The 57671-nt window shown below is 46.2% G+C and carries 54 protein-coding genes, 1 tRNA gene, 1 rRNA gene and 1 riboswitch (1 of these 57 running past the window's edge); of the genes, 17 read left to right on the top strand and 39 right to left on the bottom strand.

Translation table 11 applies throughout. From position 1 onward, the window contains the following. From rpmE to rpoE, 8 genes are all read right to left on the bottom strand, one after another. Positions 1-124, bottom strand: partial view of a 50S ribosomal protein L31 gene (gene rpmE / locus OIU26_RS24900; protein ID WP_013368781.1) — the 5' portion only. Its footprint begins 74 nt before the window's first position; 124 of the gene's 198 nt are visible here — the first part of the coding sequence; it begins with the start codon at positions 122-124; its stop codon lies beyond the left edge, outside the window. A 152-nt stretch (positions 125-276) separates the two neighbouring features. Continuing rightward, a complete protein-coding gene (locus OIU26_RS24895; RefSeq protein WP_025676298.1) occupies positions 277-1548 on the bottom strand; it encodes a radical SAM protein in 1272 nt (423 codons plus the stop codon). Positions 1549-1642: 94 nt separating this feature from the next. Continuing rightward, a complete protein-coding gene (gene rho, locus OIU26_RS24890; protein ID WP_013368779.1) occupies positions 1643-2980 on the bottom strand; it encodes a transcription termination factor Rho in 1338 nt (445 codons plus the stop codon). 263 nt (positions 2981-3243) lie between these two features. Continuing rightward, the gene (locus OIU26_RS24885) at positions 3244-4497 is read right to left on the bottom strand and encodes a UDP-N-acetylglucosamine 1-carboxyvinyltransferase (RefSeq protein ID WP_013368778.1); all 1254 of its coding nucleotides are present in this window, start codon (positions 4495-4497) and stop codon (positions 3244-3246) included. Between the two features lie 227 nt (positions 4498-4724). Then, the gene (fba, locus tag OIU26_RS24880; protein ID WP_013368776.1) at positions 4725-5579 is read right to left on the bottom strand and encodes a class II fructose-1,6-bisphosphate aldolase; all 855 of its coding nucleotides are present in this window, start codon (positions 5577-5579) and stop codon (positions 4725-4727) included. 248 nt (positions 5580-5827) lie between these two features. Then, positions 5828-6196: a response regulator gene (locus tag OIU26_RS24875; protein WP_014599366.1), complete on the bottom strand. Its 369-nt coding sequence runs from the start codon at positions 6194-6196 to the stop codon at positions 5828-5830. 213 nt (positions 6197-6409) lie between these two features. Next, the gene (locus OIU26_RS24870; RefSeq protein ID WP_013368772.1) at positions 6410-8011 is read right to left on the bottom strand and encodes a CTP synthase; all 1602 of its coding nucleotides are present in this window, start codon (positions 8009-8011) and stop codon (positions 6410-6412) included. 401 nt (positions 8012-8412) lie between these two features. Next, complete coding sequence (rpoE, locus tag OIU26_RS24865) at positions 8413-8964, bottom strand: DNA-directed RNA polymerase subunit delta (RefSeq protein WP_013368770.1); 552 nt, start codon at positions 8962-8964, stop codon at positions 8413-8415. 405 nt (positions 8965-9369) lie between these two features. On the opposite strand from rpoE, the gene OIU26_RS24860 reads away from it, so the two are divergent. After that, the gene (locus OIU26_RS24860; RefSeq protein ID WP_013368769.1) at positions 9370-10530 is read left to right on the top strand and encodes a S8 family peptidase; all 1161 of its coding nucleotides are present in this window, start codon (positions 9370-9372) and stop codon (positions 10528-10530) included. Positions 10531-10547: 17 nt separating this feature from the next. Here the strand turns inward: OIU26_RS24860 and OIU26_RS24855 are convergent, their stop codons facing one another. Genes OIU26_RS24855 through OIU26_RS24840 form a run of 4 tightly spaced genes read right to left on the bottom strand, consistent with a single transcriptional unit; the run spans position 10548 to position 15696 of the window. Continuing rightward, positions 10548-11933, bottom strand: coding sequence for an MBL fold metallo-hydrolase (locus OIU26_RS24855; protein ID WP_264218347.1), 1386 nt, complete (start codon positions 11931-11933; stop codon positions 10548-10550). Continuing rightward, on the bottom strand, positions 11930-13600 hold the full coding sequence (locus OIU26_RS24850) for an ABC transporter permease (protein WP_264218346.1): 1671 nt from the start codon (positions 13598-13600) through the stop codon (positions 11930-11932). Before OIU26_RS24850 ends, OIU26_RS24855 begins: the two co-directional genes overlap by 4 nt. A gap of 4 nt (positions 13601-13604) precedes the next feature. Then, complete coding sequence (locus OIU26_RS24845) at positions 13605-14678, bottom strand: ABC transporter substrate-binding protein (RefSeq protein ID WP_264218345.1); 1074 nt, start codon at positions 14676-14678, stop codon at positions 13605-13607. Positions 14679-14697: 19 nt separating this feature from the next. Beyond that, on the bottom strand, positions 14698-15696 hold the full coding sequence (locus OIU26_RS24840; protein WP_264218344.1) for an ABC transporter ATP-binding protein: 999 nt from the start codon (positions 15694-15696) through the stop codon (positions 14698-14700). A gap of 201 nt (positions 15697-15897) precedes the next feature. Between OIU26_RS24840 and OIU26_RS24835 the strand changes: the two genes are divergently transcribed. Beyond that, positions 15898-16776: a LysR family transcriptional regulator gene (locus tag OIU26_RS24835; protein ID WP_264218343.1), complete on the top strand. Its 879-nt coding sequence runs from the start codon at positions 15898-15900 to the stop codon at positions 16774-16776. A 141-nt stretch (positions 16777-16917) separates the two neighbouring features. Next, positions 16918-17778, top strand: coding sequence for a hypothetical protein (locus OIU26_RS24830; RefSeq protein WP_264218342.1), 861 nt, complete (start codon positions 16918-16920; stop codon positions 17776-17778). Positions 17779-17909: 131 nt separating this feature from the next. Here the strand turns inward: OIU26_RS24830 and argS are convergent, their stop codons facing one another. The 3 genes from argS to OIU26_RS24815 form a co-directional block, all read right to left on the bottom strand. Beyond that, entirely contained in the window at positions 17910-19589 is a 1680-nt protein-coding gene (argS, locus tag OIU26_RS24825) for an arginine--tRNA ligase (RefSeq protein WP_013368762.1), read from the bottom strand. Continuing rightward, a complete protein-coding gene (locus OIU26_RS24820; RefSeq protein ID WP_013368761.1) occupies positions 19586-20026 on the bottom strand; it encodes a DUF1934 domain-containing protein in 441 nt (146 codons plus the stop codon). The genes argS and OIU26_RS24820 overlap by 4 nt, the downstream gene beginning before the upstream one ends. A 94-nt stretch (positions 20027-20120) precedes the next feature. Then, on the bottom strand, positions 20121-21011 hold the full coding sequence (locus tag OIU26_RS24815) for a LysR family transcriptional regulator (RefSeq protein WP_264218351.1): 891 nt from the start codon (positions 21009-21011) through the stop codon (positions 20121-20123). A gap of 150 nt (positions 21012-21161) precedes the next feature. Between OIU26_RS24815 and OIU26_RS24810 the strand changes: the two genes are divergently transcribed. Next, entirely contained in the window at positions 21162-22913 is a 1752-nt protein-coding gene (locus tag OIU26_RS24810; protein ID WP_264218341.1) for an ABC transporter ATP-binding protein, read from the top strand. After that, entirely contained in the window at positions 22910-24649 is a 1740-nt protein-coding gene (locus OIU26_RS24805; protein ID WP_264218340.1) for an ABC transporter ATP-binding protein, read from the top strand. Before OIU26_RS24810 ends, OIU26_RS24805 begins: the two co-directional genes overlap by 4 nt. Before the next feature lie 162 nt (positions 24650-24811). Here the strand turns inward: OIU26_RS24805 and OIU26_RS24800 are convergent, their stop codons facing one another. Beyond that, on the bottom strand, positions 24812-26098 hold the full coding sequence (locus tag OIU26_RS24800; RefSeq protein WP_264218339.1) for an MFS transporter: 1287 nt from the start codon (positions 26096-26098) through the stop codon (positions 24812-24814). A 264-nt stretch (positions 26099-26362) separates the two neighbouring features. Further along, positions 26363-27190: a polyamine aminopropyltransferase gene (gene speE / locus OIU26_RS24795; RefSeq protein ID WP_264218350.1), complete on the bottom strand. Its 828-nt coding sequence runs from the start codon at positions 27188-27190 to the stop codon at positions 26363-26365. A 282-nt stretch (positions 27191-27472) separates the two neighbouring features. Between speE and OIU26_RS24790 the strand changes: the two genes are divergently transcribed. Continuing rightward, entirely contained in the window at positions 27473-29530 is a 2058-nt protein-coding gene (locus tag OIU26_RS24790) for a PBP1A family penicillin-binding protein (protein ID WP_264218349.1), read from the top strand. 149 nt (positions 29531-29679) lie between these two features. On the opposite strand, the gene OIU26_RS24785 is transcribed toward OIU26_RS24790, so the two are convergent. Continuing rightward, positions 29680-30144: a hypothetical protein gene (locus OIU26_RS24785; RefSeq protein WP_014599361.1), complete on the bottom strand. Its 465-nt coding sequence runs from the start codon at positions 30142-30144 to the stop codon at positions 29680-29682. 135 nt (positions 30145-30279) lie between these two features. Continuing rightward, on the bottom strand, positions 30280-31329 hold the full coding sequence (locus OIU26_RS24780) for a hypothetical protein (RefSeq protein ID WP_264218338.1): 1050 nt from the start codon (positions 31327-31329) through the stop codon (positions 30280-30282). 124 nt (positions 31330-31453) lie between these two features. On the opposite strand from OIU26_RS24780, the gene OIU26_RS24775 reads away from it, so the two are divergent. Then, positions 31454-31846 carry a VOC family protein gene (locus OIU26_RS24775; RefSeq protein WP_165084139.1) on the top strand — a complete coding sequence of 131 codons (393 nt, stop codon included), beginning with the start codon at positions 31454-31456 and terminating at the stop codon, positions 31844-31846. 86 nt (positions 31847-31932) lie between these two features. After that, the gene (locus OIU26_RS24770) at positions 31933-32745 is read left to right on the top strand and encodes a pentapeptide repeat-containing protein (protein WP_165084141.1); all 813 of its coding nucleotides are present in this window, start codon (positions 31933-31935) and stop codon (positions 32743-32745) included. Between the two features lie 103 nt (positions 32746-32848). Here the strand turns inward: OIU26_RS24770 and OIU26_RS24765 are convergent, their stop codons facing one another. From OIU26_RS24765 to OIU26_RS24755, 3 genes are all read right to left on the bottom strand, one after another. After that, complete coding sequence (locus OIU26_RS24765) at positions 32849-33247, bottom strand: hypothetical protein (protein WP_264218337.1); 399 nt, start codon at positions 33245-33247, stop codon at positions 32849-32851. Between the two features lie 246 nt (positions 33248-33493). Continuing rightward, positions 33494-33847: a YunG family protein gene (locus OIU26_RS24760; protein WP_165084145.1), complete on the bottom strand. Its 354-nt coding sequence runs from the start codon at positions 33845-33847 to the stop codon at positions 33494-33496. A 48-nt stretch (positions 33848-33895) separates the two neighbouring features. Next, positions 33896-34450 carry a histidine phosphatase family protein gene (locus tag OIU26_RS24755; RefSeq protein ID WP_264218336.1) on the bottom strand — a complete coding sequence of 185 codons (555 nt, stop codon included), beginning with the start codon at positions 34448-34450 and terminating at the stop codon, positions 33896-33898. A 141-nt stretch (positions 34451-34591) separates the two neighbouring features. Between OIU26_RS24755 and OIU26_RS24750 the strand changes: the two genes are divergently transcribed. After that, a complete protein-coding gene (locus tag OIU26_RS24750) occupies positions 34592-35341 on the top strand; it encodes an MBL fold metallo-hydrolase (RefSeq protein ID WP_264218335.1) in 750 nt (249 codons plus the stop codon). Positions 35342-35440: 99 nt separating this feature from the next. Here the strand turns inward: OIU26_RS24750 and OIU26_RS24745 are convergent, their stop codons facing one another. Both OIU26_RS24745 and OIU26_RS24740 read right to left on the bottom strand, forming a co-directional pair. Next, a complete protein-coding gene (locus OIU26_RS24745) occupies positions 35441-35947 on the bottom strand; it encodes a PTS sugar transporter subunit IIA (protein ID WP_040102430.1) in 507 nt (168 codons plus the stop codon). Between the two features lie 277 nt (positions 35948-36224). After that, complete coding sequence (locus OIU26_RS24740; protein WP_040102431.1) at positions 36225-36731, bottom strand: YwhD family protein; 507 nt, start codon at positions 36729-36731, stop codon at positions 36225-36227. Between the two features lie 124 nt (positions 36732-36855). Here OIU26_RS24740 and OIU26_RS24735 point away from each other — a divergent pair, with 124 nt between their 5' ends. From OIU26_RS24735 to OIU26_RS24720, 4 genes are all read left to right on the top strand, one after another. Further along, a complete protein-coding gene (locus OIU26_RS24735) occupies positions 36856-38868 on the top strand; it encodes a M1 family metallopeptidase (RefSeq protein WP_058711800.1) in 2013 nt (670 codons plus the stop codon). An 11-nt stretch (positions 38869-38879) separates the two neighbouring features. After that, complete coding sequence (locus OIU26_RS24730) at positions 38880-39707, top strand: hypothetical protein (RefSeq protein WP_264218334.1); 828 nt, start codon at positions 38880-38882, stop codon at positions 39705-39707. A gap of 276 nt (positions 39708-39983) precedes the next feature. Then, positions 39984-40121, top strand: a riboswitch (cyclic di-AMP (ydaO/yuaA leader). Positions 40122-40126: 5 nt separating this feature from the next. Further along, the gene (locus tag OIU26_RS24725) at positions 40127-40627 is read left to right on the top strand and encodes a C40 family peptidase (RefSeq protein ID WP_013368740.1); all 501 of its coding nucleotides are present in this window, start codon (positions 40127-40129) and stop codon (positions 40625-40627) included. A gap of 302 nt (positions 40628-40929) precedes the next feature. After that, a complete protein-coding gene (locus OIU26_RS24720; RefSeq protein WP_264218333.1) occupies positions 40930-41436 on the top strand; it encodes a GNAT family N-acetyltransferase in 507 nt (168 codons plus the stop codon). Positions 41437-41514: 78 nt separating this feature from the next. Here the strand turns inward: OIU26_RS24720 and OIU26_RS24715 are convergent, their stop codons facing one another. Both OIU26_RS24715 and OIU26_RS24710 read right to left on the bottom strand, forming a co-directional pair. Further along, entirely contained in the window at positions 41515-41814 is a 300-nt protein-coding gene (locus OIU26_RS24715) for a 4a-hydroxytetrahydrobiopterin dehydratase (protein WP_007428083.1), read from the bottom strand. A gap of 117 nt (positions 41815-41931) precedes the next feature. Further along, positions 41932-42225: a hypothetical protein gene (locus OIU26_RS24710; RefSeq protein WP_264218332.1), complete on the bottom strand. Its 294-nt coding sequence runs from the start codon at positions 42223-42225 to the stop codon at positions 41932-41934. 187 nt (positions 42226-42412) lie between these two features. Here OIU26_RS24710 and motA point away from each other — a divergent pair, with 187 nt between their 5' ends. Together motA and motB are read left to right on the top strand one after the other, a co-directional pair. After that, on the top strand, positions 42413-43207 hold the full coding sequence (gene motA, locus OIU26_RS24705) for a flagellar motor stator protein MotA (protein WP_013368736.1): 795 nt from the start codon (positions 42413-42415) through the stop codon (positions 43205-43207). Beyond that, entirely contained in the window at positions 43200-44027 is an 828-nt protein-coding gene (gene motB, locus OIU26_RS24700; RefSeq protein WP_013368735.1) for a flagellar motor protein MotB, read from the top strand. The genes motA and motB overlap by 8 nt, the downstream gene beginning before the upstream one ends. 136 nt (positions 44028-44163) lie before the next feature. Here the strand turns inward: motB and rluF are convergent, their stop codons facing one another. Together rluF and OIU26_RS24690 are read right to left on the bottom strand one after the other, a co-directional pair. Further along, positions 44164-44865 carry a 23S rRNA pseudouridine(2604) synthase RluF gene (gene rluF, locus OIU26_RS24695; protein WP_264218331.1) on the bottom strand — a complete coding sequence of 234 codons (702 nt, stop codon included), beginning with the start codon at positions 44863-44865 and terminating at the stop codon, positions 44164-44166. 50 nt (positions 44866-44915) lie between these two features. Continuing rightward, positions 44916-47192 (bottom strand): PAS domain S-box protein, encoded by a 2277-nt coding sequence (locus OIU26_RS24690; RefSeq protein WP_025677178.1) that lies wholly within the window; start codon positions 47190-47192, stop codon positions 44916-44918. Between the two features lie 328 nt (positions 47193-47520). Between OIU26_RS24690 and tadA the strand changes: the two genes are divergently transcribed. Then, positions 47521-48021, top strand: coding sequence for a tRNA adenosine(34) deaminase TadA (tadA, locus tag OIU26_RS24685; protein ID WP_014599352.1), 501 nt, complete (start codon positions 47521-47523; stop codon positions 48019-48021). Between the two features lie 63 nt (positions 48022-48084). After that, a complete protein-coding gene (locus OIU26_RS24680; RefSeq protein ID WP_165084155.1) occupies positions 48085-48642 on the top strand; it encodes a GNAT family N-acetyltransferase in 558 nt (185 codons plus the stop codon). A gap of 124 nt (positions 48643-48766) precedes the next feature. Here OIU26_RS24680 and OIU26_RS24675 read toward each other — a convergent pair whose 3' ends face one another. The 11 genes from OIU26_RS24675 to rrf form a co-directional block, all read right to left on the bottom strand. After that, entirely contained in the window at positions 48767-49843 is a 1077-nt protein-coding gene (locus tag OIU26_RS24675; protein ID WP_014599350.1) for a hypothetical protein, read from the bottom strand. Between the two features lie 196 nt (positions 49844-50039). Continuing rightward, positions 50040-50195, bottom strand: a complete 156-nt coding sequence (locus OIU26_RS24670; protein WP_014599349.1) for a small acid-soluble spore protein P — start codon at positions 50193-50195, stop codon at positions 50040-50042. A gap of 72 nt (positions 50196-50267) precedes the next feature. Next, positions 50268-50438: a hypothetical protein gene (locus OIU26_RS24665; protein ID WP_013368727.1), complete on the bottom strand. Its 171-nt coding sequence runs from the start codon at positions 50436-50438 to the stop codon at positions 50268-50270. 27 nt (positions 50439-50465) lie between these two features. Continuing rightward, complete coding sequence (locus OIU26_RS24660; protein ID WP_013368726.1) at positions 50466-50807, bottom strand: hypothetical protein; 342 nt, start codon at positions 50805-50807, stop codon at positions 50466-50468. 145 nt (positions 50808-50952) lie between these two features. Further along, positions 50953-51041: transfer RNA gene (locus OIU26_RS24655), tRNA-Ser, on the bottom strand. Between the two features lie 93 nt (positions 51042-51134). Next, positions 51135-52415, bottom strand: coding sequence for a serine--tRNA ligase (serS, locus tag OIU26_RS24650; RefSeq protein WP_058712451.1), 1281 nt, complete (start codon positions 52413-52415; stop codon positions 51135-51137). Positions 52416-52451: 36 nt separating this feature from the next. Continuing rightward, positions 52452-53018, bottom strand: coding sequence for a pyridoxal 5'-phosphate synthase glutaminase subunit PdxT (gene pdxT / locus OIU26_RS24645; RefSeq protein WP_013368724.1), 567 nt, complete (start codon positions 53016-53018; stop codon positions 52452-52454). 16 nt (positions 53019-53034) lie between these two features. Then, positions 53035-53916, bottom strand: coding sequence for a pyridoxal 5'-phosphate synthase lyase subunit PdxS (gene pdxS / locus OIU26_RS24640; RefSeq protein WP_013368723.1), 882 nt, complete (start codon positions 53914-53916; stop codon positions 53035-53037). Positions 53917-54047: 131 nt separating this feature from the next. Further along, entirely contained in the window at positions 54048-55436 is a 1389-nt protein-coding gene (locus tag OIU26_RS24635) for a D-alanyl-D-alanine carboxypeptidase family protein (RefSeq protein WP_040102436.1), read from the bottom strand. A 327-nt stretch (positions 55437-55763) separates the two neighbouring features. After that, complete coding sequence (gene guaB, locus OIU26_RS24630) at positions 55764-57221, bottom strand: IMP dehydrogenase (RefSeq protein WP_013368721.1); 1458 nt, start codon at positions 57219-57221, stop codon at positions 55764-55766. Between the two features lie 343 nt (positions 57222-57564). Further along, positions 57565-57671, bottom strand: a 5S ribosomal RNA gene (rrf, locus tag OIU26_RS24625); the annotation flags it as partial.

The following is a 57671-nucleotide window of genomic DNA, read 5'->3' as shown; positions in this document are numbered from 1 at the left end:
ACGGATGGCAAGCGGAGCAAATCTCTACACGCAGAGATTCTTTTACAGAACCAGTTTCAAACGTATTCCCGCAAGCGCAAGTAACATTAGTTACGTTATACTTCGGTTGAATAGCCTGTTGCATTAACTTTCACCTCTTTCCGCCCTGAACGTCCTATCAGCCCAGAGTTGTATGAACACATGTTCAAATTATAGCACTTGAATATAAGTGTTTCAACATCTTTTTAGTACACAAAACAGTGTAAGATCAGTGTGTTTTAAATATCTTCCGACCGTTTAGGTTCTGGCAAATTTGGGACGTGCCAGCCCTTGCGGCGGCACATGAGTGTAAGAACCGATAACCACATCCGGCAGTTCCTCACGATAAATCTCAAGCATTTGCTTCATACCAAGTATCTCCCCTTGAGCCGGTGGAATCAATTCCAGATAGCTTTCAGGATCAATATTCAGATTACGCATTTGAATCAGCTTGAGCTTAGTGCGTTTGGCAAATTCAATCATTGCCTCAATTTCTTCCTCCCGGTCTGTTACACCCGGAAAAATCAAATAGTTGATGGACGTATACACTCCCTGCTCTGACGCATAACGGAGTGACTTTTCCACATTAGCAAGCGTGTATCCGCGCGGCTTGTAATACGCATTGTAATGGTCGTCCAATGCACTAATTGTACTTACTCGCATAAGATCAAGACCCGCATCCACAATTCCCCGGATATGATCATTCAGTCCCGCATTCGTGTTGATATTAATATACCCCATATCTGTAACGGAACGCACTTCTTTGATCGCATCAATAATCAGTTTGGCTTGAGTGGAGGGCTCACCTTCACAACCTTGCCCAAAACTGATGATAGACTCAGGTGTCTTCAAATGTTCCAACATAACTTCTACAATCTCTTCCACGCGGGGACGGAAGTTCATTCTTGTCTGCGGAGATACAAAACCACTGTCATCCGGCTGTTCAGATATACAGCCAAAGCAACCCGCATTACAAGAATAAGATACCGGAACTCCCCCTTCCCAGCGATTCAGGAACGTATTCGAAGAAGTAAGACATTCGTACCCCAGCGCACAGTTAGACAAATGCTGGTACAGCCTATTTTCGGGATACTGTTCTGTCATTCGCTGAACTCCCAATTTAACTTGATTGCGGTCGCAGTTTTCGGGATTCCATTTGGAAGGACTGTCACTCTGCTCTGCCGTTACATAAAATGCTCCATCTTTCCAGACAACGGCCGAATAACCGAACAAGGGGAGTTTATACTCCTTATCCGTCTTCACATATCCCGGCAGACACAGGCGTGTAAAACCTTGCGGTAACAAAGCCCCTACTGCCTGCATATCTCCCGGAAGAGAGACCATTTCCCCTGTTTCAGGGTTCATACCGACCGGGCGGGTGCTGGGCAGGCTTACCAGTGTGGCTCCTTCCGGCAACGGAATAAGCTCATCCTCCATGATTTCAACAATCATGTCTGCACTACGGGCAAGCCCATACAAAGAAGCATGATCATATACATTGCCTTTTTCGTCGGCATACACCAAATACATTATGGAGCTCCTTTCGTTCCATTAAGCGCACCATTAACCAAAAGAATGGCAATGGCTGTCTACTTACAGAACAGATAAAATACATGGATTGGGTTTAATTGGTTGTGGCGGGAACCGACGCTGTGGTAGAACGCGTAGTTCTTCGTTGTTGACCACCAGAGCTACCTTGCGAACCGCTGGAAGAAGGTGCTGTCAAATCAAACGAAGCTAAAAACTCAGCGTTAGTTTTGCTGTTACGCAGCTTTTTGAGGAAGCCTTCCACAAAGTCATGGCTTTCCGTCATATTTTTACGAATAGCCCAGATCGTATCTAATTCTTCCTTTTTCAACAGTACTTCCTCACGACGTGTACCGGAACGCCGAATATCAATCGCAGGAAAGATACGACGTTCTGCCAGTTTGCGGTCCAAATGCAGCTCCATGTTACCTGTGCCTTTGAACTCTTCATAAATGATATCGTCCATACGAGATCCTGTATCAATCAGCGCTGTGGCAAGAATCGTCAAGCTACCGCCTTCCTCCACATTCCGAGCTGCACCAAAAAAGCGTTTTGGACGGTGAAATGCTGCCGGATCAATACCCCCACTCAAAGTACGACCAGAAGGAGGGATAACGAGATTGTACGCACGAGCCAACCGTGTAATACTATCCAACAGGATGACAACATCCTTTTTATGTTCTACGAGACGCAGTGCACGCTCCAACACCAGTTCTGCCACTTTAATGTGATTTTCAGGAAGTTCATCAAATGTAGAGGCCACAACTTCACCTTTGACAGAACGCTGCATGTCCGTCACTTCTTCAGGGCGTTCATCAATCAACAAGACAAATAGCTCAATCTCGGGATTGTTGGTAGAAATGCTATTGGCAATTTCTTTGAGGAGAAGCGTCTTCCCAGCTTTGGGAGGTGCCACAATAAGTCCGCGCTGTCCAAGTCCGACAGGGGCCAGTACATCCATAATTCTCGTAGACAAATGGTTGGGGGAAGTTTCAAGGACTAATTTGGTTTGCGGATACAGTGGAGTCAGTGCAGGAAAATGTAGCCGCTCAGCAGCTTGCTCAGGACTTCTTCCATTGACGGCGTTAACTTGAAGCAATCCAAAATACCGTTCATTTTCTTTTGGCGTTCGGCACTTACCGGAAACAAGATCGCCTGTTCTCAAGTCAAACTTGCGGATTTGTGAAGCAGAGATGTAAATATCTTCGGTACTCGGGAGATAATTGATCGGCCTCAGAAAGCCGTAACCTTCAGGAAGTATTTCCAGAACACCCTGCATAAACATTAATCCACTCTTCTCAGCTTGTGCGCGCAGGATGGCGAAAATCAATTCTTTCTTCTTGAGCGTTCCGTAGTACGGGATCTGGTATTGCTTGGCCAGCTTGTACAGGTCGGTCAGCTTCATTTCTTCCAGATCGGAAATTTGCAGATCCATATAATAACCACCTATTCAATTATTAAGTCCATTCATACATCTAAATGATAGACAATGATATCATAAACACCATCAACATAATTTTAACCAAAACAAATAAAGTTATGCAGCCAACTGCCTGGATTATACCGAATTATTCCGGTTTTTTGATAAAAGATTGTTAGGTATGAACCAAATCTTATATCAAGCAGCGGCTGCATAGGTGTTACCTGTTTTATCGCTTTGGTTACGACGAGTTCATACAAAGGACAGACATGGTTTAATTACTCAGTCTGCCGCCATACATCTGCGCCCAGAAGGCGCAGGTTGGAGACGAGGTGATCATAACCACGGTCAATATACTCGACACCTGCCACCTCAGTTACCCCTTCGCTTACTGTAAGCCCAGCAATGACAAGGGCCGCTCCAGCGCGCAGATCTGCAGCCTTCACTTTAGCCGCATTCAGTTGACCACCCTCAATAATGGCAGACCGACCCTCTACGCGAATTTTAGCCCCCATTCGCACCAGTTCAGGGACGTGCTTAAAACGATTGCTGTACACAAAATCGCTCAACACACTGACACCCTGAGCCTGGGTTAGCAAGCTGGTCATGGGAGATTGTAAATCCGTGGGGAAGCCAGGGTATACCAAGGCTTTAACGTCGACATGCCCATAGGAAGGTGCACCCAGTACGCGAATACTTTCATCATATTCCTCGATGCCGATGCCCATTTCCTGCATTTTGGCAGTGAGAGCCTCCATATGTTTGGGGATTACATTGTCAATCAATACATTTCCACGGGTTGCCGCAGCAGCAATCATATATGTGCCTGCTTGTATACGGTCAGGTATGATGGAATGACGGCAGCCATGCAGCTCCGACACACCTTCAATACGAATCGTCTCCGTTCCAGCGCCTTTAATAATCGCCCCCATGGAGTTTAACAGAGTTGCTACATCTATAATCTCAGGCTCTTTAGCCGCATTTTCGATAGTTGTGGCGCCTTTGGCACGTGCGGCCGCCAGCATAATATTAATGGTTGCCCCTACGCTGCTGACATCCAAATAAATCTTGGTGCCGCGCAGTTCTTTGGCGTGCAAATGAATAGCGCCGTGCTCGTTCGTAACCGTGGCACCCAGCGCCTCAAAACCTTTGATATGCTGATCAATGGGCCGGGGTTCAAAATTACATCCTCCTGGCAAACCGATGATCGCTTCCTTGAATCTGCCCAGCATGGCCCCCATCATATAATAAGAGGCTCGTAATTTCTTAACAGGTCCATTCGGCATAGGAATGGATTTAATGGAGGAAGGGTCTATCTTCATCTGGCTACCTTCCCAGGCAACCTTTGCGCCAAGTTCCTCCAATATCTCGGAATACACCGCCACATCACTGAGCAGCGGCAAATTATCCAAAATGACTTCCGACTCTGCCAGAATGGCTGCGGGAATCAAGGCGATGGCACTGTTTTTGGCACCGCTGATGGAAACTGTACCCTGAAGCGGCCGTCCACCGGTGATCATCAATTTTTCCATAAGCTTGAGGGTCCCCCTACGTGTTTTGCAGTCGGTCAAACAATGAACTGAAACCATAAACTTTCAACTTTTTAAGTGGTTAAAATGGAAAGACACCGGCTAAGCGGTGTGCTTTCCATGCCAAACTATTCAACTGTACAGATTTAAATGTTTTGTGCAGCATAAATACAGCTACAATGAAAAAAATGCATTCAGTCTATGCAGTCGCATGACTAGTTGGAACATTATTAGGCTTTGTTGTTGGAACCGAACTCACGGATTTTACCGATAACGGTTTGTTTGATCGCTTCACGACCTGGTTGGATGAATGTACGTGGATCGTAAGCATCTGGTTTTGCAGCAAGTACTTCACGAACCACTTTCGCAAATGCGATTTGGTTTTCAGTGTTTACGTTGATTTTGGAAGTACCCAGGGAAATGGATTTTTGAATGTCATGTGTAGGGATACCTGTTCCGCCATGAAGAACGAGTGGCAGTTTCACAGCATTGCGAATTTCTTCCATTTCTTTAAAGCCCAGGTTTGGCTCACCTTTGTATGGTCCATGAACAGAACCCAGTGCAGGAGCCAGTGTGTCGATGCCTGTTTCTTTAACGATACGTACACAATCGTCCAGCTTAGCGTACATTACGTCACCTACAACATCATCTTCTTGACCGCCAACCATTCCAACTTCAGCTTCAACGGAAACGCCTTTGGAATGTGCATATTCAACAACTTTCTTCGTTGTTTCGATATTTTTCTCGATTGGGCTGTGGGAATCGTCAATCATAACGGATGTGAAACCAGCGTCGATCGCTTCTTTACATTTGTCAAAGCTAGAACCGTGGTCCAAGTGAATTGCAACTGGAACCGTAATTTTCATGTCATGAATAAGACCTTCTACCATTTTAACAACAGTGTAGAATCCGCCCATGTGACGTGCTGCGCCTTCAGAAACACCCAAGATTACTGGGGATTTTTCTTCTTCAGCAGCGCCCAAGATAGCTTGAGTCCACTCTAGGTTATTAATATTGAATTGACCTACTGCATACTTTCCTTCGAGTGCTTTGTTCAACATGTCTTTCATAGATACCAATGGCATGGTTACAGTCCTCCTAAAGGTGTTTGGGTTTGTCTATATTTTTAGCCGACATCACATACGGGCTTATTATACCACAACCCATGTTAAATACTAAACAAGCTTTTGCATATCAACACATACAAAAATCACGCCCAGGACGCCGTTTTTCCATAGAATTGTATAAGGAGAGGATTTACTTTCAGTATTTCCCATAATCACAAACAAAAAACCCTGTTTTGTTAACAGAGTTCTCAACCAAAATGACTTACCTAGTCACCTCTGAGTTGTTTGTTCACGGCGATCCGCATTTCATCAATATCAAAGGGCTTGGTAAAATGCATAAGTGCACCTAGCTCCGTCGCCTCTTTAATCATGTCCAGTTCTCCATACGCTGTCATCATAATAACCTTGATATCGGGATTCATGCTTTTTAGGTGCTTCAGAATTTCGAGTCCGTCCATACCTGGAATTTTCATATCGAGCAGAACCAGATCAGGTGGTTCCTTCTCAACAATCTCAAGAGCAATTTTCCCGTTCGCTGCCTGAAAGGTCTCATAACCCTCACTTCCGAACACTTCCATCAGTAAAATCCGTATTCCATTCTGGTCATCGACGATTAATACTTTTTTCTTTTCCAATGTTTTAACCTCCTAAGATCTTAAAACGAGGATCATGCAGCTATTGCCATAACAGCGTCCGATGACGTACAATATCCGTCCCATACCTAAAACTATATTCGCTCCTGCAAAAAGAAAATCCTTCTCATATACATAATTGTGGAATATTCTTTCATAATCAGGAAGCATGGGATAAAAAAAGACCTCCCAAAGGAGGTCTTTCAAGCTGAAGCATTAACCTTGAAGCTGCAATGCCGCCTTTACAAATTCACGGAACAAAGGCTGTGGACGATTCGGACGGGAAGTAAATTCTGGATGGAATTGTACCGCCAGGAACCATGGATGCTCAGGAAGCTCCACAATTTCCACCAAACGTCCATCCGGTGAAGTACCAGAAATACGAAGGCCTGCTTTTTCAATAACTTCACGATATTCGTTATTGAATTCGTACCGATGACGATGTCTCTCGTATACCAGCTCGTCGTTGTAGCAAGCCGATGCCAGGGAACCTTCCACCAGTTTACATGGATACAAGCCAAGACGCATGGTACCGCCCAAATCTTCGATGTCTTTTTGGTCAGGAAGCAAGTCAATGACAGGATAATCGGTAGCCGGGTTAATTTCCGAGCTGTTGGCTCCTTCGAGACCGGCCAGGGAACGAGCAACCTCTATAACAGATACCTGCATACCCAGGCAAATACCGAAAAACGGAATTTTTTGCTCCCGTGCATAACGAATGGTGCTGATTTTACCTTCAATTCCGCGATCGCCGAAGCCACCCGGTACGAGAATACCGCCAATGCCGCCCAGCATGTCAGCTACGTTCTCGTCCGTTACTTCTTCAGCGTTCACCCAACGGATTTTCACGTCCGCATTTGCATCAAATCCAGCGTGGGAAAGTGACTCCACAACACTTAAGTACGCATCATGTAACGCAACATATTTACCAACAATAGCAATTTCAACCGTTTTGTCCAACTTGCTGATTCGATCAACTAACCCTTCCCATTCGGTCATATCTGGTGCAGGTGTTGTCAGCTTCAGGTGGTTAACTACGATTTCGTCCAAACCTTCTTCACGCAGGTTCAACGGAACCTCGTAGAGAGTCGAAGCATCGCGGCATTCTACCACTGCATTCGCATCAATATCGCAGAACAATGCAATTTTAGCCTTCATGTCGGAGGACAATTCATGCTCTGTACGGCAAACAATAACATTCGGTTGAATGCCGATACTGCGCAGTTCTTTTACACTGTGCTGAGTTGGTTTTGTTTTAACCTCACCAGCAGCTTTAATATAAGGAATGAGCGTTACGTGAATGTACATCACATTCTCGCGCCCAACTTCACTTTTGAGCTGACGAATGGCTTCCAAAAATGGCAAGCTTTCAATATCGCCTACAGTACCGCCGATTTCCGTAATAATGACATCCGAACCCGCTTCACGGCCTGCACGGTACACGCGCTCCTTGATTTCGTTCGTAATATGAGGGATAACCTGTACTGTACCACCCAAATATTCTCCGCGACGCTCTTTGCTGATCACGCTGGAATATACCTTGCCTGTTGTGACATTGCTGTTCTTGGACAGATTAATATCAATAAAGCGCTCATAGTGTCCCAAGTCAAGATCCGTTTCCGCACCATCATCCGTTACAAACACTTCACCGTGCTGGTAAGGGCTCATAGTACCCGGATCGACATTCAGGTAAGGATCAAATTTTTGAATCGTTACCTTCAGTCCCCTGTTCTTCAAAAGCCTCCCCAGTGAAGCTGCCGTAATCCCTTTGCCCAAGGAAGACACAACCCCGCCTGTCACAAAAATATACTTCGTCACTGTTCAAAACCCTCCTAGATAAGATGCAAAAATTCAGGCGACATTATGATGTTATCGTAACCCGTTTGCACGGATTATCATCCATGAAGAAGGCAGCGGTTATATTTTCCAATCCGCCGCCCTTAGCCCTCTTTCATGAGTGAAAACACCCCTATAAAAAACAAAAAAGCACTCCCGTAGTACGGGGCACTTTTATACAAAAAGCAAACATATAAGTGAATCAATCATAAGCCCAAGCAATAGTTTACCCCGTGTCCAATCCGCTGTCAAGGAAGTTATCTGTGTTAATTTGTCCATTGAACCAGATTGGAATAAATCTATCTGAAAGCTATAAATCAGCAGGGGTTTCAAGAAAACGGTCATGAAAAAGGGGAGAGCGTATCTCCCCTTTCAACCTGTTCCTAACGAAGTGAATCGTCGTCGTCTTCGATCGACTCATCATCATTTTCATCATCTGTATCTTCCTCATCACTGAGGTCTTCATCGTCAATAACTACGTCATCGTCACTATCATCGTCATCTTCTCCGTCGAACAGCTCGTCTTCGCCATCCTCGTCTTCGCTATCTGCATCGAAGTCGTCATCGGAGTTGTATGTTTCTTCTTCCTCATGATAGTCATCTTCATCGTCATCGTCTTCATCGTTAATAATACGAGGACGCTTGGCGCCTGTCAGGGCATCTTCGGATTTATCTACCGGATACCAACGTTTCAAGCCCCACAAATTCGTACCGACACAGGCAAAACGCCCGTCAATGTTGATTTCAGTATATAGCTGAGCAATAACGTCATTAATTTCTTCGTCAGACAAGCCGCGCAATTTGGCGACTTCATTCATCAGGTCACGGTAATAATATGGAGTATTGGCTGCTTTCAATACCATAAATGCCAAATCCACCATTGGAGTCTCGTGGACTTTCTCCGGGTCAATCTTCAAGTTGAGTGGTGTACTCACCTAGGGACACTTCCTCTCACACGTAATTCACAAGAACATGTTTCAGAGCATACACGATACATGCAATACTAACATATCCATTATCAAAACTAAGTAAAACCTATTTGGAAGCAAATTGCAAGTTAAACATGGGTATCGTCATAATTTCCAAGAATATCCCTCTGCACAAGACGGCACACGTAAAAAGACGGGGTTCCCCCCGCCTCCGACTGTACCCGCTCCGGGAGAGGCCTCCCAAAGTTGTTGCACAAGAGCTTATGCCCTCCATGTATCGTATGTGTCCACAGCTACTTTGACACGACAAGCAGGCCTATTTCCATAAAAAAGGGGCAAGTTTCCCATGCCGTAGCTGACGCTTGCTCATACAATACCTCAGCATGGCTCATCGGAGGGGGACCGTCTCAAATGGACTATCCGGATTTTTTGCAGCGTTTGCATGAGGGTATTTCGGAGCCGTCCGGCAGTGGACGGAACAAACAGATTATCACATTCGATAAGCCTCACCAATACCGGGAATGTCTGTCCTATCTCAGGAAGCTGAAACCTGAGCTTGTGGGATTACGGCAAGTACAACCGGCTAGGCTAATCCGTGCTCTCATCGCTCCGCTTTCAGGGGGAGACAGGCTGGGCAAATATCACCACGGTGTTACCGTTGAAGAAGATACCCGCATAAAGGTTCACGCAGAAACGGCTTATATGCCGAAAGCAGAGAAAAACCTTTCCATGCCATGGGGAGTTAAACAGGTACGTGCATACAAGGCTTGGCCTTCCTCGACAGGGAATCGGGTCAGGATCGGTGTGATCGACACAGGAGCGGATTTTCATCATCCTGATCTTCGCCATTCCCTCGCCAGAGGTATCAATTTGTTGAACCGGACCATGCTACCCTATGACGACAATGGCCACGGTACTCATATTGCTGGAACCATCGCGGCATCTAATTATGATGAAGGTATGGTTGGCGTAGCACCACGGGCTTTAATTCATCCCGTAAAAGCATTTGATCATAACGGAGCCGCCTATGTCTCTGACATCATTCTCGGTATCGACTGGTGTGTATTAAATCGTGTCGATATTATTAATATGAGCTTTGGCATGAAGTCGCGCAGCAAGGCACTACTTGATATGGTGAATAAAGCATATCATAACGGCATTGTAATCGTAGCTTCCTCGGGAAATGAGGGCAAGCGTCGAAGTATTGACTATCCAGCCCGCTATTCCCAGACGATTTCAGTCGGAGCTACCGACAAATACAGACGTATCGCTCCTTTCAGCAATCGGGGGCAATTCGTAGACGTGTATGCACCTGGTGAGAAGATCAGATCCTCCTGGATTCATGGAAAGCATCATGAAATGAGCGGCACCTCTATGGCTACTTCCCATGTGACCGGGAGCATCGCACTTCTCCTTTCACTGAAACCGGAGCTGGAGCCTGGAGAAATTAAAGCACTGCTTAAACGCACCGCCACACCGCTACGCCTTCGTAAAAGCGCCGGACGCAGTTCCATCTCCACCAAGCTTGGAGAAGTGGATGCCTTCCGATTGATGCAGGAGGGCACAAAGTGAACCACGATCTGATGATACTAAACCTCTATTGTTGAACCTGGCTCCACAGAATGAACTTCTCTGGCAGGACCTCCATGTGCATTATTTTCTTCTCTTATCAACACATCTCGTACAAGGTCGGTCTGCGGTTTTGGTGCATGAACGAGTACAGCCTGTTTGCTAGGCAGATCCTTCAACATTTGCCTCACATCCGATAATCCCTGATGCACCTTGTAAGTCAAATGCCGAGCTATACAGATGTCATTGGAGTCCGCACGTTCCAACAGATGCTTTCCAAAAGAACCATTGGAAGCATGACCGGTCAATATCACACTGTTCCTAATGTTTTCTCCGCTGTCCATATCATTCAGCATATGGCGGTTATCCGACAGATATTGATAATACCAACGTGCCTGCGGGGAATCCATCATGCCGTCCCTTGTTACAATAATAGTGGCCGTGTTCCGTTCTAGCAGACTTATTCGTTCCGCAGCATCACGAGGCACGAACACCCTGTCACTGTTTAACACATGTTTTATTCGCGTGGAAGCTCCCGGCCGTAGCCACTCTCTCCAGCGATTTAACTGTTTCAATCCGTGCCACAGGTCAGGCTCTACAATTATTGCTTGTTCAGGGAATTGCTCACTGGCCCATACGATCAACTCCTGTCCTCTGCCAAAGGCAGGCACTGGCAACAACACATGACCGCCAGACCATAATATCTGCTCCATCTCGACCCTCAGCCGCTCCAGCTTAACAGGCTGCGGGTCTATATCCATGCCATAGGCATTGTCCATGATAGATATGTCCACTAGATAGGACTGTGGCTTGCATTCAGGAAGGTCATCTATCCCCTCCCCCATACACAAGTCCGGTGCATCGGCAGCAAGCAGCTCAGACTCACGGCTATAGTCTCCAGAAAAGAACAACCGCTTCCCTTCCATTTCTATGATATACCACACTGCACCAGCCAAATGTCCACTGCGTCCCCACATCATTCTCACACCCGGACAAGCTTCACACCACACTCCTGAAGGCGCTTCGTCTTCTAGATAGCGATAGGTAATGGATTGGATATCCTGTACACTGTAAGGCAATTCACCACCTCTCGATTCAACATAAGTCTGCCAGGAGCGAAAATAGGAGCCCAGCTGCTCAGCGGTGGCCTTGGTCGTCCAGACCTCTCCCCGGTATCCATACTTGTACAGTAAGGGGAGCGCCATGGAATGATCCTCATGTGCATGGGACAGCAAAACAGTAGTTAGCTCCTTCACCTTCTGTGGCGGAAAAATCGGATATTGCCCGATTCCTTCCTTTTTTACGCCACAATCCAGCATGATATGATGCTGCTTTCCTTCAAAAACATAACAGGAGCGGCCATGTTCGCCCGCTCCGCCCCAAATCCTAAGCTTGGTCATCATCATTTCCACTTTCTTCGCGAGTTTAAGCTTTCCATTAAGATTAGTAGCAGTGTGGTCAATCCAACCGATATAACAGCCATCGCCATGCCAAGCGACACCTGTCCCTGCTCAAACTGGGCAAATATATAGGTTGCAGACGTTTGGACGGATGGCGGTAAAATCAGCAATGATCCTACCAGCTCCCGTGAAGCAATGGTAAAGATCATCATCCAACCAGCGAGCATCCCCGGTACAATCAGCGGCAATACAATCCGGCGGAATATGTAAGACGGTCGCCCGCCAAATACTTGTCCCGCCTGAAAAAGAGTATGATCCACCTGTGTAAAAGCGCTTTTGACATACTGAACTGTATAAGGGACAAACAAAATTACATATGTCAGAATAACCATGCCGTATGTGTTATACAACGGAATCGGCATCCACGGCGAGTTCCACCACAAAATCAGACCCACCACCATAACAATTCCCGGCACTGTATTCGGAAGCAAGCTGAATGCATCAACTGTCTGTTGGATTTTCGTGCGTGAGCCACCGATAACCAGCGCAAACCAGGTCCCCAGCACCACAGCAATCGTCGATGCACCCAAAGAGAGAAATACACTATTCAGTAGCGCTTCCATGCTTTCTGAGCCCCACGACAGCAGTTCCTTGTAATAATCGAGTGTAAGGTTGTCCCATGCCAATCCGATTCCCCGCAGCTTCATGGAGGAGGCCGCGATAATTGAAAAGTAAGGGATACCAATAGCTGCGATGAGCAGCAATAGGATGAATGTGACACTCAGTGCTGTAGTCCAGCTGGATACACGAAGACGAGAAGGTCGCGAACCTTTACCCCCTACCAGTCTGTACGTGAACTTTCGATTGATCACCGATTGCACATACCACATAAGCAGGCAGGCCGTTAACAACACCGAAGCCATTGATATTGCTTTGCCAAAATCAATGGGCCAGCTGGAAATATATTTGTGAATTTCAGAAGTCATGACCTCATACCCGATACGTCGCCCAAAGGTAGCGGGTGTGCCAAACTCAGCAATCGTTTTAACGAAAATGAGCAGCGCACCCATTCCGTATGCCGATAACAGCAACGGTAAAATGATTCGACGGAACCTGTACAGAAATCCCCCGCCCATGACCGCACCTGCCTCTTCCAGACTCCCGCCAATCCTCACCAGCGCCCCGCGCAGCAGCAGGTACAGGAATGGAAACAGATGCAGGCTCATGATCATCACCATGCCACCAAAGCTGAAGAAGGAAGCCGTTAAGAAATGCAGGTCCGGGAACAACTGTTCCAGATACCCGTTTTTTTGCATAAACAGAATCCATCCCATGGACCCGATATAGGGCGGAGTCATAAACGGAATCAGCAGCACGACATCCAACCAGCGCCAGTGTGCAAGTCGGGTGTTGGACATGATCCAGGCTAGCGGAAGTGCAAGGGCAGTCGTTCCTGCAATTACGCAGATGCCTAGCCAAATTGAGCTGAATAGCACTCCTGCAAATTGAGAAGCAGCTAACGTTCGAAAAGGCGCTGCCCATTGAAATTTTCCTTCAACATACACACTTTGGATGAAGATTTGCAGCAATGGCAGCAAAATTAGGAAAAGAAGCGCGATCAGAGCAAGTATCAGGGACCATCCCCTGATGTGTTTAACAGACAAACCTCCCATCGGCTTATTTGAACATTTGCGTGAACTTTTCCGTCACGTCTGATCCGTGCTCACCCATCCATTCCCAATTGGTTTTCAGCAACGGGATCTCGTCCAGGTTGGCACGCTTGTCAGCTTTGATATCCGTGCGTCCAGGGAGTAGGGAAGCATCTGCTACTAGTTTTTGTGCCTCGTCCGACAACAGATAGTCAATGAACGCTTTGGCATTTTGTTCATGCTGTGTGGACTTGAGGATTGCGGCAGGACGCGGACTAATAACCGTTCCCTCTGTCGGATAAACGATGTCAATCGGCTCACCTTTGGCTTTAGCCTTGTAGGTCATGTAATCGACCGCAGCGACGACTGCACCTTTAGCCCCCGTAATCACTGGATCTAGCGCTTCCTGATTGGCACCGGCCATGGCCACACCGTTTGCCTTGTACTGCTCAAACAACGTCCAGCCTCCATCGCCCTTGGCGCTCAGATAGCCTGTCATAAAATCCAACGCTGAGCCAGACAGCGATGGATCGGGAATGTTAACCTGATCCTTGTACTCAGGCTTCGCCAAATCGGCCCATGAAGTAGGTGGTGTCTTCACTAACTTCGTGTTATATGCAATGCCTAGAGCAGAAGCACTAGTACTGAAATAGTTACCCTCCTTATCGGACCAGTCTGGGTTTAGCTTGTCGGCATTTTTGGCATCTGGATAGGGGAGCGTGAGTCCTTCCTTTTTCAAGCCTTGCACAGACGGAAGCGATGCTAGCACAACCACGTCCGCTACCGGATTCGTTTTCTCCGCTTCCATGCGGGCTAAAATCTTACCTGTCGTTCCTTGGAATAACTCTACCTTAACTCCACTCTGCGCCTCATACCCCGCTACCAGCTTTTTCGCCAGTCCATCCGGGCCTGCGCTGTAAACAACCAGCTTCTGATCGGTGGACGCCGCTGCTCCCGCTGGTTTTGCTGTTCCATCTGCTTGTGCCCCATCCTTCGATGTCGTAGCCGTTCCGCAGCCTGCCACAGCCAGTCCAAAAGTCAATGTTAAAGCAAGCATAGCCCCTTTTTTCCATCCTGTACGAAAAACACGCCTATTCATCATCTTATATAACCCCTTTTCCCTATGTTTCAAGTTGGTGGATGTATTGCGGTGATACCCAAATATGCATTTGTTCGCCTATGGGCAAGCGGGTGGAGTGATACGCAGTCCATTGCTCACCGTTTTCGGCTAGTAGACGGATTTCATAGCGATCGCCAACATAGCTGACATGCAGGATCTCTACTGTAAAAGTGTGCTGATCCGCTTGCTCCTGTTCCCATCGGACATGTTCAGGTCGAAAAAGTATCCGTTCCAACTCGATCCAGTTGGATTTACCGATAAACCTTGCCACCTCTGAATGAGCTGGGCGACTATAGATCACCTCTGGTGTTCCGGTCTGCAAAATATGTCCACTTTTCATAACCACCACTTCATCAGACATGGACATGGCCTCGATCTGATCATGGGTGACGTATAGGGCGGTTAGCCCCAAATCGCGCACAAGCGATATCATCTCAATGCGCATCTCCTCCCGTAGTACGGCATCCAGTGCACTAAGCGGCTCGTCGAACAAAACCAGTCGAGGCCGGATAGCAACTGCTCTTGCAAAAGCAACCCGCTGCTGCTGGCCACCGGATAGTTGATGAGGGTAACGATCCTCCAGCCCTGACAACCTCACCTTATCGAGCGCCTCCAGCACCACTGCCCGCAGTTCCTTGCCTTGAGCGCTAACAGCCCTTTTCCCCCGTTTGATCGCTCGCAAGCCGAAGGCCACATTTTCAAACACCGTCATATGCGGCCACAGCGCGAAATCTTGAAAGACCATACCAAAGTGGCGGAGATGTGTGGGAACATCCTTTTTGCGTTCAGCTGAAAAGAGAATTTCCTCTCCCATCGTGATTGTGCCGATATCCGGTGTCTCCAGACCAGCAATCAAGCGCAAGAGGGTCGTCTTCCCACAGCCGGACGGTCCGAGCAATGTGGTGAATTTACCCTGCCGTACGACTAGATTCGTCTCATGCAACGCGGTGGTTTGGCTGAAGGTTTTACTTACTCCGCGAATATATAGATCCTGATTCATCACATTACCTGCCTGTTCTTATGACTGACCCCAGTGTAAAACTTGAATTCGCAACCTGTGTTATTGGAAAGTTAAAACAAAATTAATTATTTCAATGAATTGTGTTAACACTCATAGATTTAATCTATATAGAGGCGATTGATGCTGCTGCCCAATGAATAAGCACGATTGTTTGACCAATCTGAAAGCGAGGCATTCTAAGTGAACTTAAGTCTTCTAAAGTTACATATTGTAGAGCTGCTGAACAAGCACCATAAAATTACCACCGTAGCCGAGCTTCTCGGCCTAAAGCAACCTACTGTTACTTTTCATATGAAAAATCTGGAGCGTGAATTCGGAGTAAAGCTGTTTGACACACGTATGGGCAAAATCATCCTGACGGATGCCGGAAATGCCCTACTGCACTATGCCACCAAGATCAATGCACTTGCAGCTGAGGCCGAGCGGGTTGTCCGTGAGTTCGATACGCTCCAACGAGGTAGCATACGTATTGGCGCAAGCTATGTACCTGCTACCTATCTGCTTCCTGCCGTGCTGCATCGGTTTGCCCGCGAGCATCCGGGCATTCACATCGCCTTATCCGTGAAAACAGCGCCCGTGATCAAGGACATGCTTGCTCGCCACGAAATTGACCTCGGCATTATCTCGGCAGAGCCGTTTCAATCCGCCACGCTGCTCTCAGAATCCTTGGGGGAAGATGAACTGGTGCTCATCTGCTCACCCACTCATCCGCTCGCTAGCGAAACCGATTTGACATCCGAGCGTATCGCTTCTTCCTCTTTTGTATTGCATGGAAAGGATTCCAGCACACGCCACGCGACTGACAAATGGCTAGAGCGCGGGAGGCGCCGGCTTCCATCCTATCTGGAATTGGATTCACTGGAGGCCATCAAGCAGGCGGTTATGCTGGGAGAACACGTCTCCTTTGTCTCTCGTATTGCTGTTCAATCAGAGGTTGAACGGGGTTTACTGGTTGTAAGGCCTATTCCGGGACAGCCTGTTGAAAGGCACATTTATATGGTTAGCAACAGAGATCGTCATCGCTCTGCGCTGATCCACAAATTCACTGAATATTTATGATGGAACCAAGATTAAATCTTAGCTGTCATATAAAAATTATGGCATTTTTTAACCAGAGTACCCTCTTGCCTTGACATACGACTGACAAAATACCCGTAAAGTGAAGCGTGTAACCTATTCGGACGAACAGGAGAGGATGAAATGAAAACAAGTCTGCGTATCACTAAATTCATGTCAGTAGTAACTCTGAGTGCAGTACTGCTCGCAACAGGATGGAAAGGTGCAGAGCCCGTACAAGCCGCTGCCAATGCCACGCCAAGCTATGAGGTTAAGCTGCTGCTGGATACAGCTCAAGTCCTCAATGCGGATGGCTCTTTAAAAAGCGGCATCGTAAATGAGTTCGGAATTAGCGAAGATGCGCAACGATTAAGCGTCGAGTTTTTTGATACAGACTCCTTGCAATTGAATGACGAGGGCTGGAACGTTAGATTTCGCAAAAAAGAGGATAAAAAAAACTATGAGTTAACCTACAAAAAGCGCTATGCGATCACAAACGGGAATATTGATTCAGCACTCACTCAAGCGAATAAAGAAGGTTTCAGTGCCTCTGATGATAATTATGAGGCTGAGGTGGATTGGGGATACAGCAAGCAGACATTAAGCTTTTCCAATGACAAGAAAACAAACGCCTCCAAAGGATTAGCTCTGCCTTCCCCGAATCAGGCGTTAAAACAATTGCAGGACAATCTTCCGGGCAAGCTGCAAAACTGGAAAAGCAGCAACTGGGGCAAACATACCTTGGCAAACTCCAGAGTACGCGGTCCTGTACAGGTCAGCAAATATGAGGGCAGCTTTCAGGGCTTGGATACTGACGTTGAAGTATGGCCTATTCGTAGCGCAAACGGATCGGGTACCGACAATATCATCGAAATCTCCTTTAAAACTTCGGATTACAATACTGCCGCAAGCAACCGTGCCAAGCTGATTAACCTGCTACAATCCAAAGGATGGCTAATTCCCGCCGATTCTCTGAAAACGAATCTGGTACTGGAACGCTATTAAGCCACTCGAACCTAAAAAGTACTCAAACCTAAAAAAGGAACCGAACGGGCCTCCCTGTAGAGGGCAGCACGAACGGTTCCTTTTTACTATTATACATATGACTACAGGGTCATTATGTTGCAGTTTTTTACTTACATACGTTCCGGTGCAGACACACCCACCAGCTTCAATACATTGGCAATGGTCGTGCGGACCGCGCCAAACAAGGCCAAGCGAGCTTGCGTTTGAGCGGCATCCTCCGTGATGACACGCTCTGCCTTATAGTAGCTGTGGAACATGGATGCCAGCTCGTAGACATAGCGAATCATGCGATGCGGCGCAAAGTTTGCAGCTGCCACCGATACTTCCTCTGGCAACTCGCCAATTTTGCGTAACAGATCGTATTCATGCTCAGCGGTCAGCTTCGACAAGTCAACTTCTGCCAATGGCAGTACAGCAATACCCTGCTCTTCGGCTTGACGATATACGCTGCATGCACGTGCGTGTGCATATTGCACGTAGAATACCGGATTCTCATTGGAAGTGGAAATCGCCAAATCCATATCAAAATCCAGATGTGAGTCCATACTACGCATGGTGAAGAAGTAACGGATCGCGTCTACGCCCACTTCTTCCATCAGATCCTCCATCGTTACGGCCTTGCCAGTACGCTTGGACATTTTTACTTTTTCCCCGTTTTGGAACAAGCTGACCATTTGGGCAATCAGTACTTTAAGCTTATCCGGGTCATTGCCCAGTGCTTCCATTGCCGCTTTCATCCGTGGAATATAGCCGTGGTGATCCGCTCCCCAGATGTTGATGATCGTGTCATACCCACGAGCATATTTGTCGCGGTGATAGGCGATATCCGGAGTCAGGTACGTATAAGTGCCGTCATTTTTGATCAATACACGGTCTTTATCGTCGCCATACTTGGTCGTGTTCAGCCAAGTAGCTCCGTCCTTATCATAAATTTCCTCACGGTCACGTAGCTCATTCAGCGCTTTAAGCACTTCACCGTTATCATACAGTGATGTTTCACTAAACCAGGAATCAAAAGGTACACGGAACCGCTCCAGATCACGCTTGATCTTATTCAGTTCCTTTTCCAAACCGTATTCACGGAAATAAGCGGCACGATCTCCCGGTTCCATGGACAACAGAGAATCGCCCTTCTCAGCAACCAGTTCCTTCGCAAACCCGATGATGTCCTCACCATGGTATCCGTCCTCCGGCATCTCTGCAGGCTGTCCCAGCTCCTGCAAATAACGCGCTTCAATGGAACGGCTCATATTGTAAATCTGGTTCCCCGCATCATTAATGTAATATTCACGAGTGACTTGATATCCTGCAAAATCAAGCACGTTACAGAGCGCATCCCCTACGGCTGCACCACGTGCATGACCCAAGTGAAGACTCCCCGTCGGATTGGCGCTGACAAATTCGATCTGTACCTTTTTGCCTGCACCTACCTGTACACGACCGTAATCTGCTCCTTGCTCCTGTACTTGTCCAATCACTGCATAGAGGTAGCTCTTGTTCAGGCGAAAGTTAATAAAGCCCGGTCCGGCGATTTCTGCACTTTCAATAGAAGCGGAAGCTAAGTCCATATTTGCGATCAAATCTTCAGCGATTTGACGCGGATTCTTCTTCGCAATGCGAGTGAGCTGCATGGCTACGTTGGTAGCTAAGTCACCGTGTGACTTGTCCTTAGGCACCTCCAGCGTAATCGTCGGCAGCTCTTCACGGCTCACGATTCCGGCAGCCAGCACCGCTGCCTCGATTGCTGAGGTCACCTTTTGATTAATAAGTTCCAGTGGATTGCTTGTCATGATTGTTGCTCCTCCTGTATATGCAAACTAATGGCAAAATGCCCCGAGAAATCCTCAAATACGTACAGATCATAGGTCCAGCTCACATGTCCGGTGAATCCATCCATCCGAATATCGAGCTTCTGCGTATGCGCAGACATGTTCAGGTTTAAATAAGGCGAGCGGTAAAATCCAGGCAACCTGCGTCCCAGCGCGAACGACTGCTCCGATTGTACCTCACCGTGACGAATCAGCTTTAGCTCATCTGGTCCGATCTTGACTGTGTTCCGTGTCGTACCGCCCTCAGGACTCTCTTGCGGCTCTTCGTACCTTATATATAGATGCTTCCCGCGAACGATTGCTTCTCCAGGAAGCTCCTGTACCACATCTTCTCCGTCATGATGACTATGAAGACGGATTCGAACCTTTGCATTGTGTGGCATGTGTTCAAACTCCATTCTATCGCTATCCTACTGTACTACTATATCCAGTTCCCGATTGCAATTCAAATGAGTTTTTACAAAAAGATGCTTTCACACTTAAAAAAATCAACTACTGTAGGTCAGCAGCACTGGATGCCTGGCTAAAACTTTCAATGAACCGGGAAGCCAATGAAGACATGTATTTATCCTTCAACCACACAGCCGCCACACGAGTGTGCAATTCTTCACAACTAATTTCCTTAACGATTAAATGATTATTGCTGCCTAAAGATAAAGCGGAGCGCGAAATCATGCCAATACCCAGCCCTTCGTTGGCCCAATGTAGCGTAGTGCGGGCATCGTCATTTTTGCAAAAGATATTGGGATCAAAGCCATGCTTCATACAGGTATCGTGAATCAATTGCTCAAAACGGCGATATATAATGAGTGGCCTGTTCTTCAACTCAGCCAATGAAATGGTCTTCTGTTCGGGATTCCAATCATATTCTTCCGTCATCACTGCTACCATCGGCTCAGTGGACGCATATCTACACCCTAAATCGGTGGTATTAAAAGGGGTTCTGACGATACCGACCTCTACAATTCCTTTGTTCAAAAGATCGAGAATCCTAAAGGTATTTCCCTCATGTATTTCAAATTTTACACCCGCATAGGTTTTATGAAATTCGGAAAGCCTGTCTTTCATCAGGGTCGCTCCAGAGGAAGAAACTGTCCCAATGGTGAGCGTCCCCTTCATCCCCATGGCAAAATCGTTTATTTCCCTTGTCGTAGCATCCGTCAGCTCCAAAATCTGCTTGGCCCTGTTCCGTAAAATGATTCCGGCCTCTGTCAATTGAATGCTTCGTGAGCCTCGATGCACAAGCTTTACACCAAGCTCTTCCTCCAGCTGCATAAGCTGTTGACTTAAGGGAGGCTGTGCGATTTGCAGTTTTTTGGCTGCCGCTGTAATCTGTCCAGCATCTGCAATCGCTAAAAAATACTTGAGATGTCTCAATTCCATCATGAACCTCCGGTTCTGATATATGTAAAACCTATATCTCTAATATATATTAAATATTATTCATATGGTTGGGGATATGCCATAATCATATTCAGATATGCAATTGTAATAGGAAACTTTATACAATATTTAGGTTAGGTGATGGTTTATTTGCTGAAATTTGCTGTTTTTTTGAAACCTTATAAAAAGGAAACGATTCTTGGACCTCTGTTTAAACTAATTGAGGCCATTCTGGAATTGTTGCTGCCTACTATGGTGGCTTTAATGATTAATCATGGCGTCGGTAAGGGAGACACCCATTATGTTTGGCAAATGGGTCTTTTGATGTTGCTCATGACTATACTGGGCTTTGGCAGTTCTCTAGTGTGTCAGTTTTACGCAGCCCGTGCTTCCCAAGGATTCGGAACCACACTGCGCAATACTATGTTTAAACATATTTCATCGTTTTCTTATGCAGATCTCGATAAATTTGGTACGCCCTCTCTCATCAACCGAATTACGAATGATGTCAATCAGCTGCAAACGGCTGTAGCGATGTTGATTCGTCTGGTTATTCGTGCTCCTTTTATTTGTATCGGGGCGATCATCATGTCCATGATTCTGGACTTCCGCCTTGCTTTGGTGCTGTTGGCGGCTACACCCGTTCTGGCTTTGATCCTGTATGTGGTCATTACGAAGGCTTCTCCGCTGTACCGGCTATACCAGAAAAAGCTCGATAAAATCGCTCTGGTGCTAAGCGAGAATCTCACAGGTATACGGGTTATACGTGCATTTGCCAAAAGAGGAGCTGAACGAGTAAAGTTCAATGCCGCCTCAGATGACTTGACCCAAACCGCTATTCGTGTCGGCCGGATTTCTGCTCTACTTAGCCCAGCCACCTTACTGGTGGTCAACGGAGCTATTATCGCCATTCTGTGGATCGGCGGTATCCATATCCAATATGGATCTCTTACACAAGGAGAGATTATTGCATTTATTAATTACATTACGCAGATTTTACTGGCCCTGATTGTGGTGACGAATCTCATTATTCTGTTCACCAAGGCGGCCACTTCAGCAGCGAGAATTCAGGAGGTACTGGACACGGAAGCTTCAATTTCCGATACTGCCAATCCTGCATCATTAGACCAGAAAAGAACGGGTAAGACCGGCTCTGTACCGGCCATCTCCTTTGATCATGTCTCCTTTGGCTACAATAAGACAGGACAACTGGCACTTAGCGATGTAGTTGTAGACATCTATCCCGGTGAAACGGTTGGAATCATAGGAGGAACAGGCTCGGGAAAATCTACCTTCGTGAATCTGATTCCCCGCTTCTATGATGCAGTAGAAGGTTGTGTACAGGTCGATGGCATCGACGTACAGCATTATAAGCTGGAGCAATTGCGGCAGAAAATCGGGATTGTTCCACAGAAAGCACTGCTGTTCACTGGGACGATAGCGGATAATATCCGTTGGGGACATGAACATGCCACCGATGAGGAGGTCGCCCAGGCTGCAGCCATCGCGCAAGCGGATGAATTTATTTCTAACTTGCCGGAAAAATTCGATGCCCCGATCACCCGAGGAGGACTTAATCTATCAGGCGGCCAGAAGCAGCGACTTACCATTGCCAGAGCTATTGTAGGCAATCCGGAAATTCTGATTTTGGATGATTCCTCAAGCGCACTTGATTTTGCAACGGACGCCGCCCTCCGGAAATCGCTACGGGAAAATAGCACTCGCATGACTGTCCTGCTGGTCTCGCAACGAGTGAGCAGTGTACAGCATGCCGATAAAATCATTGTATTTGATGAAGGCCGGATTGTCGGAATCGGCACACATGATCAGTTGATGAGCAACTCGGAGGTATATCAGGAAATTAATCGCTCTCAGCTCTCAACGCAGGAGGTGGACCAATGAGCGGCAAGGAAACCTGGAGAAGATTGTTAACCTATGTCGGTCAATATAAAACAACAACATTTTGGGTCATCATCAGTGCTATTCTTAGCGTGCTTGCCAGTCTAGTCGGACCCTATATGATTGGCCGGGCTATCGACCATATGGTAAATCAGGGAGCGGTAGACTTTAGAGGTATTGCACAGATTCTATATGGACTAGGCGTTGTATATGTTGTAGGCAGTCTATTTAGCTGGTTGCTCACATATTTGACGAACCGCATTGCTTTTCAGACTGTAAATGATATGCGGCGGGAGTTATTCGATCATTTTAATATCCTTCCGTTAAGCTTTCATGACAATCATCCGCAAGGAGATAGCATTAGCCGTTTTGTGAACGATATGGATGCCGTGTCCGATGGATTGTTGCAGGGCTTCTCCACCTTGATCACCGGGTTGATTACCATTATTGGTTCGATTGTACTTATGTTGTATATCAGCCCAGTGATGACGTTGGTGGTATTGGTGTCTGCCCCAATCACATATGTCGTTGCACGGTTCATTACTACAAAATCGCAACGCATGTTCCGTGAACAGGCCAAAATTTTGGGAAGCTTGAACGGTTATGTGGAGGAAATGATCGGCGGACAGCGGGTAGTTACTGCCTTTCACTATGAAAACCGCTCGCTTGAGGAATTTTCCGCCCGAAACGAACAATTATATCAAACCGGGGTGAAATCGCAGTTTTATGGATCTTTGTCCAACCCTTCCACCCGATTGGTCAATAACATGACTTTCTCCGTCACCGCTATGATTGGCTGTATTTCGATCATTTTGGGCGGGATTTCGGTAGGCGGTTTATCGAGTTTTCTCATTTACACCAATTTGTTCGCCAAGCCTTTTAATGAAATTACAGGTGTGCTGACTCAGTTTCAGGCCGCTACTGCTTCTGCTCAGCGTATATTTGCTATTTTGGATGCACCGCCGGAGCAACCGGAAAAGTCGAACGCCGTGCAGCCGGAGCGCAGTAAAGGTACAATTCTGTTTGATCATGTGAAATTTTCCTATAATCCGAAACGAACACTCATTACGAACTTTAGTTTGGAGGTCAAGCCAGGCACTCGCGTAGCTATTGTCGGACAGACCGGAGCAGGCAAAACAACACTCGTTAACCTGCTCATGCGCTTTTACGATGTGGACAGCGGTTCGATCTCCATCGACGGAGTGAATATCAACGATATGAGCCGGGACAGCCTACGAACTAACTTTGGTATGGTGCTTCAAGATACATGGCTGTTCAGCGGAACGATCCGGGACAATATCGCTTACGGAAAGCCAGAGGCCACGGACGAAGAAATCATTGCGGCTGCGACAGCTGCCAATGCGCATAGCTTTATCAAGCGCCTGCCTCATGGTTACGATACGGTCATCAGCGGATCGGGCGATAGCCTGTCCCAAGGGCAAAGGCAGCTGCTCACTATCGCAAGGGTGATTCTCGTCGATCCACCTATGCTCATTCTGGATGAAGCAACCAGCAGTATAGACACCCTTACAGAAGCCCGGATCCAAAAGGCTTTTATGAAAATGATCGACGGACGCACCAGCTTTGTCATCGCCCACAGGCTATCAACCATCCGCGAAGCAGATCTGATTTTATACATGAAAAACGGCGATGTCGTCGAAAGCGGTACTCATGAAAGACTGCTCGCAAGCGGTGGCCATTATGCCTCGCTCTATAACAGCCAGTTCACTACGGCCTAACATTGCAGTTAGGAAAAATCGTTACCTTCATTCGCAAACATGTTCTCCTTAAAAGTCGGTTGCTCTTATGCAACCGACTTTTTGGTTGTGGCACAGGGAGAAGCTATTGCTTATGTAATCGAGCGAAATAAAACATAATCGGCTTATCAGAGATAGTCCGGTTCAAATCCCAGCGCCTGTAGCAGTTGGTTGGTCAATGGGCTCATTTTCCTGAAAATCACGTCGATACCACCAGCCAATCAGAACAGCAATGGCGGTCATAGCCGCAGCCAGTAAATACACCTGCACCATACCGAATCGGTCAGCATACCAGCCCATGAATAATAAAGCCAGGCCGAAAGCAAGATTTGTAAGCACATCAATTCCCGCCATCACTTTGGGCAGCTGGGCTGGCGGTGCACTGGTTTGCAGCAAGGTGCGGCGAATAATGCCTGCCATTTGAACAGGTAAGCCTGACACAGCAAAAAGAACAAGCGCAGCCACGGGAATGGTATTCAGCGCAAATACAATGGTAATCAGTACATACACCAGCAACGCTCCGAGCATGTACAAAAAGCTGTTCTTTTGCAATCGCTTGACCAAGCCAACGACAATTAATCCACCCAAAATCGTGCCGGAGAAAAAGGACGCATTCATGAAGCCCCACCAGCTCGCATCTCGATGCAGCACTTGACTGACGTACGCCAAAATAAATACGCCTAGCCAGGAGACTCCCCCAATACTGTCCACGCTGTCGACAATCATTAGAGAACGGATACGACGGTTATGCCAAATGATTTTCCATCCTTCCCCAAGCTCTTTCCAATGGGAGCCTTTTTCCTTTGCGGGTTCTACTGCATCTGTTAAGGACTCTGAAGATTCGGGGTTTGATTCCTTTTGATCCAGCGGATCACGAATGAAGGACGTGACAGTTACAGCCGCGAGATAACAACAGGAGGCAATTGCAAGCGTATTCAGGGAACCCAGCCAAGCGACAATCATTCCGCTCAACGCCCAGCCTGCACACTTGACCACCTGATCACTGACCGCTACCATACCGTTTGCCCGCATGAGTCCCTCACCAGTGGCCAAACGGGGTATAAGCGCATTACGCGCAGGATTGGTCCATCCATCCAAAAAAGACATTCCAAAAACCATCACAAAAATAAACAAAAACGACCTCTGCTCAGGTACGATCCACAAATAAAGCAGCAGCAGCGTAAAAATGATAAACTGCCCAAACTGGGAAAATAGCAGAACCTGCGTCAGCCGAAATCGACCGAGCACGATCGGTGCAACAAGCCCACTAAGCACTTGAGCTGACAAACGAAACAACGGGATTAAAATAGTCGTCATTAAGGAATTACTTGAACTGAATACCAACACCACCACACTCAACATGTAGATGATATCTGCTGCGTTGGAAATCGTCTGAGACCCCCACAGGTAATAAAAAGAGCGTCTGATCAAAAAAGTTTCCCCCTCTTTGGTATATCGCCAATTTATGAATTTCCATAACCAAACCTCCCCTGTCGATTACAAATCTGTTAAATGTCTGGTTTTTTGTATGTTCTACATACACCCTTAAATTTCCTTCTTTTATCTTAAAAGGAAATTCAGTGTCCACTATATTTTCATGCCTACTATAATCTGATTAACACAAAAAAAAGCGTCTATAGCGCTCTTTTCGCTCTATACTGGCGATAAAGATCACTAAGACGCTTCCTAAAATGTTTACTTTGTTAAATCTTCCACAAATTTAGGTAGTACAAATGCCGCTTTGTGCAGACGCGGACTGTAATATCGGGTATCCATCTCTGGAATTTGGTTCTCGTCCACTTCTAGCGGATCATATTTCTTGCTGCCCAATGTGAATGTCCAAAGACCGCTTGGATAGGTTGGAATGTTTGCACCGTACACACGCACAATCGGGAAAATATCTTTTACATCTTTGTTGACCTTCTGAATCAGGTCAGCCTTGAACCAAGGATTATCCGTCTGTGCCACGAAAATGCCGTCTTCCTTCAGCGCCTCAAAAATACCTTGGTAAAACCCACGTTCGAACAGCGGCGCTGCCGGACCAACCGGCTCCGTCGAATCGACCATAATCACATCGTATTCATTTTTGTGTTCGATAATATGCATATAGCCGTCATTCACCAGTACTTCCACATTGGGCTCGTCCAACTTCCCGGCAATTTCAGGTAAATATTTTTTAGAATATTCAATGACTTTACCGTCAATCTCCACCAATACAGCCTTTTCCACTTCAGGATGCTTGATGACCTCACGGATAACGCCGCCATCCCCGCCGCCCACAACCAAAACCTTTTTCGGATTCGGATGTGTATTCAAAGCCGGATGTGCTACCATTTCGTGATATACAAATTCATCCTTAACCGTTGTCATCACCATGCCGTCCAGAACAAGCATATTGCCGAATTCCTCCGTCTCGATCATTGCCAGATCCTGAAAATCTGTTTTCTCAGAGACGTAGGTTTGTTTGATTTTTGCTGTAATGCCGAAAGAGGGAGTCTGCTTCTCCGTAAACCACAAATCCATCATTCCAACCTTCTTTCTGATCAAAGTATGTGTCCGGCAATCCGGTAGCATAAACATGGACTTTCCTTATAACTGCAACACGCAAACGCCGAGTTTGCTATATTTATTGTACCAAACACACTTGAATTTCACACTTTTTGCATTATAAGCGATACCCTAATGGACTGTAAAAGCATTTTTAGGGCTTAATCTTGTTTAAAACAGATACGTATATGCATCTGATGAATAGACACTTTCGGATTGACTATACTGAGAACATCAACTATGGAAGGAGGTGGCATGATGACCGATACTACCGGGCGATCCTCCAAGCGTAAACCGCTTTGGCTTCGATGCTTTCAAGGCCTGATGTCTCTCACAATTCTGACGGTCATCGCCGCCTGCATTCTGCTCGCCTATTTGTACACAACCAGCCTCCCGCTCGCCGATACAGACCGGAATTCACGTCTGCTCGATAGTCAGGGGCAAGTCATTGCTACCTTCTCTGCCGGAGGAAAGGAATCTATTCCTGTCCAGCTTGATCACATTTCGCCCGATTTAATAGCAGCTACACTGGCTGTGGAAGACCGGAAGTTTTACGATCATTTTGGCTTTGATTTCAAAGGTCTGGGCCGGGCAGTAATCGTTAATTTGACCCGCTGGGATATGTCACAGGGGGCCAGCACGCTGACTCAGCAGCTTGCGCGCAATCTGTACTTATCTCACGAGAAAACGTGGACGCGCAAGGCCAAGGAAGCCATCTATACTGCACAGCTGGAAATGAAGTATTCCAAGGATGAGCTGCTGCAAATGTATTTAAATGAAATTTACTATGGTCATGGCGCCTATGGCATTGAGGCGGCCTCGCAAATGTATTTCGGTAAATCCGCAAAGGATCTGGATTTGGCCGAAAGCGCCCTATTGGCAGGTATTCCGAAAGGTCCGACCTACTATTCGCCATATAATCATATGAAAAACGCAAAGGATCGGCAGAAAATTGTACTGGACTCCATGGCACTCATCGGTAAAATTACACCGGCTGAAGCCAGCAAGGCCTATGAGGAAATACTGGCCCTGCGGCCCGAGAGTCAGCGTCGGACAGTGGAAGCCGCTCCCTGGTTTCGCGATTATGTTCGCCAGCTAGCGACTCATCAGCTTGGGATTAGCGAAGCGGTGCTTGAGCATGGCGGGCTGAGCATTTATACGACGCTGGACATGCACATGCAGCAGGCAGCCGAGGCGGCTGTCAATGAGGGCATGAAGAACAGCAACGGACTGGAAACTGCACTAATCTCCATGGACCCGCGCAATGGACATGTCAAGGCCATGGTCGGCGGAACGAACTATGTCGGGAATCAATACAACCATGCATTGGCCACAACCCGGCAGCCAGGCTCGTCTTTCAAGCCGATTATGTATCTCAGCGCACTAGATTCCGGCCAATTGACGAGTACGTCAAAATTCGAAAGCCGACCGACGTTGTTCCACTACGATAACAACCGCAAAACTTATAAACCCAAAAATTTTGGAGATAAATATTTGGGCGAAATAGATCTGCGGCGCGCCATTGCGGCGTCTGATAATATTTATGCCGTCAGCACCATTCTGCAGGTAGGAGCGGATAAGGTCATGGACCTCGCCAGCAAAATGGGCATTACGAGCGAGCTCAAGCCTGTGCCTTCGCTGGCGTTGGGCGTGTCGCCCGTCAGCCCGTTCGAGATGGCCTCGGCCTTCTCGGTCATCAGCAGTGGCGGGCAAAAGGTAGCTCCGGTGGCGGTGCTGCGCATCACCGATGCGGCTGGGCGATCGCTGTACGAAGCGCCGCAAGCCGCACCCGTTCAGGTGGTGAAGCCCGCCTCTGCCTATGTCCTCACACGCCTCATGGAAGGCGTGTTCGAAGAAGGCGGCACCGGCAACCGAGTCGCGAAGTTGATCAAGCGCCCGGTTGCCGGCAAGAGCGGCACGACCAACACGGACGCGTGGATGGTCGGCTTCACCCCCGAGCTATCCACCGCTGTTTGGGTCGGATATGACAAGGGCAAGGCCATCAGCACGCAGGATGCCCGGCGGGCGGCACCAATTTTCGCACAATATACGGAAAAAGCGCTGGAGAATGTGCCGCCCAAAATATTCCCGATCCCTGACGGCGTAGTAAGCGCCTATATTGATCCGGCTAGCGGCAAGCTGGCTGCGCCGGACAGTCCCGACAAGCGGCTGGAGGTATTCGTTAGCGGTACCGAGCCGAAAGAGACCCTATCGGGGCAGAATAACCCACAAGCATCGACACCTACTGACCAAGCGGAACGACAGGCCGAAAAAAAATCCTGGTGGGGCAATTTTAAGCGATGGTGGATGGAGTAATAGCAAAAAAAAGACTGGAAAACGCCATGATGCGCTCTCCCAGTCTTTTTTATCTTTACTTCAATTATCTTATTCGCCCATTTTAGCTCTCTTGCCAGTGCCATCAGCCATTACACAGTTAAGCCCCGTTCTTTCCTAAAGCTGCGCTATTACCAAAAACAGCTAAATGACTCAATACGGTTGGTGTCTACACCATAGTAAAACCAAAAGCGGCCACTCCACCGAAAACCTGCTACGGATGTTCTGCCTACAAAGACAGGGTACATCCAGAAGCGCTCTCCGTTCGTCAGCCATACAAACGTGTTGCGGTACAAACAACCGAAAATGGCTCCAGGGTCAACCGCATAGGCCGAAACTAGCGGTTTCGGTGGCGTAAATTGCGGTGGTGGAGAAGTTGGTGCTTGAGCTTGCTGCCCACCTTGCGGACCGAACGGCCCTTGCGGCGGCGGTGAGAACGGCTGTGGCGAAAAGGGGCCTGGGCCTGGTGGCGGACCTACCGGAGACGGGAACGAATCCTGTATATCAGGAAATTGTGGAATTGAAGGACCCGACGGTGTGAATGGACCCGGAGTACCCGGTTGCGTTCCGAAAGGAACTTGTGGCAGTAAAGACATGTGTTTCACTCCTTGTGTTCTAGGCTGATGTATCCTATGCGGGACATCAGCCCGTGGACTGGGCGAATCCCCATATCGCCGCCAAACTCCATCATTTCGTTCTTTTATACCAAAATTTCTTATATCTCGCCCCGATTAACTCCCCGTCTGGACATGCTCCAGCTCAATTTCATGTATCATTTTAATTTCGACTCGTATCCTGAGCTCATCATACTGTTCCAGCAGCCGGTGCTTATACCCCAATTGTTCGTTCATCCAGCCTATAATAGAGTCATCCTTATGCTCCGTGGACCAGCTAAACAAATCACTATAGATTTGAGCAAATGATTCCTCGTTACGGCGAGCGAACCGGATCGGTTGAACTCTATAGCTGAGCTTCAGTTCCAACATTTCATACAACACTTCCAAACGGTACTCCAAGTCCTGTACACCTGCTTTGGATGCATCGTAGCTTTTTATATCCTGAATAAGCTCTCTAAAGGTCAACCCTACATGCTGCATAGCAATATAAGACCACACACAACTTCCCGTAGCTGTTCCATGAGCCTCCCAAAGCGGATTCCACAAAATAGACCGAATTGTATCCTTCTGCTCTTCTCCAAACAAAGCAATTCCAGCAATAATTCCTGCATTACAGTCTACGGAAGCATGTCGCTCTCCCCAATGCACCAATCGTGGAATCATATCTTCAGTAGTACATTTAAAGCTTAGTAGGGGTAAGAATTCATCAAACAGATGCTGATCCACTGCTTGTTCCAATTCAGTCGCCAGTCGTTCACGAAACGATTCGCATGGAAGATGTACGAGCCCCAAACAAGCATCCACAGATGCTGCCCCATATGGCCCATTCACCCATGCGACGAGATCAGCCGCAGCTTCCACATAACCCAAATAACCTAACACATGCAGCACACCATCAGGTATATGTTCCGAGGATGTCTGATTTCGAACATAACGCTCGTACATATCCTGCGCCAAAGCAACATCTCCGCATCTCATGATCGGCTGAAGAAGCAGCCCCCTAATATAATGATGAGGATCTTCTACAAAAAGCCTATATAACTCCCAGGCATCCTTCACGGTTCCATATTGGGCAACTACATCCGTATAGGCAGAAATGATGCTGGCATCCACTTTATTGCCTGAGCCCAACATATCAATAATCCTTGCTGTCGCGTCTATCATCCGGTTTTCCCCTTTCTCAGTTATGCCTATCTTTCTTTATGAAGTAATTCTCTAATCGTGAATATTTCTATTATAAAAGAGAAAAAATGTTATCATCTATAATCCACTCAAGGGAGCTGATCTGATGCAGGATTCTAGTTCAAAAATCACAACGTTTTTCATGTTTCCCGGTCAAGCAGAGGAAGCCATGCAATATTATACCTCTGTATTTAAGCCGTCTGGTATCATGAGTATTTTTCATCAGGAAGATGGGACCGTGTTACATGCCGTGTTCAACCTCAAAGGGCAAACCTTTATGGCCATAGACTATAACCATCAGGACAAACACCCTTTTACCCCAGCTCTATCGCTATTCGTCACTTGTGATTCGGAAGAAGAAATCTATCGTGTGTTTGGTCAGCTGTCTCAGGAAGGCCGAGTTTTAATGCCCCTTGAAGCCTCGCCCGTAAGCCAACAATTTGGCTGGGTAGAAGACAAGTATGGAGTTTCATGGCAATTGAATTTAGCAAAAGGGTAACCGACTATTTTACTTAGCAATACACTCCTTCATCTTTTTTTGGTACTATTACATGTAGTAGGTGCTAATAAAAGGATGTGTGTTTATTGTATACCGCCGATTGTGAAAAATGTTTTGGTTTATGCTGTGTTGCCTTGCCTTATGCCAAATCTGCTGATTTTGCCTTTAACAAGGATGGAGGAACTCCCTGTCAACACCTAAATGTGGAATATCGCTGTGACATTCATAAAAACCTAAGAAATAACGGCTTGCGAGGCTGTACAGTATATGATTGCTTTGGGGCAGGTCAAAAAATATCCCAAGTTGTATACAACGGAAAAAGCTGGCGAGACAATCCGGCAATAGCTGATGAAATGTTCAATCTATTTCCCATCATGCAACAGCTTCATGAAATGCTGTATTACCTAAACGAAGCCCTTAGCTTAAAAGAAACTCACTCCATTTATACCGAGTTACATAAAGCGATGGAAAAAACCGAGCAGCTTACGGATCAAGCTCCAAAATCTCTTATAGATCTTCATGTACCCACCCATAGGGCGTTAGTCAATGATTTACTTGTACAAACAAGTGAGTTAGTGCGAGAAAAATTCAAGAAAAACATGGAGAACCATAAACTCAGTAAAAAAATCAAGAATAGAGACCTTATCGGGGCCAATTTAAGAGGCGTGAATCTGAGAGGTGCCAACCTGAGAGGCGTTCTACTGATTGCTGCTGACCTACGTGAGGCTGATTTGAGCATGACTGACCTTATCGGTGCAGATTTTAGAGATGCTGACTTAAGTGGGGCTAATCTGGAAGGAAGTATCTTTCTTACACAAGCGCAGTTAAATTCGGCTAAAGGCAATAGCAAAACCAAACTGCCCCCTTCTCTAAGCTTTCCCAGCCATTGGCTAAATTAGATTTTATCCTAAGGCAACATTGCTTACCTATATGAAAAAAGAAGTAGAGCGCCCTCGACAAGGTACCGATCTACTTCTGAATTTTACTGTTTACTCCGTCATTCTACTCATCCGTCGCATGCTGCTCTGTAGTGCTTTCCTGATAAAAACAGACTTGTTCCTTGCATCCATAACGAATAGTAGATCCAGTATCCTCATAATAACCCACATCTTCGAAATCTGCGGGCTTTGTGGCCTCAATTAGATTCAACAAGTCCTGCGCGACTTCTTCTATAGAATCTTTCTCGGTGTCCCCTCCTATAGCCGGACCGCCTGGTCCTTCGTATGCAGTCAATATCCAGCTTTGTCCAGTCGAATTTGTTGCCTTAATTATGTACCCATATGCCTCTTCGAAATTCTGCGATGTCCTTTGAGGCTGTCCGAATAAAGTAATTAGCGCTCCTCTAAACTGAGCAACAGTCTCCTCTTCTAGCGATGTAGCATGAAGAATATTGGATGTCATCAATGCAGCCTTTGGATCATTAACTTTTTTATAACTATATTTCAATACATACTTCTCGCCTGAATACTTTTTACTTTGTGGGGTTGATTCCTGTTGATCCAATATTATTGGGTTTTGTTTAGAAGTATTCAGTAGCAAGCCACACACAATCGCAAGAAGGATCACCGCAACTGCTAAATATTTATTAATTGCACTCCCTCCTTACTCCCTAAAAACTATTTGGCTATGGATACATCTTAAATACACTTATACCTTTTCGTTAAGAGATTCTTCTAGTCTCCGGCTTAAGGCTGCATACTGCTCTGCATTGGTGTCTGAGAATGCTTCTTCTCGGTTGGAGTGTACATGCTGATACTGTGGAAGGCTTAAAAATTGCGACTTTGTAAAATCTATAATGTCCTCACCGATTCGGTTGTAATAATGCCAGCCGCTATCCAGCCAGGTCTTCAAAATATCACCACCAAGCCTGTCCTGAACGACAAGCGCTGTGACTCCACATTGTCCGGCTGCAGGATTATTAGCTGTCCATTTAGAGCTAGACTCCAAAGACCAAGCCTGAAACAATGCCTTTTCTAATTTTAAATAACGGTTTGCATTCAATATGCGTCTCCCCTTTCGAAACCATTCTGCACTTATAGTGAACGCGCCTTACTTATTTCCACCCATATTCCACACTCTGTGAATCTTGGCTTCTGCTTCATTCAGTTCTAGCAAATACACGTCGGGATTGGATAGTTTTTTCCACTCCTCAAAACCAAACTGCGGATCGTAATGTCGAATGAGAAGAGAGAGTAAAGCTCCATGAGTTACAATGATAACCGTTTTTTCCGCCCGCTCTATAAGCTCCTGAACAAGCTGGATTCCTCGATCTGCTGCTTCACGGGATGATTCTCCTCCTTCCAGCTTCAAGTCCTCGTCCAGATATGTCTGTTCCAGCACGTCCAGCCAATGATCCAGATGATCACGGCATAGTACACGTTCCTGAAGACGTAGATCAGTATATACCTGCAAATGTCTACGCTCAGCCAAGGGCTCAATGGTTCGCACGGCCCGTTTCCATGGACTGGACACAATATATTCCACACCTACATTCTCCATAAAATCAGCCAACTGCTCAGCTTGTCGGTTACCTTCATCGGTGAGTCGGGCATCTGGTTCCTGTCCAGTTGCTTGGGCATGTCTAACAAAATAAATTTTCTTCACGTCATCGCTCCTAACCGTCACACAAATGTAGTATTCTATATATTTACAAATAATTATTTTTATGCTATAATATAGGTTTACATACTTGGATTTCATGATAAGATTCCTTTGTATTACATCAACTCTTATGGGAGGGATTCGATGCAATTAGACAAAGGAATACACATGCTCCAGGTTTCTGCTAATATCATGGGAAGTATAGAGAGCATTCACCCCACCTTAATGTGGGACGAAGTCAATATGATTTTAGTTGATACAGCTTACCCCGGGCAACTCTCCCTTTTAAATGAAGCTATTCTAGATACCGGATTAGCAATCCATAAACTTACCTCCATATTAATAACACACCAGGATCTTGACCATATTGGCAGTTTAGCAGATGTAATCCAGGCTTCTTCCTCCCTAGTTCAAGTATTAGCCAGTTCTATCGAAAAGCCTTATATACAGGGAGAAAAACAGCTTATAAAGCTAACCCCAGAAGCAATAGATCAAGCTGTAAGCTCCATGCCTGAATCCGTTCCGGTAGAGTGGAGACATGCATTCCGGCGTACACTTGAAAATCCCCCAAAGGCAATTGTAAACTCCACCATCGTTGCCGGAGAGGAATTGCCCTTCTGTGGGGGGATCTTAGTTATAGATACTGCTGGTCATACACCAGGACACCTAAGTTTCTATCATAAATCCAGTCAAACCCTGATTGCAGGAGATGCTCTACGTGTAGTAAGCAGCAAATTACTGGCTCCAGACCCGCAATACTGCTGTGATTTCAATATCGCCAAAGAATCTCTTAAAAACCTGCTGCCATATGATATTAAAAAAGTGATTTGTTTTCATGGAGGGCTATACGAAGGCAATTGTAATCAGCGGATATCTGAAATATGTGAATCCTAGCTTTTGTTCACATGTTCATACCAGTCCCTTGACCAGTCAGTGAATTATCTAAAGAAAAGACTAACCAAGAATTCCTGGTTAGTCTTTTCTGAATGAAAGCTAGGCTTTTAAATGAACCCTTAGTACAGGTACATCTGAAGTAGCAGATGAGCTTTCTAATATCTCCACATGACTGATCATATCTTGCCCGTCTGGAACGATTACTGGAGTAATTACAGGTAATCCACCCTGTTGAATCGCATCCAGATCAAACTCCATCAATAATTGTCCAGCTTTAATGCTATCTCCTACTTTGACATGAGGGTTAAACCCCTGCCCTTTGAGAGAGACGGTATTAATCCCGACATGTATCAAAACTTGTACGCCAGATTCATGTTCAATAATCAGAGCGTGTTTGCTTTTCTCCATGACATGGGCAACTTTTCCGGCGAAAGGAGCGGTGACCCTACCCTCAGATGGATGAATAGCGATGCCATCCCCCATAGCTTTTGTAGAGAACGCAGGATCTGGAACCTCTTCTAGAGAAACCACTTTTCCTTTAATTGGCGCTACCATGTCGAATTCTTCAATACGGGGAGCCGCCTTCTTTTTCAACCATTTAAACATAACGATGCCACCTTATTTAGAGATTACATTCATAAACAGCGATAGGAAAAAAACTATATCCTTTCAGGAACCGGTTCCACGAATTCATTAAATAAAAACCGGAGTGAAACCGATTTCTATTTGAATTATAGTGAATGCCTTTCCATGATGTCAAGGCGATGATGTTCATAACTTACATGAAAAAGAAGTAGACCGACCCCAACCAAGGTATCGGTCTACTTCTGAACCTTACTGCCGACTGCTCTTTAAGCAGTTGTGTACACTGTTAACGCTAGGCTTACCCTTCGAGCGCCTGCTTCAATTCCTCTGGCGAAGCGTCCCACCATTCCTGATTATGCGAAATCAGCAGGCTTTTGAGCGCTGCTTTATCTTCGCTGCCGAGATCATCCAGCATGAAACGGCGCTTGAGTGCATAATCCATACGGTTAACATGATCGGCAAGAATTTTCCAGCCGCGTTTGGCTTCGTCGTCAATCAGCATCTCGCAGGCCGTCGCGCCACCGTACATACGTCCTTCAGGCGTACGGTCCACAGCTACCCATACCAGCCATACCTGGCGTCCGTTCGGTACGTCTTCTTTATTCGTAGAGAACTTGATTCCACGTTCTACTTTACTTTTGGCATGCATGGCACCGATATCAATTTTTGCCTCTCCTCGGTCAATGATGACCGGGGACATGCTGTTCAGGTCGATTGAGCCTGCGCCGAAGCCCTTATGTTTACTCTTGCCACTGACAATATTCAGTGCAATCTGCTTTTTGCCGTCCGGCTGATTTTCACTCATGCGTCACTAGGCCTCCAGTTTCCGTCTTCACACTCATTCTACACTATAAATATTTTAACTAATAATCTCCCGAAAGCAAACATATACATGCTGTAGATGCTTGTCAACGGGAGGTATCCATTGTATGACCCCAGCACGCTCCAAAATCGTTTTATTGTCTACACTAGCCCTCGGACTCCTCGCAGGGACGTTATGGTTTGCCTGGCAACCCCAATCGCAATCCGCCCCTCAGTCTGCAGGCAAACCACTATACGGCTCCGAGTCTGAATCTGCGCTTGCGCCAGATATGGGCAAGCCTCTAGGGGCCAACATCATGCCCGACCTGCCCAAGAACCCTCCACAGCCCGCTTCGGAAATTCTCAGCAAACGGGTGGTGGAGTATCACATTGATGTATCTCTGGAAAAAGGACGGGTTTTGCGAGGCACTGAGACACTGACCTGGAAACATCCAGGCAAGAAAACTGTGAATGATCTGTATCTTCATCTATACCCGAATGCCTTCTCTTCTATGGAAACCACCTTTATGAAAGAATCCGGGGGAAAGCTGCGCGGAGACACCATGCCCAAGGACGGCTTTGGCTCCATGACGCTGACCGAACTAAAAACAGAAGATGGTTTATCTCTCATGCACCGTACTCAATATGTACAACCAGATGACGGTAACGCAAGTGACCGTTCGCTCATGAAGGTACGTCTGCCCAAGCCAGTACGAGGTGGCGAAGAAATCACACTATATATGAAGTTTGAAGTCAAACTGCCTGGCATTTTTGCTCGTATGGGTGCGACAGATGATTTTGTAATGGCTGGACAGTGGTTTCCAAAGCTCAGCGTCTATGAGACTGCAGGACAACGTGGACGCGCCGACGAGGGCTGGAACCTCCATCAGTATCATGGCAACTCCGAGTTCTATGCCGATTTTGGAATTTACAGCATACGAATTCGGGTGCCTGAAACACACATCGTAGCAGCGACCGGATTTCCTACCCGTGGTGCAGTACGACAGAACGGCCAGAAAATATATCAATTTTATGCCGATGATGTACACGATTTTGCCTGGTCCGCTTCACCCAACTTTGTAGCCGTAGAAGAACCCTTTTCTTCTACTGAAGTTCCTGGTGTCAAAATCAAGCTCTATCTGGACCCGTCCCATAAGGAACTAAAAGGACGTTATATGAGCGCAGCCAAGGCCGCCCTTTCGTACTACAGCAAATGGTACGGGCCTTATCCATATTCCACTCTATCTATCGTCGTTCCACCCAAAACAGGCAGTGGAGCCGGCGGCATGGAATATCCGACACTCATCACGGCCGCAGCTGCGGACCAACTGAATCCCGGCTATAATCTGGAACGGACGCTGGTTCATGAGATTGGGCATCAATATTTCTACGGAATGGTAGCCAATAATGAATTTGAGGAGCCCTGGCTGGATGAAGGCTTCACCTCCTATGCAGAAGAACGGCTCATGGAGCAAGAATATGGGCTTATCCCCAACTTGCCATTACAATCCGGACAGGTAGCTTCTCCACAGCCCCTAAACCGCGAATCCTGGAAGTACGGATCGTCGGCTGAGTATGCACAAAATGCCTACTCACGAGGCAAGCTGGTACTACGAGGTATTGAACGTCAGGTGGGTACGAAAAAAATGGACCGGATTATGCGAACCTATGTCCAGACCTACCGATTCAAGCATCCGACCTCACAGGATTTTCAGCGTGTCGTGGAGAGGGTGACTGGACGCTCATGGAGCCACTATTTTGAACAATATGTATATGACGGCCAGATGGCGGACTTTTCTGTCGATCGCATCACGAACCGCAAGTTGGAGAATGGATATGAAGCAGTCGTGACGCTCAGCAAAAAAGGAGCAGATTATCCCAAGATCCCTGTTCAATTTACCTTCAAGGATGGCACCACAATATTTAAGGCATGGGACGGTACGGGCAAAAGTACATCTTTCCGACTCAAAAGCACCTCTCCCGTGTCCTATGTGACCGTTGATCCTCTATACACTATTGCACTGGAGAACAAGCATATTAATAATAGCCTGAAGGCTGAATTGGACGAAAAGCAACAAACCCGTTGGAGTGTGAGTGTAACCAAGCTGTTGGAGACACTGCTTGGAAGTCTGTCATGGTGAGGTGTCTATAGATGCGGACTGTTTTAAAAGAAGGCTGGGCGCTAGTGCGCATACGCTTTTATATCGTTATCATTTTATTTTTGTATCGTCTGCTGTGGGGAGTATTTCTCTATCGGCTGGTACAGTCGGCCGTTGTCCCGCTGCTGCTGCGTTATCCTGATCAGAGCCAAAACGAGCTGGGAAAGACCTTGTTTTGGATGGAGGGCCAGATCGCTTTGATGGACAGCCGGGAAGTACACGTATATTTATGGATACTACTAGGGGCGACCGTATTGCGCGTCCTAATCACTCCCTTCATTAGAGCTGGCATATATCAAAGCCTGTATACCGATGCGTCTGAACCGCAAAGCCTGTCCTTCTTCAAGGGGATGAAACGTCACGGTATGTCATCTCTGTTGTATTACATCATCGAGTTGGGTTTGCTGCTGCTTCCCGCCTTCTGGGTGGTACCGAGACTCTATCCTATTGTAGCAGGGACGCTGCAATCTTCCTCTTACCTGCTGCATTTGTTGCCCTATACCATTGGGTGGGTGGCTTACGGTTGGTTCATTCGGCAGTGCATCCTGTATATGCAACTGGGCACGGTCAGTGGTCACGCCATACTATCGTCCCTGCTCGCCTTCTTTCGCCAGCTTCTTCCGGCTGTAAGCGTATCTCTCTTGCTTGGTGCTTGTGTGCTGCTGGTCTTCGGTCTATTTGGCACCGTAGCGATGATTTGGACTGGTATGTTGGCGCTAATTCTCCAGCAATCGTATCATTTTGTTACCAGTCTGGTCAGGCTGTGGCATATCAGTTCGCAGTATCGTCTATGGCACATCGATATCTCCAGCAGAGGCTAATCCCTCTCTTTATGCTTTCTCCTGCATTTTTAGCTGTCGAAAAAACTTTTTTCTTTCCCGTGCAAACGGCACATAACTGAATACTGTTAACAGAATCTGTTCCTAGGGCGTTAGGAACAGATTTTTTTTGTAACTTTTTGCGATGAAACATTTGCCAAAGCCTGCTGTCTTTGTTACAATAATCGCAGTGAACTGATAGTAACAACTTTGTAATCTTTATTGTAACCTTTATCTTAAAAACATCGTTGTCGTGAATACTGCTCTCCAAGGTGCACATCTTAAGTTAAGCCTAATTCCTGGCACCTAGGAAGCGGGGGAACCAGTTTGGGTGAATTGATCTCGCAACAGAGTGGTCATAGGGGAACCTTCTACCGAATCCTTAAGCTAACCTCGCAGGCATTGGAAGGGGTATATTTTTTTTGAAGAAGAAGCTAACGATCGCAGCCATGGGTCTCGCCATTGCCTTTACCTCTTTTACATTCGGTGGTAGCAGTGCATTTGCAGACTCTAAGATGGACCAGGTCATCCAAGATGCCAAAGGAACGAACTATAGAAGCGGAGGTACTACACTCGAGGGATTCGATTGCTCCGGCTTCACAATGTATGTATTCAACAAACTGGGAATTAAACTGCCGCATCAATCTGGATCACAATTCAAAATGGGAGCTTCTGTATCCCGCGATGAAATGAGACCAGGCGACCTGGTGTTCTTCAACACCACAGGAAGAGGCGTTTCCCATGTAGGTATCTTCGTAGGTGAAGGGAAATTCGCCCACTCCTCGACTTCACGTGGTGTAGTAGTTAGCTCACTGAACGAAAATTATTACGCTAACCGTTATGTCGGTGCAAAAAGAATTATGAGCACAGACGCTTACCATTCTGTAGCTTCAGATATTCCTGATGACGACAACGTAGAATAACTACCGCACAGCAAGCTAACCCTAGCCGCAATTTGATTCTGGCCGGAATCGAATTGCGGTTTTTTATGTCCACTACATCAGTAATTATTATCATTACTGACGAACTGACACCTCAAAAGGTTTCAGTTTTAGCGAACATCGTCGGTTTACCGCCACCGCTGGGGGAGCATATGAGCAGTAAATCCTTCTTATTGAATGTATACCCGACTTAGGTACGAAATAAACACGCTTGCCATTCTCCTACAACTTGTCTACAATCTGTGGTTAATGATTGAAGTACCTACATAAGGAGGAATGAAAAAGTGCCGGCCTCAATATCCAACTACCGGATCGTACCGATGGACGAGCATCAAGCGGCTGAAATCTGTGAGTGGCGCTATGATCCTCCCTACAACATATACGGCTGGCTTCCCTGGGAACAAATGAAGGCACTTGAAGTCGAATTTGGAAGTCCCACGCTTCGCCAAGAGCAATATGTTGCCGTACTGGACGAAGAGAATGAGCTGACGGGATTTGCTCAATATTTTCCTATGGTCGGTGTGACCCGGCTGGGTCTTGGAATGCATCCCGAAAGATGCGGACATGGCACAGGCCCCGATTTTGTCCGGGCCATTGCCGAGGAAGCCAGACGACGCCATCCACAGAATGAAATTGACCTAGAGGTTCTCACTTGGAATCAGCGGGCTATACGAGCCTACAAGGCAGCTGGATTTGAGCTGACGGATACCTATGAACGTCAGACTCCAGATGGCAGAAAACCGTTCTATTGTATGGTATATCGTCCTGAACAACAGAACCGGGCTCTATAAATAAGAGCGCCTTCGCTATACAACCGCGATGTTGTATAGCGAAGGCGCTCTTAATATATACAACAGATCATTATAAAATCAATGACTGCTGCGCATTTTTTCAAAAGCTTCATTATATTGTTGGGCTTCCTTAATATCTACGGCCATAATACCGCCATCGTCCCAAGAGGTCAAACGCAGAGTCACGGTCTTGTAATCAATCGTAATAAATGGATGGTGATTGAATGCCTCAGATATAGCGGCAACTTCATCCACGAATGCAATTCCTTTCATAAAACTGGAAAAATTATATTTCCGAACGATCCAACGTCCTTCCTCCAGTTCCCAGCCCTCCAGTTTCTCCAGATGTGCTTCAATCTCTTCTTGTGTAAAAGGCATGTTACGAACTCCTCCCCGTTTATACGGAAGCCTTTTAGCCGCTTACATACGGCCAAAACTACGATATATTGGTGTACATATTACCACGGCCCCGTTGATAAATCCATAAGACGGCCTTCAAATCAAAGGGACCGACGTCAGCTCCTCATCTCCGATGAGTACATAGATCCGGTGCTGCTCCGGCTCATAAATCACAACGCCGCTGCCTACAGTGATTATGGGCTCCGTACCCAATGCATAAAATAGGTCTTCTGCCAAAGCTTCATTGACTTCCTGACGCCCCAACGGGTCCAGCCTGTCCCAATCTTCTGCTTCCATTTCAAAAAATTCATAGCTATCTGGGATGCGTCCCACAGCCTCTGTCAAATCGTTCAAAATTTGTTCATACTCGCGCCCATGCTTTACTCCCATGCTATTTCCTCCAATGGTTCAGCGATTCAATACATAATCACTTTATTATACCGGAAATTCGCCCTTAACAAAAAAGAGAGTTTTGTCGATAAATACTATAATCCGTCTCATAATGACGCGCTTGGGGCAAGGACGACCCATGCGGCATGAAAGGATTCAAAATCTATTCTCATGGATGAGGTGTATCATGCAAATTACAACCATTATTGGACTTGTGCTCGGGCTTTTGTCACTGGTCGTCGGGATGATCCTGAAGGGCGCGCCAGTCGTCAATCTGGTCAATAACCCCGCTGCTTACATGATTATTTTCGTCGGAACAGCAGCAAGTATATTCATGGCGTTTCCGATGGATGACATGAAACGGGTGCCAAAGCTGTTTAAAATTATTTTCACCCAGCAGAAATTGCTGGATCGCAAGGAGCTTATCGGTACATTTACCGAATGGGCATCCATTACCCGTCGTGAAGGTCTGCTCGCGCTGGAATCCAAGGTCGAAGAGATCGACGATCCCTTTATGCGCGGCGGTATGCGAATGATTATCGATGGTAATGATCAGGAGTTCGTACGCGATGTTCTGATGGAAGACATTAACGCTACCGAAGATAGACACCGCGCCGGCGCACTGATTTTCTCCCAAGCCGGTATGTACGCTCCAACACTCGGGGTACTTGGTGCGGTTGTAGGTCTGATCGCCGCTCTGGCCGACCTTAGTGACATGGAAAAACTGTCCCATGCCATTGCAGCCGCCTTTATTGCAACGTTGCTCGGTATTTTTACAGGTTATGTCCTATGGCATCCAATGTCCAACAAGCTGAAACGGCTATCCAAAAAAGAAGTGGAACTTAAGTTAATGATGGTCGAAGGTCTGCTTTCCATTCAATCCGGTATCTCGACGATTGCCATCAGCCAGAAGCTAGCAATCTTCCTAACTCCAACCGAACGGGCTTCGATGACCCAGAAGGATGGCGATTCCAGTGAGTAAAAAGAGACATGAACCACATGAAGAGCATGCTGACGAAAGCTGGCTGTTGCCATATTCCGACTTAATGACCCTTCTGTTGGCTCTTTTCATTGTCTTATTCGGTATGAGCTCGCTCGATGCCAAAAAATTTGAAACTATGGCTCAATCCCTGAGTTCAGCTTTTAGTGGCGGTACTGGCGTGCTGGATCACTCAGCCGCGAATCCGTCGTCACAATCCATGGATATGGGCAAAAATAAAGAAGAGGTATCACAACCCTTAAAATCGAAAGCCACTTCTACCTCTGATCTGCAAAAGCAACTCGCCCAGCGGGAAGAAGAAGATTTAAAGAAGCTTAAAAAGCAAATGGATCAGTATATTCAAAATAACGGCCTGTCCACCCTACTGAACACCAAGCTGAACCAATCCCAGCTGATGATCACCATTAGTGATAATGCCCTGTTTTCATCCGGGCAGGCCGAAGTAAAGCCAGAAGCGAGAAAGCTGGCCAAATCCATTTCCAGCATGCTTCAGCAGTTTCCTGGTTATGATGTTATCGTATCAGGTCATACGGACAATGTACCTATTTCCAATAGTCAGTTTCCGTCCAACTTTGATTTGAGTGCCAAGCGTTCGCTCAATTTCTTGCGTATTTTGTTGCTCAATCCGCAGCTTGATCCTACCAAGTTTGTATCCATCGGATATGGCGAGTATCGACCATTGGCAGGCAATCAAACTGGGGCAGGACGTGCCAAAAACCGTCGTGTCGAAATTTCCGTTCTTCGCAAATATCAGAACGGTACACAAGTTATTAGTCCTACCTCAAGCTCGAATGAAGGTTGATCATGAATATGTTATATGAACAAAGGCACCGCCGCATTTTTTATGCAGCTGGTGCCTTTTACTTTAGGGATTTCTGTTCTCTAGCCCTGTCATATACGAGGGACAAGCGCTGTAGGCTATAAGAAGGCCTCTGGCATTAGCTAAGTGTATAATCAAGCATCTGGCCCAGTTCCTGCTTTTCAGCCTCTGTTAAATCACGCCAGGCGCCTTTCTGAAGGGATCCTAAACGAATATTCATAATTCGCAGGCGCTGCAGTTTCTTAACTTCATAACCGAAGGCAGCACACATACGTCGGATCTGACGATTTTTCCCTTCTGTCAGGATAATACGGAATACATACTCAGATACACGTGTTACTTCACAGGGCAGCGTTCGATGACCGAGTATCTTTACACCGCTGGACATCCCCTGCACAAAGGATGGTGTGACCGGACGATCCACTGTTACGATATATTCTTTCTCATGTTTGCCTTCTGCCCGTAAGATCTTATTCACAATGTCCCCATCATTGGTTAATAAAATGAGACCTTCCGAATCCTTATCCAGGCGTCCAATTGGAAATATCCGCTGCGGGTGCCCCACAAAATCGACAATATTGCCTCTAATGTGGCTCTCTGTCGTGCTTGTAATGCCCTCTGGCTTGTTCAATGCAATATAGACGTGATCGGACTTATCGCGCAGTGGCTTGCCGTTCACACGGACGTCATCGCCTTCCTCCGCTTGACTGCCCAGCACGGCCACTTCGCCGTTAATCGTCACGCGGCCGCTCTCTACCAGCTTGTCCGCCTCCCGGCGCGAGCAAAAGCCAGTTTCGCTGATAAATTTGTTAATGCGCAACCTGTGTACCCTCCATTTCTACGAACACACTTCCTTCTGCCCCCAGCTCATTACTCAGGCTTGGCGATCGGAAGCTGCACGAGGGCGGTTGTTCCCTCTCCCTCTGTGCTTTCAATATCCAGTGTGCCTTTATGGCTCTGTATAATACGCTGGCTGACCATAAGCCCTAGTCCTGTACCTGTTTCTTTGTTTGTGACAAAAGGTTCTCCCAGCTTGGATAGCATTTCTGCGGGAATACCTGTTCCCTGGTCCCGTATGAAGATTTTAACGCTTTCTCCCTCTAAGAACAAATGAATTGTGATGATGCCACCTTTACTCATAGCCTCCATGCTATTTTTAAGTAAATTAATGAATACCTGTTTTAACTGATTTTCTTCAGCATATACCAAGGCAGGCTCGTCCGTGACCTGAAGGTTGAATACAATACCCAACAGATGCGCCTGGCTATCCAGTAAAGAAATAACATCACTCACAATATAACGAACATCTTTTTTCTGAAAATGCACTGCCTGTGGCTTCGCCAGTATTAAAAACTCGCTAACGATCAAATTAATGCGGTCCAGCTCAGACATCATAATATCGTTGTGTTTCATATTCAACACTTGATTTTGCTGCTGTAGTTGTAGGAAGCCACGTAGCGTGGTTAATGGATTACGAATCTCATGCGCTACTCCTGCCGCCAGTTGCCCTACGGTTGTCAGCTTCTCTGATCTACGCAGCAGTTCTTCCATTCGGTTGCGCCCCGTAATATCACGCGAAACACAGATAAAGCCTAAGATTTCGCCTTGTTCATCCAGAATAGGGGACGTACTCATACTAATCTCTACTGTACTTCCATCCTTACGCATTCGTAGGGTCTCACTTGATACGATGCTTTCTCCCTGAAGCAGGCTCTCCTTCTGAAATTCATACTCCTCTTGTTGCTGCGGAGGTACAAACTCCAGCTTACGGCCAACCAATTCCTTCTTAGTCCATCCGTACAAAGCTTCGAAGGCATGGTTAACCCGAATAACACGATCCTCCTGATCGGTTACATGAATCGCATCTGCCGTCTGATTAATAACCGATTCTAGATGCTCCTTTACAGAACGGTTTTCTTCATACATCTGTTCAAGTCTTCTCGTATACATCCCCAGATTGTAGGCCATCGCATTGATGCGCTCACCCAGCCGTGCAAGCTCATGGCCGCCCTTAATTTCTAGTCGTGTATCAAAATGGCCGTCAGCCATCTCGTTCACTTTTCCCAAAATCGACTGAATCGGACGGACAAATAGGCTGGCAAGCACATAGCTTCCAATGATCACAACCTCCAATAGAACAATGGAAATAGCAACTAAACTGATCAATTGCTTAGATATAACAGAAGCGATTGTATCATAATTCATGACAATACGAATGACATAGGCATCACGGTTTGTCGGATAAAAAGGTATGTAACTGACAAGCACTCGTTCGCCTTTAATATAGCAATCTTGTACGATACTCTCTCCCGAAAGGATCGCCCTGGACACGGCCAAACGATCCTCAGGCACTCTCGTTAGTTGATACGTGCCGAATTGGATCGGTTCGTTGTACATGTAATAGTGTTTTCGGTCGTTACCGTTCTTGTCCATCGTAGCGCCACCAAAGGTTGCAGGGTTGATTCCTGTTATCTCCAAAATGCGATAATCCACTTGCTGAGTCTGCTTCACAATCTCAGCTGGACTCAAGATAGGTATAAAATCCTGGACTGAAGTATCCTGGAAGGATACTCGAATTAAGTAGTTGCGTTTTTGGTCATAATAAAATCCCCATTTATTAATATGTGAGGAGGCTGAATCTGTGTAATCAAAAGAACTGGTCCAAAAATGATCCAGATTCTGGCCATGCGCCATGGCCACCTGTCCATGCTCATATAATTGGTCAACTGCATTTTTCCAATACCCCATTAATGGATCGGATGACGTTAGCTCTTTAGGATTCGAAGATTTGACAACCTTATACCCCTGTCCATCTCGGATCATCAAAGAAATATTAATATCCCTGTGGAGTGTAGCTATCTGTTGTAGCTGTTCCTGCTGGATATTTCGGATGTCGGGATCAAGCTGATTGGCAGCCAACGTAGCAGAGAGCCACAGATTATATCCGAGCTGCTTGTCAACAGCCTCCCAACTATGTCGGGTTTGTTCAATAGCTCCTCCGATGATTTTAGCCGTCAGAACCATTTTGGTTTCACTGTCACTTCTTAGATTTTCGTGGGTCGTGTAGTAATTGAGTGCGATGTTTAACAATAGGATAAACAGGACCGACCCCGACAAAATGATCGTTATTCTGATTTTTATCGACACACTGATTTCTCACCTCTTGCCGTATGCTGGCGATTACTGGCAATTGCTAACTCAATGATACCGTAATAGTGCCTGGGATACCAGCATTTACATTTACCGGATATACATAAATACACATCCTGTGAACAATGTTGTCAATAGGCGAGCATTTACCTACAATGTATTAAGATAATCATCCACATATAGTCCACAAATACACAGATGTTATTATAAACTGTGGATAAACCTGTGGGCAAGTATGGTGTTATCCACAATTTTATTCACATCATGTTAACAACGGAATACTTGTTCGTTGGATAATTCCGCGTTTGAAAGGAGTATTTTCCCAGTGACCATTATGGATCACGCCTATTGGATGAGAGAAGCCATTCAGGAAGCGTATAAGGCAGAAGCGTTGGGTGAAGTCCCCATCGGAGCTGTCATTGTAAAAGATAATGAAATCATCGGTCGCGGCTACAATTTGCGCGAGACCGACACCGACCCAACTGCACACGCAGAAATGGTTGCCATCCGGCAGGCCAGTGAGCATTTGGGAGCTTGGCGCCTGCTGGATTGCAGGCTGTATGTCACTTTGGAGCCGTGTCCGATGTGCGCTGGAGCCATTGTGCAATCACGCGTCCCCCATCTCATATACGGCACCACAGATCCCAAGGCGGGCTGCGCAGGCACGCTAATGAATTTATTGCAGGAGCCTCGGTTCAATCATTGTACAGAAGTAACCAGTGGTGTACTTCAGGAGGAATGTGCCTCCATGCTAACAAACTTTTTTCGGCAGCTCCGGCAAAAAAGAGCGGCTGCCAAATTGTCTCCTCCTTCATCTCCATCCTGAGGAGGAAAAGCCTAACGCTCTTCTTCATCTCACTGCTAATTCCTCATGGAAGGAGATCACCCCATGCCTATGAGCTTGTATAATACGCCTCAAGGTATCTTTTTACGTCCCCTAAGCTTGGAGGATGGAGAAGCTCTTCTCGCCCTTAGGCTTCGAAATAGGGACTCTCATGCGCCCTATGAACCGCTGTATGAGGATTCATTTTTCACTTTAGGGAAACAGCAGGATTACATCCGTGAGAGATTGCGCCAAGCGGAAGAAGATCGAGGATACTTGTTTGGTATCTTTCTCCTAAAACAAGAACGGCTGATAGGTTATATCTCTATTTCCAATTTGGTGCGTGGAGTTGGACAATTCGCCGATGTCGGCTATATGATGGATCAACATGAGCAGGGAAAAGGGCATATGACGGCTGCCTTAAAATTGATCATACAGTATGCCTTCCGTGCCTTATCTCTACATCGCCTCCAAGCAGGCACCCTTCTCCATAATGATCGCTCACAACGCGTATTACAGAAGTGTGGCTTTCAGCCAGAAGGTATTGCTCGCAAGCTGGTACAGATTCAGGGCGAATGGCAGGATCATCAGATGTTCGGAATTCTAGCTGAGGATCACGTGTGACGAATCTCAATAACCGCACAGAGGATAACTTATTCATAAACAAAAAAAACCGCCCGGCCTACGCCGAGCGGTTTTCTTACATCACATTCGAAGGAATGATGTTTGTAATCATGTTACCTTCTAATTAAGGAGATACAGTTTGCATTTTTTGTTGTAGCTGTTCAATAGTCAGAACTTGATCAGCTGTTGGAATACCCACTTTAAATGCTGCTTTTTCATTGATTTTGCTGTATTGCGAGTAGCCTGTTACAGACAATTTCACATTGTCTTTCGTAGAAGGATCATTCACTTCCACGTTCGCATTCAGATCTTGATACACAGGAACGTTATCCTTGTTCAGAGCAGTGTTAATGTCAAACTGTTTCACTGTCAAATAGTTCTTCAACTCATCCAGCTTTTTGCTGACTTCGCTGGTGTTGGATTGCAGTTCTTTCTTCGCTTCAGCCAGTTCTTCCTTCTTCACTTGAAGCATGCTAGCATATTCGTCTTTAGACATAATATCTAGGACCTTAGGAAGCGCCTTAGTAATAAATGTATTAGTCGCTTGCTTCACATTGTCGTTCGTGATTTTAAACTGAACCACTTGTTTAGCTTCAACGCCTTGTGGCAATTTAGCATCTTTAGGATCAATATCAAAGAAATACGTAGCTTGATCATACTCATTCATAATCGCAGCAATCACTTCGTTCGCAAATTTTTGCGATTTTTCCTGGTCCATAGTTGCAGGGTTAAACTCTTGTCCTGATTGTTTAGCCAGTTCTTGTGGATCAATGAGTAGGAATTTACCTACAACATCCTGTGGAAGCGGGTAAAATGGAATATTAGGAATTTTAACATACAATTTATCTTTAGTCATTACCATTGGAATCGTAAAGCTGGTAGAAAGATCACCTTTCAAATGAATGCCCAGCGTCATTTCAGATTGGAAAGGCTCTTTTTGGTATACACCATCCATTGTAATATCAGCATTTTTCAGCATGCTAGTTACCATTGCACTTTGCTCAGCTGGAACAGAAGCGGAGGTAATTGTCAGTTCCTTAACGGTAAATTGACTTTTGGATTCATAGGAATTCAGCTTCATAGCATTTGCTGTACCGGTCGTAACAGCTTCCTTCGGTTCTAACTTCTTGCTACAACCTACCAGCGCTACCGTCATAAGCAACACCATAGTGAGGACCAAGACGGATAACTTTTTACTCATTGTGTAGATTCTCTCCTCTCAAATTAACCCCTTTTTTTATGCTATAAAAAAAATACACACCCTCTATTTTAACTCATATTCACAAACGGCGAAACACTTATTGGAAAATTTTCTTACAATAAGCACAAAGACACCCTGGCTCTTTAACCAGGGTGTACTATACTTTGTAATATTTTTAGGAGAAAAGTCTGACTGCTTATGAACCTTGTCTGTTGTGGTGATCGACGTGATTCCGCTGTTTCACCTTCTTGGAACCGGATAGGGGCTCTTGTTGATGACTACGCTCACGCTTTTCATTACTTCCGCCAGAATCCTGAGCCTCGGGAACAGGAACAGCTCTAGGCTTGCCCATTTACGCATCCTCCATTCTAAGTCTAAATTATTGGTACATCAACAAATCCGTTTATTACCATTTAAAATAGGACTATAGATGGGTCAGATCTTCCGTTTTATCGTGATTCAGTGAATCCTGATGACGACGATCATTACGATCCTGCTGCACTTGCTGTGCCTGATGACTATTTACTGGACGTTGCTCCAAATCATCGACAATGTTGGACAGGTTTTTATCAAGTCCATTTTTGGCCTTTGTCATGTCGCCTTCCTCCTCATTCCTTCATGACTACGAGTGCGTTAATGACTGTAATGTTTGGGCACATTGGTGAATGTGCCGAGTATAATCGGACACCAGCTGTTGAATGATATCTGTTCGTTCATCCACAGACCGCCCGTCACGCTCTACATCGACTAAGCTAACTTGTACTTCCCGGGAATCTACATACGTACACGCAAAATCAAAGGAGTACATTTGTCGGCCTTCTACCTCGATATGGATTCGTATAGCCCGGTTATCGGCTTCATCTGCCTGTACCTGTGTTTTATCCCCTGAATTCAAAAGAATCGGCAGTTGTTCCTGCCAGGCCTCTACCAGCTTTTGCTGATCTACTGTCATTTCTCGATTCATGCCAGCACCTCCACATCTGATAACGTGTGAAAAAAACAGGCTTTTTATACAACAAAAAAGCCATTCTTCACGATTCCTGATCATTAGCATATAGAACCTAATGTACCAGCTATCGTATTTGAATGGCTTGGTTTTATTTAGAATATGGCGGAGAGGATGGGATTCGAACCCATGTGAGCTTGCACTCTAACGGTTTTCAAGACCGCCCCGTTATGACCGCTTCGGTACCTCTCCAGGTGGTAAATGGATAAAGCTGCTTCCCTCTATCAAACAACTGAGGCGCAACAAAATTATTTTACCACAGAATTTTTAAGAATGCAAGGCTTACTATTTAGGAGTTATAACCTCAATGCCTCGCATGTATGAACGCAGCACTTCGGGAATCACAATGCTTCCATCCTCTTGCTGATAGTTCTCCAAAATAGCAGCTACAGTCCGCCCTACAGCCAACCCTGAACCGTTCAGTGTATGTACAAATTCAGGCTTTGCCTTCGCATCTGGACGAAACCGGATGTTTGCACGACGTGCCTGGAAGTCTTCTGTGTTGGAACAGGAAGAAATCTCACGGTACATGCCGCTCTCAGGCAACCATACTTCCAGATCGTACGTTTTGGCAGACGTAAAACCCATATCCCCTGTGCAAAGTGCCAGCACCCGATATGGAAGTCCGAGCAGCTGCAAAACACGCTCAGCGTTATTCGTCATTTTTTCTAATTCTTCATAAGAGGTATCCGGGTGGACCAGCTTGAGCATTTCCACCTTATTGAACTGATGCTGACGAATCAAGCCACGTGTATCACGTCCTGCAGATCCTGCCTCTGAGCGAAAGCAAGAGCTGTATGCCACATAATATTTAGGAAGCTGATCTGCATTCATAATCTCTTCACGGTGGTAGTTCGTTACCGGAACTTCGGCCGTAGGAATGAGATAATACTCAGTATCACGCAATTTAAACAAATCTTCTTCAAACTTTGGAAGCTGACCCGTTCCGTACAGACTGTCCCGATTTACAATGTATGGAGGTAGCATTTCTTCATAACCATGCTCACTACTGTGCAGATCCATCATAAAGTTAATTAGCGCACGTTCCAAACGCGCTCCCAGTCCCTTATAGAACGTAAAACGAGAACCCGTCACCTTAGCTGCAGCCTCAAAATCAAGAATATCTAGATCCTGAGCCAACTCCCAATGTGCTTTGGGTGTAAAAGAAAACTCGCGTGGCTCTGACCAGCGACGAATTTCCACATTGTCCTCTTCCGAAGCGCCTACAGGCACAGTCTCATTGGGGATATTAGGAATCGACATCACCAGTTCGTCGATCTGAACTTCCAGTTCACGCACTTGCTCATCCAATTCTTTAATACGATCGGAGACCTGGCGCATTTCAGCAATAAGATCATCCGCATTTTCCTTATTCTTCTTCAACTTGGCTACTTCACCAGATACGACATTCCGACGATTTTTGAGTCCTTCACTTTCCTGAAGCAACTCACGACGGCTTACATCCAGATCTGTAAAACCATTAATCAGATCCAGAGATTTACCTCTGTTCTGTAAAGCTTTCTCAACCCGACCAAGCTCATTACGCAAAATCTTTATATCTAACACAGGTGATCCCTCCTACACTACAAACCTGACTTTCCGCTATCCGCGGACCATATCCACAAAATACTGATGTAACCGGAAATCGTCTGTTAATTCCGGATGGAAGGATGAAGCCAGTAAATGACCCTGACGGGCTGCCACAATCTCGCCGTTATACTCAGACAGCACATCTACTCCCATTCCGACAGATTGTATTAAAGGCGCGCGTATAAACACCGCACGAACCGGCTCCTCAATCCCTTTAATGTTCAAGTCTGTTTCAAAGCTTTCTCGTTGGCGACCAAAAGCATTACGCGATACTGTAATATCCATTAGTCCCAAATGTGCTTCTTCCTGTCCTTGAATCGTTTTGGCCAATACAATCAATCCCGCGCAAGTGCCAAATACAGGCTTGCCTTGATTGGAAAATTGACGTATAGCCTCTATAAAATCATACTTGCGCATTAGCTTGCCGATAGTGGTGCTCTCACCACCGGGAATGATAAGACCGGACAGCTCATCGAGCTGTTCGATCTTCTTCACTGCTATACCTTCAGCACCTGCACGTTCAACGCTTCGTATATGCTCAGCCACAGCGCCTTGCAGCGACAATACTCCTATTTTCATGCCGGCCCCTTCTTTCTTACCAACCACGATCCTGCATGCGCTCATGCGATGCTAGTTTGGAAATTTCAATGCCTTTCATAGGAGTTCCCAAATTCTTGGACACTTCTGCAATTAGCTTGTAATCCGTGTAATGAGTGGTCGCTTCCACAATTGCACGTGCAAATTTCTCAGGGCTGTCCGACTTGAAGATACCAGAGCCTACAAAGACACCATCAGCGCCTAAATGCATCATCAACGCAGCATCCGCAGGTGTTGCTACACCGCCTGCTGCAAAGTTGACCACTGGTAGCTTACCAAGCTCATGCACTTCCAACAGCAGTTCATAAGCAACTCCGAGGTTTTTCGCTTCTGCATACAGCTCGTCCTTCGACAGGTTTTGCACCTTGCGAATTTGACCATTAATAAACCGCATGTGACGAACAGCCTCAACAATATTTCCAGTTCCCGGCTCACCCTTTGTACGGATCATAGATGCGCCTTCACCGATACGACGCAATGCTTCCCCTAGATCCTTGGCTCCACAAACAAATGGAACGGTGAACTCCCGCTTATCGATATGGAACACCTCATCTGCAGGTGTCAATACTTCACTCTCATCGAGATAGTCAACACCGAGAGATTCGAGTACCTTTGCCTCAACAAAGTGACCAATACGAGCCTTAGCCATAACAGGAATAGAAACAACCTTCATAACCTCTTCCACAATCGTAGGGTCAGCCATACGAGCAACCCCACCAGCTGCACGGATATCCGAAGGCACTCGTTCAAGAGCCATTACGGCTGTAGCGCCTGCTGCCTCTGCAATTTTAGCCTGTTCAGCGTTCATGACATCCATGATTACGCCACCTTTTTGCATCTCTGCCATACCTCTTTTTACACGCGAAGTTCCCGTTTCCATGTCGTTGCCTCCTGTAAGGGTTACGTTTAGATTCTAACTTAAGATTTTACCGTACGAACGCCAAATACACAATCATTTCAAGTTACAAAATAAGTAATGCAGGACACGTTAGGTCGATTAGCATTTCATCTTTAGAAGAGATTCTTAATTCCCTGGAACAAATCGCCGAAGAAATCACCAATTGCCCGGAAAAGCATTCGGAACCAGCCGCCCTCTTCTACTGCCGTGGTTGTAACCAAATCAACAGTTTTCGTCTGGCCTTTATCCACGCCATCCGTTTTGTATGTGTACGTAATCGTACCGACTTTAGCCCCTTGTTTCAAAGGTGCCACGAGAGAGCTTGCTGGTGTTATGTTCGTTGTAAAGGTTACCTTAGGATTGCTTGCACCCTTAGGCACGATAAAACTTACTGCATCTTTTGTGACAATCGGCACTTCTGTTTCCGTACCTTTGGTTACAGGCACATTCTCAACGCCCTTAACCACCGTCTTTGGAGCAACAACCTGCTTCACTTCAAAGTTATCAAAGCCATAGTTCAGCACTTTAGCCGTCTCTGTAAAACGATGAGGCTCTGAATCTGCTCCCATAACTACACTAATGAGACGCATTCCATTACGCTCAGCCGTACCTGTAAAACAGTTTCCAGCATTGCTCGTATGGCCCGTTTTCATACCGTCCAAGCCAGGATAAGCAAATTTTCTAAAGTTAGTAATATTTTTGTTTGCTTCTAGCATCCAATTATAGTTAATAATTGGCGCTTTATCAGTCGGTCGAAATTTGTACGATTGAATTGTGGTAAACCGTGTATAATCTGGATGATCCTTAATGATGTAACTGGCCAGAGTAGCTGCGTCTCTCGCTGTCATCACAGTTTCCCGGTCTGTATCCGGTTGAAACCCTGTAGGCATATCCTTACGATCCAAGCCAGTCGAGTTAATAAAATACGTATTTTTCATACCCATTTTCTGAGCAGTTTCATTCATTAGTTTTACAAAATCCTGCTCGGTTCCAGATACGCGTTCAGCAAGAGCTACTGTGGCATCATTGGCAGAACCTACTGCCATGGCAATATAAAGCTCTTCTACCGTATGTTGATCCCCTTGAGCCAAAAAAATACGTGATCCGATACTCTTAGAAGCATTCTCGTTAACCGTAACCTTATCCGTCCACTTAAGTTTTCCTTGCTTAACCTGCTCCGCTACGAGGTACTCTGTCATCATTTTGGTCATACTGGCTGGCGGAAGCGGCTCATCTGGATTCATAGAGAGCAAAACCTGCCCAGTGGAAGGCTCAATCAAAATGGCCGAACGAAGTGCCAGACTAGGGGGGTTAATGGAACCTGTTCCCGTGATATTCGTTGCCTCTGTTGCCGCTCCAGCAGCAAAAGTAGCCACGCTTGAATCGAAATTGCCTACAACAGGCAAGGCCGACATATACATCATATTAAGCACCATGACTGCAGTCACACTCTTTTTAATCATGCTGCGTTTATTATTCTTTTTAAAATTGTTCGCTTTCAAATGAATACAAACTCCTCTCGTACCTTAACCCGATCCGCTATGTATAACGAGACGGTGGTTACAGCCTTTACTTGGCCAAAGAATTAATGTTTTAGTGTTATACAATTTAATGTCATTTCGTTTCCTAAGATATAGCTTGTCATGAGCATTCTACTGCTCGAATCTTCTTAACTGGTAGGAATCATCCAAAATACCTATGCGTCCTAATTCATCAATAACCTCATGAGAAGGCGGACACTTGTCTATTCTATCACAGGGGTATCTCTAAAAAAAGACAGGCAGAGCGAAATGCGCTCTGCCTGTCGTCAAGTCAAATACAGCTGAATTTTATAGAGAGTAGTTTGGCGCTTCTTTCGTAATCTGCACATCATGTGGATGGCTTTCGCGCAGACCTGCACCTGTAATACGGATAAAGCTTGTATCGTTACGAAGCTCTTCAATATTAGCAGTACCACAATATCCCATACCGGAGCGAAGACCGCCCAACAGCTGGTGAACAGTGTCGGAAAGTGGTCCTTTATAAGCAACGCGTCCCTCAATGCCTTCCGGTACCAATTTCTTGTCGTCATCTTGGAAATAACGATCTTTACTACCTTGCTTCATCGCAGCCATAGAGCCCATACCACGATATACTTTGAAGCGACGTCCTTGATAAATTTCCGATTCGCCTGGGCTCTCTTCCGTACCTGCAAAAAGACTTCCCAGCATTACTGCAGAAGCCCCTGCCGCAATGGCCTTTGTAATTTCACCGGAGTATTTAATCCCTCCATCTGCAATAATCGGAATATTATATTCACGTGCTACTGTTGCACAATCATAAATAGCTGTTATTTGCGGAACACCAATCCCTGCAATTACGCGTGTTGTACAGATAGAGCCTGGGCCAATACCAACCTTAACGACCGATGCTCCTGCTTCAATCAATTCGCGCGTTCCGTCACCCGTAGCTACATTACCTGCTACAATCGTCAGATCAGGATAAGTTTTACGCAACTCGCGGACTGCTTCAATAATGTTAATATGATGGCCATGAGCGGAATCCACAACAATCAAATCCACACCAGCTTTTACAAGTGCTTCAGTCCGTTCAAACGTATCCTTGGAAATGCCGACAGCCGCACCGACCAGAAGACGCCCTTGTGCATCCTTCGCTGCGTTCGGAAACTGAATAGCTTTCTCAATATCTTTGATGGTGATCAGACCTTTGAGGTAGTTCCCTTCATCGACCAGAGGAAGCTTTTCAATTTTATGCTTTTGCAAAATGACTTCCGCTTCCTGTAAAGTCGTGCCTACTGGTGCAGTTACCAATTCTTCCTTTGTCATGACTTCACTAATTTTAAGATCAAAATTGTGAATAAAGCGAAGATCACGGTTAGTAATAATACCCACCAGTTTGTTCTCTTCGTTTACAACAGGCACACCGGAAATACGGTATTTACCCATAACAGCCTCAGCATCGGACACCAAATGATCCGGAGTCAATGAGAATGGGTTGGTGATAACACCGCTCTCTGAGCGTTTAACCCGATCTACCTCTACCGCTTGCTGCTCAATCGACATATTTTTATGAATAACACCGATACCGCCCTCACGAGCCATTGCAATTGCCAACACTGCCTCAGTAACAGTATCCATACCAGCACTCATCAAAGGAATATTCAGCTTCACGTTATCACTCAAACGAGTCGCTACGCTTACTTCTTTGGGCAGTACCACCGACTTACGAGGTACCAACAAAACATCGTCAAAGGTAAGGCCTTCCTTACCGAATTTATCTTCCCACACCAAGATGATCCTCCTTCAAAATGTTTAGTCTGTATTGGTCTTGTTGTCTGTCCGACATGGACAAATCAAGGCTCTCTGAAAATATATTATTGCAATCTTAGCAAAGCGGTATAGGGGTGTCAAGCCTTCATCAACAGCCCTAACCCGTAGTATTCCCCTGTACAAACAACTGTACTCCTACGAAGGACAACCATTATAAACAAACGGATTTAAGGATAACTATCTACTTACAAAAGTATATTTTACTTTGAGTAAGCAACAGAGAAGTAAGAATATAAGTAATTTCAGCTACATGCAAAAAAGGACCATGATCTCAATAAGATCATGGTCCTTTTTACTTGTTGCTTGGCAACGTCCTACTCTCCCAGGACCCTGCGGTCCAAGTACCATCGGCGCTGGAGGGCTTAACGGTCGTGTTCGGGATGGGTACGTGTGGAACCCCTCCGCTAT

Source organism: Paenibacillus sp. BT-177, from assembly GCF_025846815.2.
Classification (GTDB): Bacteria; Bacillota; Bacilli; order Paenibacillales; family Paenibacillaceae; genus Paenibacillus; species Paenibacillus polymyxa_C.
This window is presented reverse-complemented; position numbering and strand designations above follow the sequence as displayed.

Coding starts and splice junctions, on each gene's coding strand:
- OIU26_RS24895 (WP_025676298.1), bottom strand. CDS start 1,548: ATGTATTTGGTGTATGCCGACGAAAAAGGCAATGTATATGATCATGCT.
- rho (WP_013368779.1), bottom strand. CDS start 2,980: ATGGATCTGCAAATTTCCGATCTGGAAGAAATGAAGCTGACCGACCTG.
- OIU26_RS24885 (WP_013368778.1), bottom strand. CDS start 4,497: ATGGAAAAATTGATGATCACCGGTGGACGGCCGCTTCAGGGTACAGTT.
- fba (WP_013368776.1), bottom strand. CDS start 5,579: ATGCCATTGGTATCTATGAAAGACATGTTGAACAAAGCACTCGAAGGA.
- OIU26_RS24860 (WP_013368769.1), top strand. CDS start 9,370: ATGGACTATCCGGATTTTTTGCAGCGTTTGCATGAGGGTATTTCGGAG.
- OIU26_RS24855 (WP_264218347.1), bottom strand. CDS start 11,933: ATGATGATGACCAAGCTTAGGATTTGGGGCGGAGCGGGCGAACATGGC.
- OIU26_RS24850 (WP_264218346.1), bottom strand. CDS start 13,600: ATGGGAGGTTTGTCTGTTAAACACATCAGGGGATGGTCCCTGATACTT.
- OIU26_RS24845 (WP_264218345.1), bottom strand. CDS start 14,678: ATGATGAATAGGCGTGTTTTTCGTACAGGATGGAAAAAAGGGGCTATG.
- OIU26_RS24840 (WP_264218344.1), bottom strand. CDS start 15,696: ATGAATCAGGATCTATATATTCGCGGAGTAAGTAAAACCTTCAGCCAA.
- OIU26_RS24830 (WP_264218342.1), top strand. CDS start 16,918: ATGAAAACAAGTCTGCGTATCACTAAATTCATGTCAGTAGTAACTCTG.
- argS (WP_013368762.1), bottom strand. CDS start 19,589: ATGACAAGCAATCCACTGGAACTTATTAATCAAAAGGTGACCTCAGCA.
- OIU26_RS24820 (WP_013368761.1), bottom strand. CDS start 20,026: ATGGAGTTTGAACACATGCCACACAATGCAAAGGTTCGAATCCGTCTT.
- OIU26_RS24815 (WP_264218351.1), bottom strand. CDS start 21,011: ATGGAATTGAGACATCTCAAGTATTTTTTAGCGATTGCAGATGCTGGA.
- OIU26_RS24805 (WP_264218340.1), top strand. CDS start 22,910: ATGAGCGGCAAGGAAACCTGGAGAAGATTGTTAACCTATGTCGGTCAA.
- speE (WP_264218350.1), bottom strand. CDS start 27,190: ATGGATTTGTGGTTTACGGAGAAGCAGACTCCCTCTTTCGGCATTACA.
- OIU26_RS24790 (WP_264218349.1), top strand. CDS start 27,473: ATGACCGATACTACCGGGCGATCCTCCAAGCGTAAACCGCTTTGGCTT.
- OIU26_RS24785 (WP_014599361.1), bottom strand. CDS start 30,144: ATGTCTTTACTGCCACAAGTTCCTTTCGGAACGCAACCGGGTACTCCG.
- OIU26_RS24780 (WP_264218338.1), bottom strand. CDS start 31,329: ATGATAGACGCGACAGCAAGGATTATTGATATGTTGGGCTCAGGCAAT.
- OIU26_RS24775 (WP_165084139.1), top strand. CDS start 31,454: ATGCAGGATTCTAGTTCAAAAATCACAACGTTTTTCATGTTTCCCGGT.
- OIU26_RS24765 (WP_264218337.1), bottom strand. CDS start 33,247: ATGACATCCAATATTCTTCATGCTACATCGCTAGAAGAGGAGACTGTT.
- OIU26_RS24750 (WP_264218335.1), top strand. CDS start 34,592: ATGCAATTAGACAAAGGAATACACATGCTCCAGGTTTCTGCTAATATC.
- OIU26_RS24745 (WP_040102430.1), bottom strand. CDS start 35,947: ATGTTTAAATGGTTGAAAAAGAAGGCGGCTCCCCGTATTGAAGAATTC.
- OIU26_RS24740 (WP_040102431.1), bottom strand. CDS start 36,731: ATGAGTGAAAATCAGCCGGACGGCAAAAAGCAGATTGCACTGAATATT.
- OIU26_RS24735 (WP_058711800.1), top strand. CDS start 36,856: ATGACCCCAGCACGCTCCAAAATCGTTTTATTGTCTACACTAGCCCTC.
- OIU26_RS24730 (WP_264218334.1), top strand. CDS start 38,880: ATGCGGACTGTTTTAAAAGAAGGCTGGGCGCTAGTGCGCATACGCTTT.
- OIU26_RS24715 (WP_007428083.1), bottom strand. CDS start 41,814: ATGCCTTTTACACAAGAAGAGATTGAAGCACATCTGGAGAAACTGGAG.
- OIU26_RS24710 (WP_264218332.1), bottom strand. CDS start 42,225: ATGGGAGTAAAGCATGGGCGCGAGTATGAACAAATTTTGAACGATTTG.
- motA (WP_013368736.1), top strand. CDS start 42,413: ATGCAAATTACAACCATTATTGGACTTGTGCTCGGGCTTTTGTCACTG.
- OIU26_RS24680 (WP_165084155.1), top strand. CDS start 48,085: ATGCCTATGAGCTTGTATAATACGCCTCAAGGTATCTTTTTACGTCCC.
- OIU26_RS24675 (WP_014599350.1), bottom strand. CDS start 49,843: ATGAGTAAAAAGTTATCCGTCTTGGTCCTCACTATGGTGTTGCTTATG.
- OIU26_RS24670 (WP_014599349.1), bottom strand. CDS start 50,195: ATGGGCAAGCCTAGAGCTGTTCCTGTTCCCGAGGCTCAGGATTCTGGC.
- OIU26_RS24665 (WP_013368727.1), bottom strand. CDS start 50,438: ATGACAAAGGCCAAAAATGGACTTGATAAAAACCTGTCCAACATTGTC.
- OIU26_RS24660 (WP_013368726.1), bottom strand. CDS start 50,807: ATGAATCGAGAAATGACAGTAGATCAGCAAAAGCTGGTAGAGGCCTGG.
- pdxT (WP_013368724.1), bottom strand. CDS start 53,018: ATGAAAATAGGAGTATTGTCGCTGCAAGGCGCTGTGGCTGAGCATATA.
- pdxS (WP_013368723.1), bottom strand. CDS start 53,916: ATGGAAACGGGAACTTCGCGTGTAAAAAGAGGTATGGCAGAGATGCAA.